This window comes from Stenotrophomonas sp. EMP41 (genome assembly GCF_047495535.1).
GTDB lineage: Bacteria > Pseudomonadota > Gammaproteobacteria > Xanthomonadales > Xanthomonadaceae > Stenotrophomonas > Stenotrophomonas sepilia.
In genome coordinates this window covers 3,336,038-3,393,196 of sequence record NZ_CP179923.1, presented here as the reverse complement: position 1 = coordinate 3,393,196, position 57,159 = coordinate 3,336,038, and the positions used below count along the sequence as shown (strand labels likewise).

The 57,159-nt window shown below is 67.1% G+C and carries 49 protein-coding genes (1 of these 49 running past the window's edge); 36 read left to right on the top strand and 13 right to left on the bottom strand.

The features are described 5' to 3' along the window. Positions 1–146: the 3' end of a multidrug efflux RND transporter outer membrane subunit SmeF gene (smeF, locus tag ACMGRF_RS15565; protein WP_141653560.1), read on the top strand. 1,255 nt of this gene lie to the left of the window's left edge; 146 of the gene's 1,401 nt are visible here — the last part of the coding sequence; the start codon falls outside the window, past its left edge; the stop codon is at positions 144–146. 83 nt (positions 147–229) lie between these two features. On the opposite strand, the gene ACMGRF_RS15560 is transcribed toward smeF, so the two are convergent. The 4 genes from ACMGRF_RS15560 to ACMGRF_RS15545 all read right to left on the bottom strand — a co-directional run bounded on the left by ACMGRF_RS15560 (position 230) and on the right by ACMGRF_RS15545 (position 2,047). After that, positions 230–652: a low affinity iron permease family protein gene (locus tag ACMGRF_RS15560; protein WP_049415548.1), complete on the bottom strand. Its 423-nt coding sequence runs from the start codon at positions 650–652 to the stop codon at positions 230–232. 70 nt (positions 653–722) lie between these two features. Beyond that, the gene (locus ACMGRF_RS15555) at positions 723–1,058 is read right to left on the bottom strand and encodes a hypothetical protein (RefSeq protein WP_005411085.1); all 336 of its coding nucleotides are present in this window, start codon (positions 1,056–1,058) and stop codon (positions 723–725) included. A gap of 75 nt (positions 1,059–1,133) precedes the next feature. Beyond that, on the bottom strand, positions 1,134–1,394 hold the full coding sequence (locus ACMGRF_RS15550; protein WP_262223030.1) for a hypothetical protein: 261 nt from the start codon (positions 1,392–1,394) through the stop codon (positions 1,134–1,136). Positions 1,395–1,594: 200 nt separating this feature from the next. Next, positions 1,595–2,047, bottom strand: a complete 453-nt coding sequence (locus tag ACMGRF_RS15545; RefSeq protein ID WP_005419409.1) for a nucleoside deaminase — start codon at positions 2,045–2,047, stop codon at positions 1,595–1,597. 81 nt (positions 2,048–2,128) lie between these two features. Here ACMGRF_RS15545 and ubiE point away from each other — a divergent pair, with 81 nt between their 5' ends. From ubiE to ACMGRF_RS15525, 4 genes are all read left to right on the top strand, one after another. Then, on the top strand, positions 2,129–2,890 hold the full coding sequence (gene ubiE / locus ACMGRF_RS15540) for a bifunctional demethylmenaquinone methyltransferase/2-methoxy-6-polyprenyl-1,4-benzoquinol methylase UbiE (RefSeq protein ID WP_005419407.1): 762 nt from the start codon (positions 2,129–2,131) through the stop codon (positions 2,888–2,890). Positions 2,891–3,073: 183 nt separating this feature from the next. After that, a complete protein-coding gene (locus ACMGRF_RS15535) occupies positions 3,074–5,002 on the top strand; it encodes a M1 family metallopeptidase (RefSeq protein WP_180880734.1) in 1,929 nt (642 codons plus the stop codon). A 127-nt stretch (positions 5,003–5,129) separates the two neighbouring features. Further along, positions 5,130–5,861 (top strand): lipoprotein, encoded by a 732-nt coding sequence (locus ACMGRF_RS15530; RefSeq protein ID WP_049415538.1) that lies wholly within the window; start codon positions 5,130–5,132, stop codon positions 5,859–5,861. After that, entirely contained in the window at positions 5,849–6,481 is a 633-nt protein-coding gene (locus tag ACMGRF_RS15525) for an HAD family hydrolase (protein ID WP_049415535.1), read from the top strand. Before ACMGRF_RS15530 ends, ACMGRF_RS15525 begins: the two co-directional genes overlap by 13 nt. Positions 6,482–6,667: 186 nt before the next feature. On the opposite strand, the gene ACMGRF_RS15520 is transcribed toward ACMGRF_RS15525, so the two are convergent. Then, the gene (locus ACMGRF_RS15520) at positions 6,668–7,606 is read right to left on the bottom strand and encodes a carbohydrate kinase family protein (RefSeq protein ID WP_005411078.1); all 939 of its coding nucleotides are present in this window, start codon (positions 7,604–7,606) and stop codon (positions 6,668–6,670) included. Between the two features lie 283 nt (positions 7,607–7,889). On the opposite strand from ACMGRF_RS15520, the gene ACMGRF_RS15515 reads away from it, so the two are divergent. The 11 genes from ACMGRF_RS15515 to ACMGRF_RS15465 all read left to right on the top strand — a co-directional run bounded on the left by ACMGRF_RS15515 (position 7,890) and on the right by ACMGRF_RS15465 (position 21,265). After that, positions 7,890–8,936, top strand: coding sequence for a rod shape-determining protein (locus ACMGRF_RS15515; protein ID WP_005419402.1), 1,047 nt, complete (start codon positions 7,890–7,892; stop codon positions 8,934–8,936). Between the two features lie 121 nt (positions 8,937–9,057). Then, on the top strand, positions 9,058–10,275 hold the full coding sequence (gene mreC / locus ACMGRF_RS15510; protein ID WP_049415533.1) for a rod shape-determining protein MreC: 1,218 nt from the start codon (positions 9,058–9,060) through the stop codon (positions 10,273–10,275). Next, a complete protein-coding gene (mreD, locus tag ACMGRF_RS15505) occupies positions 10,272–10,757 on the top strand; it encodes a rod shape-determining protein MreD (protein ID WP_005419400.1) in 486 nt (161 codons plus the stop codon). The genes mreC and mreD overlap by 4 nt, the downstream gene beginning before the upstream one ends. 3 nt (positions 10,758–10,760) lie before the next feature. After that, positions 10,761–12,839 carry a penicillin-binding protein 2 gene (gene mrdA / locus ACMGRF_RS15500; protein ID WP_049415531.1) on the top strand — a complete coding sequence of 693 codons (2,079 nt, stop codon included), beginning with the start codon at positions 10,761–10,763 and terminating at the stop codon, positions 12,837–12,839. Beyond that, positions 12,836–13,948 (top strand): rod shape-determining protein RodA, encoded by a 1,113-nt coding sequence (gene rodA, locus ACMGRF_RS15495; protein ID WP_014648447.1) that lies wholly within the window; start codon positions 12,836–12,838, stop codon positions 13,946–13,948. Before mrdA ends, rodA (ACMGRF_RS15495) begins: the two co-directional genes overlap by 4 nt. A 151-nt stretch (positions 13,949–14,099) precedes the next feature. Further along, positions 14,100–15,194, top strand: a complete 1,095-nt coding sequence (rodA, locus tag ACMGRF_RS15490; RefSeq protein ID WP_049415527.1) for a rod shape-determining protein RodA — start codon at positions 14,100–14,102, stop codon at positions 15,192–15,194. Between the two features lie 207 nt (positions 15,195–15,401). Next, complete coding sequence (locus ACMGRF_RS15485; protein WP_006388655.1) at positions 15,402–15,695, top strand: transposase; 294 nt, start codon at positions 15,402–15,404, stop codon at positions 15,693–15,695. Next, positions 15,692–16,552, top strand: a complete 861-nt coding sequence (locus ACMGRF_RS15480; protein ID WP_099485319.1) for an IS3 family transposase — start codon at positions 15,692–15,694, stop codon at positions 16,550–16,552. Before ACMGRF_RS15485 ends, ACMGRF_RS15480 begins: the two co-directional genes overlap by 4 nt. Before the next feature lie 977 nt (positions 16,553–17,529). Next, positions 17,530–18,675, top strand: coding sequence for a lytic murein transglycosylase B (mltB, locus tag ACMGRF_RS15475; protein WP_058982400.1), 1,146 nt, complete (start codon positions 17,530–17,532; stop codon positions 18,673–18,675). Then, positions 18,672–19,943, top strand: a complete 1,272-nt coding sequence (locus ACMGRF_RS15470; protein ID WP_049410553.1) for a septal ring lytic transglycosylase RlpA family protein — start codon at positions 18,672–18,674, stop codon at positions 19,941–19,943. Before mltB ends, ACMGRF_RS15470 begins: the two co-directional genes overlap by 4 nt. Positions 19,944–20,044: 101 nt before the next feature. Further along, the gene (locus ACMGRF_RS15465; RefSeq protein WP_049410554.1) at positions 20,045–21,265 is read left to right on the top strand and encodes a D-alanyl-D-alanine carboxypeptidase family protein; all 1,221 of its coding nucleotides are present in this window, start codon (positions 20,045–20,047) and stop codon (positions 21,263–21,265) included. A gap of 169 nt (positions 21,266–21,434) precedes the next feature. Here ACMGRF_RS15465 and ACMGRF_RS15460 read toward each other — a convergent pair whose 3' ends face one another. Further along, a complete protein-coding gene (locus ACMGRF_RS15460; RefSeq protein ID WP_080352985.1) occupies positions 21,435–22,493 on the bottom strand; it encodes a lipid A deacylase LpxR family protein in 1,059 nt (352 codons plus the stop codon). 350 nt (positions 22,494–22,843) lie between these two features. On the opposite strand from ACMGRF_RS15460, the gene ACMGRF_RS15455 reads away from it, so the two are divergent. The 7 genes from ACMGRF_RS15455 (at position 22,844) to gnd (ending at position 30,259) form a co-directional block, all read left to right on the top strand. After that, positions 22,844–23,122: a YbeD family protein gene (locus tag ACMGRF_RS15455; protein ID WP_005411067.1), complete on the top strand. Its 279-nt coding sequence runs from the start codon at positions 22,844–22,846 to the stop codon at positions 23,120–23,122. Then, a complete protein-coding gene (gene lipB / locus ACMGRF_RS15450; RefSeq protein ID WP_049437923.1) occupies positions 23,110–23,820 on the top strand; it encodes a lipoyl(octanoyl) transferase LipB in 711 nt (236 codons plus the stop codon). The genes ACMGRF_RS15455 and lipB overlap by 13 nt, the downstream gene beginning before the upstream one ends. 19 nt (positions 23,821–23,839) lie before the next feature. Further along, positions 23,840–24,850: a lipoyl synthase gene (gene lipA / locus ACMGRF_RS15445; protein WP_049410563.1), complete on the top strand. Its 1,011-nt coding sequence runs from the start codon at positions 23,840–23,842 to the stop codon at positions 24,848–24,850. 234 nt (positions 24,851–25,084) lie between these two features. Further along, positions 25,085–27,262, top strand: a complete 2,178-nt coding sequence (locus ACMGRF_RS15440; RefSeq protein ID WP_180880738.1) for a carboxy terminal-processing peptidase — start codon at positions 25,085–25,087, stop codon at positions 27,260–27,262. 234 nt (positions 27,263–27,496) lie between these two features. Further along, a complete protein-coding gene (locus tag ACMGRF_RS15435) occupies positions 27,497–28,087 on the top strand; it encodes a DUF2242 domain-containing protein (RefSeq protein WP_049410569.1) in 591 nt (196 codons plus the stop codon). A gap of 2 nt (positions 28,088–28,089) precedes the next feature. Then, positions 28,090–29,343: a hypothetical protein gene (locus ACMGRF_RS15430; RefSeq protein ID WP_198994683.1), complete on the top strand. Its 1,254-nt coding sequence runs from the start codon at positions 28,090–28,092 to the stop codon at positions 29,341–29,343. Between the two features lie 10 nt (positions 29,344–29,353). After that, on the top strand, positions 29,354–30,259 hold the full coding sequence (gene gnd, locus ACMGRF_RS15425) for a phosphogluconate dehydrogenase (NAD(+)-dependent, decarboxylating) (RefSeq protein WP_049410572.1): 906 nt from the start codon (positions 29,354–29,356) through the stop codon (positions 30,257–30,259). A 147-nt stretch (positions 30,260–30,406) separates the two neighbouring features. On the opposite strand, the gene ACMGRF_RS15420 is transcribed toward gnd, so the two are convergent. Beyond that, complete coding sequence (locus tag ACMGRF_RS15420) at positions 30,407–31,450, bottom strand: oxidoreductase (protein ID WP_111097331.1); 1,044 nt, start codon at positions 31,448–31,450, stop codon at positions 30,407–30,409. 171 nt (positions 31,451–31,621) lie between these two features. Here ACMGRF_RS15420 and ACMGRF_RS15415 point away from each other — a divergent pair, with 171 nt between their 5' ends. From ACMGRF_RS15415 to ACMGRF_RS15400, 4 genes are all read left to right on the top strand, one after another. Then, positions 31,622–32,008, top strand: coding sequence for a BON domain-containing protein (locus tag ACMGRF_RS15415; protein WP_049410577.1), 387 nt, complete (start codon positions 31,622–31,624; stop codon positions 32,006–32,008). Between the two features lie 231 nt (positions 32,009–32,239). Then, positions 32,240–34,057 (top strand): sensor histidine kinase, encoded by a 1,818-nt coding sequence (locus ACMGRF_RS15410; protein ID WP_049410580.1) that lies wholly within the window; start codon positions 32,240–32,242, stop codon positions 34,055–34,057. Continuing rightward, positions 34,054–34,494: a response regulator gene (locus tag ACMGRF_RS15405; protein WP_005411057.1), complete on the top strand. Its 441-nt coding sequence runs from the start codon at positions 34,054–34,056 to the stop codon at positions 34,492–34,494. Before ACMGRF_RS15410 ends, ACMGRF_RS15405 begins: the two co-directional genes overlap by 4 nt. Positions 34,495–34,498: 4 nt before the next feature. Beyond that, positions 34,499–36,010, top strand: a complete 1,512-nt coding sequence (locus ACMGRF_RS15400; RefSeq protein ID WP_049410582.1) for an ATP-binding protein — start codon at positions 34,499–34,501, stop codon at positions 36,008–36,010. Between the two features lie 801 nt (positions 36,011–36,811). Here ACMGRF_RS15400 and ACMGRF_RS15395 read toward each other — a convergent pair. After that, complete coding sequence (locus ACMGRF_RS15395) at positions 36,812–37,555, bottom strand: 20S proteasome subunits A/B (RefSeq protein WP_049440329.1); 744 nt, start codon at positions 37,553–37,555, stop codon at positions 36,812–36,814. Positions 37,556–37,647: 92 nt separating this feature from the next. Here ACMGRF_RS15395 and folK point away from each other — a divergent pair, with 92 nt between their 5' ends. After that, on the top strand, positions 37,648–38,133 hold the full coding sequence (gene folK, locus ACMGRF_RS15390; protein WP_049414615.1) for a 2-amino-4-hydroxy-6-hydroxymethyldihydropteridine diphosphokinase: 486 nt from the start codon (positions 37,648–37,650) through the stop codon (positions 38,131–38,133). Between the two features lie 75 nt (positions 38,134–38,208). Here folK and ACMGRF_RS15385 read toward each other — a convergent pair whose 3' ends face one another. Next, a complete protein-coding gene (locus ACMGRF_RS15385; RefSeq protein ID WP_049414616.1) occupies positions 38,209–38,946 on the bottom strand; it encodes a pteridine reductase in 738 nt (245 codons plus the stop codon). 59 nt (positions 38,947–39,005) lie between these two features. On the opposite strand from ACMGRF_RS15385, the gene ACMGRF_RS15380 reads away from it, so the two are divergent. Together ACMGRF_RS15380 and ACMGRF_RS15375 are read left to right on the top strand one after the other, a co-directional pair. Further along, a complete protein-coding gene (locus ACMGRF_RS15380) occupies positions 39,006–40,190 on the top strand; it encodes a class I SAM-dependent methyltransferase (protein WP_049414618.1) in 1,185 nt (394 codons plus the stop codon). Next, on the top strand, positions 40,187–40,579 hold the full coding sequence (locus ACMGRF_RS15375; RefSeq protein ID WP_049414619.1) for a membrane protein: 393 nt from the start codon (positions 40,187–40,189) through the stop codon (positions 40,577–40,579). Before ACMGRF_RS15380 ends, ACMGRF_RS15375 begins: the two co-directional genes overlap by 4 nt. A gap of 117 nt (positions 40,580–40,696) precedes the next feature. Here the strand turns inward: ACMGRF_RS15375 and ACMGRF_RS15370 are convergent, their stop codons facing one another. The 3 genes from ACMGRF_RS15370 to ACMGRF_RS15360 form a co-directional block, all read right to left on the bottom strand. Further along, positions 40,697–43,054, bottom strand: a complete 2,358-nt coding sequence (locus ACMGRF_RS15370) for a beta-N-acetylhexosaminidase (RefSeq protein ID WP_111191250.1) — start codon at positions 43,052–43,054, stop codon at positions 40,697–40,699. Positions 43,055–43,165: 111 nt separating this feature from the next. Then, positions 43,166–45,829, bottom strand: a complete 2,664-nt coding sequence (locus ACMGRF_RS15365; RefSeq protein ID WP_414485373.1) for a TonB-dependent receptor — start codon at positions 45,827–45,829, stop codon at positions 43,166–43,168. A 143-nt stretch (positions 45,830–45,972) separates the two neighbouring features. Further along, entirely contained in the window at positions 45,973–46,989 is a 1,017-nt protein-coding gene (locus tag ACMGRF_RS15360; RefSeq protein ID WP_049414622.1) for a glucokinase family protein, read from the bottom strand. Between the two features lie 375 nt (positions 46,990–47,364). Between ACMGRF_RS15360 and ACMGRF_RS15355 the strand changes: the two genes are divergently transcribed. From ACMGRF_RS15355 to ACMGRF_RS15330, 6 genes are all read left to right on the top strand, one after another. Continuing rightward, positions 47,365–48,657, top strand: a complete 1,293-nt coding sequence (locus ACMGRF_RS15355; RefSeq protein ID WP_049414623.1) for a sugar MFS transporter — start codon at positions 47,365–47,367, stop codon at positions 48,655–48,657. 39 nt (positions 48,658–48,696) lie between these two features. Continuing rightward, positions 48,697–49,764: a LacI family DNA-binding transcriptional regulator gene (locus ACMGRF_RS15350; RefSeq protein ID WP_005411045.1), complete on the top strand. Its 1,068-nt coding sequence runs from the start codon at positions 48,697–48,699 to the stop codon at positions 49,762–49,764. A gap of 7 nt (positions 49,765–49,771) precedes the next feature. Continuing rightward, positions 49,772–50,800 carry an SIS domain-containing protein gene (locus ACMGRF_RS15345; protein WP_111190637.1) on the top strand — a complete coding sequence of 343 codons (1,029 nt, stop codon included), beginning with the start codon at positions 49,772–49,774 and terminating at the stop codon, positions 50,798–50,800. Next, positions 50,800–51,948, top strand: a complete 1,149-nt coding sequence (nagA, locus tag ACMGRF_RS15340) for an N-acetylglucosamine-6-phosphate deacetylase (RefSeq protein ID WP_180880296.1) — start codon at positions 50,800–50,802, stop codon at positions 51,946–51,948. Before ACMGRF_RS15345 ends, nagA begins: the two co-directional genes overlap by 1 nt. Next, positions 51,948–53,015, top strand: coding sequence for an acyltransferase family protein (locus ACMGRF_RS15335; RefSeq protein ID WP_180880295.1), 1,068 nt, complete (start codon positions 51,948–51,950; stop codon positions 53,013–53,015). The genes nagA and ACMGRF_RS15335 overlap by 1 nt, the downstream gene beginning before the upstream one ends. Positions 53,016–53,292: 277 nt before the next feature. Next, positions 53,293–56,319 carry an autotransporter outer membrane beta-barrel domain-containing protein gene (locus ACMGRF_RS15330; RefSeq protein WP_134709709.1) on the top strand — a complete coding sequence of 1,009 codons (3,027 nt, stop codon included), beginning with the start codon at positions 53,293–53,295 and terminating at the stop codon, positions 56,317–56,319. A gap of 156 nt (positions 56,320–56,475) precedes the next feature. Here ACMGRF_RS15330 and ACMGRF_RS15325 read toward each other — a convergent pair whose 3' ends face one another. Further along, positions 56,476–56,910, bottom strand: coding sequence for a hypothetical protein (locus tag ACMGRF_RS15325; RefSeq protein ID WP_414485372.1), 435 nt, complete (start codon positions 56,908–56,910; stop codon positions 56,476–56,478). Positions 56,911–57,159: the final 249 nt, after the last annotated feature.

The window sequence follows — 57,159 nt, the reverse complement described above, 5'->3', positions numbered from 1 at the left end:
GGCTGGACAGCTTCGTGACCCTGCTGGACGCACGACGTACTGCCTACAACGCGCAGCAGACCCAGTTGCAGGCGCAGTTGGCCCAGCAGGCCAACCGCATCACCCTGTACAAGGTGCTGGGTGGTGGCTGGCACGAGCGCGGCTGAGAGAAAGCCGGCCAGCGGCCGGCTCTACCTGGACGGTCGTTGGTAGTGCCGGCCGCTGGCCGGCATTGTCATTCCGGGGCCCGCTACACCGCTTCATCGTCGCGCCGCGCCGTATGGCAGGCGCGAACGCGCGCCAGCGCATCGCCTGCTTCGCGGGCCATCTGCTCGTACTCGGCACGGATCTCTTCCAGGCGCGCTTCGTCCAGTTCTTCCAGATCCAGCAGTTCGTTGTTGGCTTCGGCCGTCGCCCGGATCAGCTCGTCCAGCTTGATCTGCATCGCGGCGGTGTCCGCGTTCTGCGTGTGCTGGATCAGGAACACCATCAGGAAGGTGATGATGGTGGTGCCGGTGTTGATCACCAGCTGCCAGGTGTCGTTGAAACCGAACACCGGACCACTGATGCCCCAGATCACCACGATCCCTACCGCGGCCAGGAAGGTCCACGGTGAGCCGGTGGCTGTCGCGGCCTTCTTGGCGATCGTATTGAACAGGTTGCGCGCTTTCATCGTCGTCGTGTTCCCACTCAGGTGACGAGGATGATCGGCAGTGACCCGTGCAGGCGCCGTGCAGCGCCGGTCAGGCGCGCATGCGCTGCAGTCGTGGCGCCTGCAGGCTGCGCACCGGGCTGCTCTGGTAGACGTGCTGCCAGCAACGGTCGACGAACTCACGGGCCTGGGCTTCGCTCAGCCGCGGCATGATCTGCAGGGCGTACTGGGTCTGGAACATCTCATCACGTTCGGCCTCGCTGGCGCGCGGCTGGGTGATCAGCGAATCACAGGCGAACTTGATCCACGGCACGTACGAGCCGAACGAGTTGTGCGGCAGTGCGCCTTCGGCATGTTGGCGGCGCCAGTGGTCAAGCTCGGCGTCTACGTTGATGACCGGAGGAATGGTGGGGACTTCAGCGTGCATGACAATCCAGTTCGGTTGAGTGGAAAGGGAGTGGGGGTTCATCGGAGTGTGGCGTATATGGCGGTGCATGCCGCGTCAGCGGAATGTGGAGCCTGTGTTGGCATGGCCGATCAACTGCGCGTGTTCGACCGCACCGAGGTCTTCGGCCAGAGCGGCCATCGCATTGCACAGGCGTTCGTGGTCGAGCGGGTGGCGGCGGACCAGCTCCAGTTGCATGTGCTGATAGGCAGTCCAGAACAGCGCGCCGCGCCGGTGCAGTGCATATTGCTGCTGCAAGCGGTCGCGGATCGGATCGAGGATCGGGTCTGTCGTAGGGCGTACGGCGTGCGCGCACATGGCTGGCTCCGCCGGGGAAAGGGTGCCCCCGGTGACCCCACCGTAGGCGTGTCAGCCCCGTGGGGTGTTACCGCAGCGTGTGCGCGTGACCTGGCTGACTGTGCGCGGGGTCACGCCGATGCCCGCAAAGGCCGCCGGCACAAGGGCGCACCGGCGCTGAAGCGTTCATTAAATGTCTTGCAGAGACGAGTGCGTGTGGCTCATTCGCCGATGTCCTCGTTCCAGATGTCGGGATGACGGCTGATGAAATCGCCCAGCAGGTCCACGCATTCCTGATTGTCGAGGTCGATCACGTTGACGCCGTTTTCGCGCAGCCAGTCGATGCCGCCCTGGAACGTGCGCGATTCGCCCACCACCACGGTGCCGATGTTGAACTGGCGCACCAGGCCCGAGCAGTACCAGCATGGGGCCAGCGTGGTGACCATGATGGTGTCCTGGTAGCGGCGCTGGCGGCCGGCCTTGCGGAAGGCGTCGGTTTCGCCGTGCACCGACGGGTCGCCTTCCTGCACGCGGCGGTTGTGGCCGCAGCCGAGCAGGCGGCCGTCGTTGTGGTACAGCGCCGCGCCGATCGGCACGCCGCCCTCGGCCAGGCCCTGGCGGGCTTCGGCGATGGCGGTCTGCAGCAGGGCCTGGTAGTCGGGCGTGGTGATCATGCGGGGGCTCCGGTCAGTCGTGGCCCACCATGATACGGGCAGGGGGTGCCGCTGGCCCCCGGCGGTGCGATAATCGGGGCCATGAGCGAATCCCCCTACAAAGCCGGTACCACCCATTTCGGGTTCCGCGACGTCGCCGCCAAGGACAAGCAGAAGCTGGTCGGCCAGGTGTTCACCTCGGTCGCGCGCAACTACGACCTGATGAACGACCTGATGAGCCTGGGCGTGCACCGGGCGTGGAAGCGCTACTACGTGGCGACCGCGCAGGTGAAGCCGGGTGACCGCGTGCTCGATCTGGCCGGCGGCACCGGCGACATCGCCGCCCTGCTGAAGGAGCGCGTCGGCGCCGAGGGCTCGGTGGTGCTGGGCGACATCAACGCCGGCATGCTGTCGGTCGGTCGTGACCGCCTGACCAACCGCGGCCTGGTGCTTGGCCTGGACTACGTGCAGTGCAACGCCGAAGCCCTGCCGTTCCCGGACAACAGCTTCGACCTGGTCACCATTGCCTTCGGCCTGCGCAACGTGACCGACAAGGACGCCGGCCTGCGCGAGATGTACCGCGTGCTGAAGGTGGGCGGCCAGGCCCGCGTGCTGGAGTTCTCCGAAGTCACTGCGGACTGGTTCAAGCCGATCTACGACTTCCACTCGTTCAAGATCCTGCCCAGGCTGGGCAAGTTGTTCGCCAACGATTCGGACAGCTACCAGTACCTGGCCGAGAGCATCCGCAAGCATCCGCCGCAGGACGAACTGAAGGCGATGATGGGGCAGGCCGGCTTCGAGCGCTGCCACTACAAGAACCTGACCGGCGGCATCGTTTCGATCCACTCCGGCTACAAGCTGTAAGCCCGGTGTTCCGGTAGTGCCGGCCGCTAGCCGGCATCCCCGTGCCCGGTCATCGTCCGTGCGGATGCCGGCCAGCGGCCGGCACGACCGGTGCTGTGGGCCGCCATTACCCCGCACCGCGCAACGCCTGCCGGGCCCGAGGGAGGTACCATTGGGGTTTGATCCCCGTAACGGTCCCGATTCATGCGTAATCCGCTGATGCTCCTTCCGCTGGCCGTGGCCCTGGCCGCCGGCTGCTCCCAGGAGGCGGCCGCGCCCGCCGCCGCCCCGACTGCCGCAAAGGCCCCCGCCGCCCCCGTGAACGCCGAGAACCGCAGCCACGACGAAAGCTCGTACGCCGAGCCGGACAAGGTCGTCATCAAGGACATCGCACTGGATCTGAAGCTGGACTTCGACCAGAAGCAGATCGGCGGCACCGCCACCTACACCCTGGAATGGAAGCAGAAGGACGCCAGGCAGCTGGTGCTCGACACCCGCGAGCTGGCCGTGTCCAAGGTCGAGGCCGTCGCCGCCGATGGCGCACGCAGCCCGCTGAAGTTCGAGCTGGCCCCGGCCGACAAGGTGTTCGGCAGCAAGCTGACCATCGAGGCTGCGGAGCAGCCGGCCAAGGTGGAAGTGACCTACCACACCGCACCGACCGCCTCGGGCCTGCAGTGGCTGGCGCCGTCGATGACCGAGGGCAAGAAGCTGCCCTTCATGTTCAGCCAGTCGCAGGCCATCCATGCCCGTTCCTGGGTGCCGCTGCAGGACACCCCGAGCGTGCGCTTCACCTACAGCGCGCACGTGGTCTCGCGCCCGGACGTGATGGTGCTGATGAGCGCCGACAACGATCCGAAGGCCGCGCGTGATGGTGACTACACCTTCAAGATGCCGCAGCCGATTCCGTCCTACCTGCTGGCCATCGCCGCCGGTGACCTGGTGTTCGAGCCGATCTCCGGCCGCTCCGGCGTCTGGGCCGAGCCGACCATGGTCAACAAGGCCGCCAAGGAATTCGAAGACACCGAGAAGATGATCGGTGCCGCCGAGAAGCTCTACGGCGAATACCGCTGGGGCCGCTACGACATGCTGGTGCTGCCGCCGTCGTTCCCGTTCGGCGGCATGGAGAACCCGCGCCTGACCTTCGCCACCCCGACCGTGATCGTCGGCGACAAGTCGCTGGTCTCGCTGGTCGCCCATGAACTGGCGCACAGCTGGTCGGGCAACCTGGTGACCAACGCCAGCTGGAAGGACATCTGGCTCAATGAAGGCTTCACCACCTACGTCCAGGGCCGCATCACCGAAGCCCTGTACGGCAAGGAGATGGCCGAGATGGAGAAGCAGATCGACCAGACCGACCTGCTGGCCGAAGTGAAGGACATGAGCCCGGCCGACCAGGCGCTGGCGCTGCCGCCGCTGAACGAGCGCGACCCCGACGAAGCGCTCAGCCAGGTCGCCTACGTCAAGGGTGCATGGTTCCTGGAGTTCCTGGAACAGCGCTTCGGCCGCGAGACCTTCGATCCGTTCCTGCGGGGCTGGTTCGATGACCACGCCTTCCAGAGCGCGAACACCGACCAGTTCGTCGACTACATGAAGAAGAACCTGCTGCCGAAGAATCCGTCGGCCGTGACCGAGGCCGAACTGAAGGCGTGGCTGGACGAGCCGGGTATCCCGGCGTTCGCGGCCAAGGCGCAGTCGCGCAACTTCAGCAGCGTCGATACCGCACGTATTGCCTTCGCCAGCGCCGGCACCGTGCCCAGCAGCCAGGTCATCGCCGACTGGAGCACGCAGGAATGGGTGCGCTTCATCGACGGCCTGGGTGCGACCCAGCCGCTGGACAAGCTGGCCACGCTGGACAAGGCGTTCCACTTCACTGGCACCCCGAATGGCGAGATCGCCATGCGCTGGTACCCGCTGGCGATCCGCAGCGGCTACGAGCAGGCCAATGAAGGTGCTGCCGCGTTCATCGAGCGCGTCGGCCGCCGCAAGCTGATCCTGCCGATCTACGCCGAACTGGTGAAGACCCCGAAGGGGCTGGAGCTGGCCAAGCAGGCCTTTGAAAAGGCCAAGCCGGGCTACCACCCGATCACCACCGCCTCGGTGCAGGACATGCTGGCCAAGGCTGAAGCCAAGTAAGCGGTAGTGCCGGCCGCTGGCCGGCAACCGGTCACTGCTTCACCACCAACGGCGGGGAAACCCGCCGTTGGTGTATCCGCTTTTCGCTGCCGATAGAATCGGGATGCACTCGCAAAGGACCTCCGCCATGAAACGACTGATCCTGCTTACTGCCTGCACCCTGGCGCTGGCCGCCTGCAGCAACCCCGAGGAAGAACGCAAGGCGCAGGAAGCCGCCGCGGCCGCCGTGCAGGCGCAGAAGGAGGCCAAGGCCGAGGACGTGGCCAAGCAGTACGACATGGCCGTGGCCGCGCAGGACTGGGAACGCGCGCGCCTGCATGGCGCCTCGCTGCTGGACCAGTACAAGGACACCGCCGCCGCCGAGCGTATCGCCGCGGGCTTCGACGAGGTCAAGGCCAAGGGCGATGCCGCGCGCGACCTGCGCCGCATGCAGGCGCTGTGGCAGTACAACCAGATCCCGGTGGGCAACAAGGGCAACCAGGTTTCGGCGCAGATCTACAGCAAGGAACGGGTGGACGTGGATGGCAGCGGTGCCAAGCCGGTGCAGCTGGTGTTCCGCGATCACCCGGAGTGGAAGCGGCACGCTTACCTGGTGCTGCAGGCCGGTGATTTCCGCTGCCCGCAGTGCACGGTGAAAGTGACCGTGGACGACGGCAAGCCGGTGTCGATGGCCGCCTGGCGCCCGAAGACCGATGAGGCCATCGCCCTGTTCATCACCGACCAGAAGGCACTGTGGAAGCTGGCGCGCAAGGGCAGGTCGATCAGCATCGAGTTCCCGGTCAAGGCCGGCGGCACCCGCACGGCGGTGTTCGAAACCGGCGGCGTCGACGCCAGCCGCATGCCGCAGTGGTGGCAGTGACGGGTGCGGCGGGCAGCGCGGTGCACGCGTTGTCCGCGATCCGGCACTGGGTGTTCGACATGGACGGCACGCTGACCGTCGCCGTGCATGATTTCGCCGCAATCCGCCGCGCGCTGCAGATCGCCGCCGAGGAAGACATCCTCGACCATATCGCGGCGTTGCCCGACGCACCGGCGCAGGCCAAGCGTGAGTGGTTGCTGGATCACGAACGCGCGCTGGCCGAGGACGCGCTGCCCGCGCCGGGTGCGGTGAAGCTGCTGCGCGCGCTGGCGGCGGCTGGCTGCCGGCTGGGCATCCTGACCCGCAATGATCATGCGCTGGCGAAGCTGACGCTGGAGGCGATCGGGGTCGGGGCGTTGTTCGACGATGCCGACATCATTGGTCGCGATGAAGCGGTGCCCAAGCCCTCGCCGGATGGCCTGCAGCAGCATCTGCGGCGATGGGGCATCGGGCCTGCGCAGGCGGTGATGGTGGGTGACCACGCCTACGACCTGGAGTGCGGCCGTGCCGCGGGCGCCCATACCGTACTGGTCAACCTGCCGGAAAACCCGTGGCCGGGCCGCGCCGACTGGCATTTCGCCGATTGCCGCACCTTGCTGGCGGCCTGGCAGGGCGGCTGATGATGTAGAGCCGAGCCCACGCTCGGCTGCACTCCGGTCAGATCGCGCTGGCGCGCGCAAGCCGAGCACGGCTCGGCTCTACAGAGAGCAGGCCACGTGTCGGTCGGAGGTTCCGGTAGTGCCGGCCGCGGGCCGGCAGTGTCGACCAAGGTCGACACCACCGATCAGATGCGCGGGCAGTTCGGTTTACGCGCCCAGCGCGTAACCGAACTGCTGCTTGAACTGCTCGTTGAACTCGTCGAAGGTGAAGCGCTGGTTCTGCGTGCCCGGATGCTCGACCTTCAGCGCGCCCATCAGGTTGCCCATGCGGCCGATGGTCAGCCAGTCGTAGCCCTTCTGGATGCCGTAGATCAGGCCGGCGCGGAAGGCGTCGCCACAGCCGGTCGGGTCGACCACGCGGCGCTCGTGCGCCGGCGGGATGTCGTAGCTCTTTTCCGGGGTGTGGATGACCGCGCCCTTCGGGCCGCGGGTGGTGATGTAGGCCTTGACCCGGCTGACGATCTCCTTTTCGTCCCAGCCGGTGCGTTCCTGCAGCAGGTTCGACTCGTAGTCGTTGACCACCACGTAGTCGGCCTGGTCGATGAAGGCGCGCAGTTCCGGGCCGTTGAACAGCGGCATGGCCTGGCCCGGGTCGAAGATGAACGGGATGCCGTCCTCGTGGAATTCCTGCGCGTTCTGGATCATGCCTTCGCGGCCGTCCGGGCCGACCAGGCCCAGGGTCACGCCCGGCACGCCACGCACGTGGTTCTCGTAGGAACGCATCATCGCGCCCGGGTGGAAGGCGGTGATCTGATTGTTGTCGTGATCGGTGGTGATGAACGCCTGCGGGGTGAACAGCTCATCGATCACGCGCACGCGCGACAGATCGATGCCCAGGCCTTCGAAGTATTCGCGGTACGGGCCGAAGTCCGAACCCACGGTGCCCATCGGGATCGGCTGGCCGCCCAGCAGGTGCAGGTTGTAGGCGATGTTGCCGGCGCAGCCGCCGAACTCGCGGCGCATGCGCGGCACCAGGAAGGACACGTTCAGGATGTGCACCTTGTCCGGCAGGATGTGATTCTTGAACTGGTCCGGGAACACCATGATGGTGTCGAAGGCAAGAGAACCACAGATCAGAGCGGACATCGATGTAAGCCTATGCGGTGAATTTTGGGGTGGGCCGGCCCGGTTCAGCGGGCAAGCAAACGGCGCCCTTGGGCGCCCGACGGCGCAAAGGTTACCCGCTGGTGCCGCTCAGGGCCAGAACCGGGTGAGACCCGATCAGGCCGAAAGCCTGTGAAGACGCGGGTTCAGCTAGTTTTTTCCTTGCTCGGCGGCAGGCGGGTTGCTAGGCTTGTCGGCCTCGATTTCTGCCCATTTTTTCGCCATCCCGCGGCGGGCACGACACCCCTCAGGACTCCTTCCTCAGATGTTCAAGAAACTCCGTGGCATGTTCTCCAACGACCTGTCCATCGACCTGGGCACGGCCAACACCCTCATCTACGTGCGCGGGCAGGGGATCGTGCTGAACGAGCCGTCGGTCGTGGCCGTGCGCCAGGACCGTGCCATCGGTGGCACCCGCTCGGTGGCAGCCGTCGGCGCCGAAGCCAAGCAGATGCTGGGCCGTACCCCGGGCCACATCACCACCATCCGCCCGATGAAGGACGGCGTCATCGCCGACTTCACCTATACCGAGGCGATGCTCAAGCACTTCATCAAGAAGGTGCACAAGTCGCGCGTGCTGCGCCCGAGCCCGCGCGTCCTGGTCTGCGTGCCGGCCGGCTCGACCCAGGTCGAGCGCCGCGCGATCAAGGAATCGGCCGAGGAAGCCGGTGCCCGTGACGTGTTCCTGATCGAAGAACCGATGGCCGCCGCGATCGGCGCCGGCATGCCGGTCACCGAAGCCCGTGGCTCGATGGTCATCGACATCGGCGGTGGCACCACCGAAGTGGCGGTCATCTCGCTCAACGGCATCGTCTATTCGGCCTCGGTCCGCATCGGCGGCGACCGCTTCGACGAGTCCATCACCAACTACGTGCGCCGCAACCACGGCATGCTGATCGGTGAAGCCACCGCCGAGCGCATCAAGGTCGAGCTGGGCTGCGCCTACCCGCAGGCGGAAGTGATCGAGATGGAAATCTCCGGCCGCAACCTCGCCGAGGGCGTGCCGAAGATGATCAAGATCAGCTCCAACGAAGTGCTCGAGGCCCTGCACGAACCGCTGTCGGGCATCGTCAGCGCGGTCAAGCTGGCGCTGGAGCAGACCCCGCCGGAACTGTGCGCCGACGTCGCCGAGCGCGGCATCGTGCTGACCGGTGGTGGCGCCCTGCTGCGCGACCTGGACCGCCTGATCTCCGAGGAGACCGGCCTGCACGTGCAGGTGGCCGACGATCCGCTGACCTGCGTGGCGCGCGGTGGCGGTCGTGCGCTGGAGCTGGTGGACATGCACGGCAACGAGTTCTTTGCGCCGGAATAAGCCGTCCCGGCCGTTCCTGCCCGCCGCGCCCTTCCGGGGTGCGGCCCGCCGTGATGGCGGGCCGGCACCGGCGGGGCGCCCGCGTGTTTCCCTTCCGCCTTCTGCCAGTTGAATCGTTGCCGTGCCGCCCTACGCCGGTCCTCCCGTCGCCTCCCGATCCGGTGATGCCGCCAGCCCCCTGCGGTTGCTGGCCTATCTCGCGTTGGCCATCACCCTGATCGTGCTCGATGACCAGGCCGGCTGGTTGGCACGCCTGCGCGAGCAGGCCAACAGCCTGGTACAGCCGGTGTGGGCACTGGCTGGCTTGCCCGGCAAGCTCGGCAACCAGGTCAAGGATTCCGCCGCCAGCCATACCCAGCTGGTCACCGAAAACCGTGAACTGCGCAACCAGCTGCTGCTGGCCAATGCGCGCCTGACCCGCCTGCAGACCGCCGCGCTGGACAACGCCCAGCTGCGCGAACTGCTGAACGTGGCCGAGCGCAGTGGCCTGGACGTGCAGCTGGCGCCGATCCTGGACATCGACCTGGACCCGGTGAAGCAGCGCCTGGTGCTCGACGCAGGCAGCCGCGAGGGCGTGCACGTCGGCCAGGCGGTAATCGACGCCGGCGGCTTGATGGGGCAGGTGATCAGCGTCACCGGCGGCACCTCCACCGTGCTGCTGCTGACCGATCCCGACCACGCGGTGCCGGTCACCGTGGCCCGCAACGGCGTGCGCCTGATCGTCTATGGCCGCGGCGACACGCTGGAACTGCGCGACATCCCGCTCAGCGCCGGCGTGGAAGTGGGCGATGAGATCGTCACCTCCGGCCTCGGCGGGCGCTTCCCGGCCGGCTTCCCGGTCGGCACCATCACCGGCCTGCGCCCGGACGACACCCATGCCTTCCTGGTCGGCGAACTGAAGCCGGCGGCCCAGCTCGACCGCGGCCGCGACGTGCTGCTGCTGCGCCCGGGCGCGGCGATCCGCATTCCGCCGGAACTGCGCCTGCAGCTGGAAGAAACCGCCCCGGGGGGGCCGGCCACCGGCGCCAGCGTGCCTGCGGGAGCCGCGCCAGCGGCAACGACGCCGGCTCCGGCCAGCGCCCCGGTAGTGCCCGCCGCTGGCCGGCAACAGCCCTCGTCGCAAACGAGGACTGTTGCCCCCGCATCCTCCCTTAACCCCGCGCCGTTGGCGCGCCCCCTTGAGCCGTCTGCACCTTCGGCACAACCGCCCCGCGCATCCTCCCTTACCCCCGCGCCTTCGGCGCCCCCCCCTCAACAAGAGGGGGGCTCTCCCCCAGCTGGATCCACGGTAGTGCCGGCCGCTGGCCGGCAACCGACCGCGCCGGAGGCGCAGCGATGAGCCGCCTGCGCGACAACCCGTGGGTGCTGCCGGCCAGCCTGGTGGTGGCGCTGCTGCTGGGCCTGCTGCCATTGCCGGCGCTGCTGCAGCCGCTGCGCCCGTACTGGTTGGCGCTGGTACTGGCGTACTGGGTCATCGAAGCGCCCGAGCGCGTCGGCCTGGGCATCGCCTTCGCCAGCGGCGTGGTCGCCGACCTGCTGTACGGCGGTGTCCTCGGCGAACAGGCGCTGCGGCTGGTGATGCTGGCCTTCATCCTGCAGCGCTTCCGCGCCCGCATCCGCTTCTTCCCGATGTCCCAGCAGATGCTGGCCATCGGCGGCCTGCTGTTCAACGACCGCATCGTCAGCGCGCTGGTCCACATCGTGGTGGATGAGCCGACCCTGCCGTGGTCGTACTGGTGGGCGCCGCTGCTGGGCATGGGCCTGTGGCCGCTGGTGTTCGTGCTGCTGGACGCGGTGCGCTTCGGCAAGCGCGGGCGCTGAGCCATGATTCCGCGCCGCCAGGTCAAGAATCCGCACGCCGAAGCCGAGCAGTTCCGCCGTCGCGCGGCGCTGGGTTTCCTGGGCGTGCTGGTCTGCCTGCTGGGCCTGGGCGGCTGGTACTTCAAGCTGCAGGTGCTGGACCACGACGTCTACGCCACGCGCTCGGAAGCCAACCGCATCAAGCCGCGGCCGGTGGTGCCGGGGCGCGGCATGATCTACGACCGCAACGGTCGCCTGCTGGCCGAAAACGTGCCGGCTTTCCGCCTGGACGTGACCCCGGACAAGGTCAGGGACATGGATGCCACCCTGGAAGGGCTGGCGAAGATCATCAGCATCAGCCCGGAAGAGCTGGAAGCATTCAACAGGTCGCGCAAGGCGCGCCGCAAGTTCCTGCCGGTCACGCTGAAGCTGCGCATGAGCGACGAGGAGATGGCGCGCTTTGCCGTCGACCGCTGGCGCTTCCCCGGTGTCGAGCTCGAACCCTACCTGACCCGGCGTTACCCGTACGGCGACCTGTTCGCGCACATCATCGGCTACGTCGGCCGCGTTGATGACAAGGACCTGGAGATCCTCGGCGAAGGCAATGCCGCGCTGACCCACATCGGCAAGTCCGGCCTGGAGCGCTATTACGAGCAGCAGCTGCGCGGCAAGGTCGGCTACGAGCAGGTCGAGACCAACGTGCAGGGTCGCGCGATCCGCACCATCGGCCGCGTCGCCGCGCAGTCCGGCGCCGACCTGCGGCTGTCGATCGACGCTGACCTGCAGCGCGCGATGGTGGCCGCGTTTGGCGACCAGGAAGGTTCGGCGGTGGCGATGGATCCGCGCACTGGCGAAGTGCTGGCGATGGTCAGCCTGCCGTCCTACGACCCCAACCTGTTCGTCAACGGCATTTCCCATGCCGACTTCAAGGCCTTGAACGAAAACCCGTCGCGGCCACAGTTCAATCGCCTGGTGCTCGGTGGCGTCGCTCCCGGTTCCACCCTGAAGCCGCTGATCGGCCTGGCGGGACTGGACTCCGGCGTGCGCCGCCCGGAAGACAAGGTGCTGTCCACCGGCATGTTCTACCTGCCGGGCACCTCGCGCGGCTGGGGTGACGCCCACCGTGGCGGTCACGGCTGGACTGATCTGCGCAAGTCCATCGCCGAGTCGGTCAACACCTATTACTACAAGCTGGCGCTGGACCTGGGCATCGAGCGCTTCGACCATTACATGGAGTACTACGGCTTCGGCCAGCCGACCGGCATCGACCTCACCGGCGAGATCGGCGGCATCCTGCCGTCGCCGGCCTACAAACGGAAGACCCGCAAGGAAGCCTGGTATCCCGGCGATACGGTCAACATCAGCATCGGCCAGGGTGACTGGAAGGTCACCCCGCTGCAGCTGGCGCGCGGCGTCAGCGGCCTGGCCGACGGCCAGCTGCGCACCCCGCACCTGGTGATCCAGCAGCGCGACGGCTTCGACAGCGACTGGACGGCGACGCCGCCCGGCGAGAGCAAGCCGGTCAGCCCCAATCCCAACAACGTGCAGGCCGTGCGCGAGGGCATGATGGCAACCATGCGGCCTGGCGGAAGCGGCTGGCGCGTGGCCGTCGGTGCGCCGTACGTGATGGCCGGCAAGACCGGTACCGCGCAGGTCATCAGCCGCAAGGGCACCGCCGCCGTGAATCCGAAGAGCCTGCCGATGCATCTGCGTCACCGCGCACTGTTCGTCGGCTTTGCGCCGGCGGACAACCCGGTCATCGCGATTGCGGTGGCAGTGGAAGGTGGTGGCTATGGTGGTTCGGCCGCGGCGCCGATCGCACGCAAGGTGTTCGACGCTTACCTGCTGGGCAAGTTGCCCGAAGGCATGCAGCCGCTGGACAGCGAGCGCGGCACCACCGCCATCGGCGCCACCGCGTTCGACAACGAAGACGCGGGCGCACGCCAGGCCGGTGACCTCGCCGCTGCACAGGTGGGAGAGCATCCGGTGCTGATCGGTGCACCCGCACCCGCACCGGAGCCGGCGCCTGCGCCGCAGCCGGGTGCGCCCGCCGCCGCGCTGCCAGCCACGCCGCGCCCGGCCCCTGCGGAGCCCGCACGATGAGAGTGTTCCTGCGCTGGGCCGGCGACATGCTGCGCCGCTTTTTCAGCACGCTGGACTGGGTGCTGTGCCTGGCCCTGGGCACGCTGATGGTGATTGGCCTGGCGACCCTGAAGAGCGCTGGTGGCGACAGCCTGGTGATGGCGCAGGGCGCGCGTTTCGCGGTGGGCATGGCCGCACTGTGGGGCATCTCGCGGGTGCCGATCCTGCGCATCCGCTCGGCCACGCCGATGATCTACGCGATCTCGATGATCCCGCTGCTGGCGGTGTTCGTGCTGGGCACCGGTAAATATGGCCGGCAGTGGCTGGACCTGAAGTTCTTCTACCTGCAGCCGGCCGAGCTGCTGAAGGTGAGCCTGCCGATGATGGTGGCGTGGTACCTGCACAAGATGCCGCTGCCGCCGCGCTTCAATACCGTGCTCGTGGCCTTGGTCATCATCGGCGTACCCACCGGCCTGGTGATGCTGCAGCCGGACTTCGGTACCGGCGTGCTGATCGCCGCCAGCGGCGTGTTCGTGCTGCTGCTGGCGGGCCTGCCGTGGTGGTGGGTTGGGCTGGGCGTGGGCGGCGTGGCTGCGGTCGCGCCGGTGGCCTGGTTCTGGTTGCTGCGGCCGTACCAGAAGGACCGCATCATGATGTTCCTGGACCCGGAGATGGACGCGCTTGGCGCCGGCTGGAACATCATCCAGTCGAAGATCGCGATCGGTTCCGGCGGCTTCGATGGCAAGGGCTGGGGCGAAGGCTCGCAGTCGCACCTGAACTTCATTCCCGAGCAGACCACCGACTTCGCGTTCTCGGTACTGAGCGAGGAGTTCGGCTGGATCGGCGTGGCCACCGTGCTGGCGCTGTACCTGGTGGTGATCGGGCGTTGCCTGTGGATCGCCAGCCAGTCACGCGATTCCTATTCGCGCCTGCTGGCTGGTGCCACCGGCCTGGCGTTCTTTGTCTACGTGCTGGTGAATGGCGGGATGATTTCCGGCCTGCTGCCGGTGGTAGGCGTGCCGATGCCGCTGATCAGCTACGGTGGTACTTCGGCGGTGTCGCTGCTGGCCGGTTTCGGCCTGGTGATGGCGGTGCGCAGCCACAACCCGGTGCACGGGGGGTACGGGTAGCATCGGCTGCGCGCTTCTGTAGAGTCGAGATCCTATGTTCGCGGTCAAGCCTGCTGGAAGCAGGCTTGACCCACCTTCAGCATGGCTCGACTCTACAAACGCAGAACCACAATGACAGCTTCACGCAAGCACCCGTTGCTACCGTGCCCGCGTGGAATGGAAACGACTGCTTGGCGGCTGCCGTGAGGCGCTGCGCACGATCGATCTGCCGTTGCTGGGCGCGTTGTTGATCCTGATGGGCGCCGGCCTGGCGGTGCTGCACAGCGTGTCCGGCCCGGTGGCCGGGCAGGCGGCACGCTTTGCCGGTGGGCTGTTGGCGATGTGGCTGCTGTCGCGTGTTTCGCTGCTGCGATTGCGTGCGTGGACCCCTGCGATCTACGCGCTGTCGATGCTGCCGCTGATGGCGGTGTACGTCATCGGCACCGGCAAGTACGGGCAGCGCTGGCTGAACCTCGGCGTGTTCTACCTGCAGCCGTCCGAGCTGCTCAAGCTCAGCCTGCCGCTGATGATGGCGTGGTACCTGCATCGGCAACCACTGCCGCCCTCGCCGCGCACGGTATTGACTGCCGGGCTGCTGATCGGCGTGCCGGCGGTATTGATCCTCATGCAGCCCAACCTCGGCACCGCCACGCTGGTTACTGCCAGTGGCGTGTTCGCGTTGTTGCTGGGTGGCCTGCACTGGGGCTGGTTGGCGACCGGGGTGGCAGGGCTGGCAGTGGCTGCACCGCTGGCGTGGTTCGGCTTGCTGCGGCAATACCAGAAGGATCGTGTGCTGACCTTCCTCGACCCGGCGGCCGACCCGCTTGGTACCGGCTGGAACATCCTGCAATCGCGCATCGCGATCGGCTCCGGGGGGTGGCAGGGACGCGGCTGGGGGCAGGGCACGCAGGCCACGCTGGATTTCCTGCCCGAGTACACCACCGACTTTGCGTTCTCGGTGCTGGCCGAAGAGTTTGGCTGGATCGGCGTGGTGACGCTGTTCGCGCTGTACCTGTTCGTGGTGGGGCGTTGCCTGTGGATTGCGGTGCACGCGCGCGACACGCACGCGCGATTGCTGGCCGGTAGCCTGGGGCTGGCGTTCTTCGTCTACGTGCTGGTGAACGGCGGAATGATTTCCGGCCTGCTGCCGGTGGTGGGCATTCCGATGCCGCTGATCAGTTATGGCGGGACATCCGCTGTCTCGTTGCTGGCCGGCGTCGGGTTGGTGATGGCGGTACGCGGGCACCGGCCCGTGCACGGGGGATAGGGCTTCCAGCCAACGGCGCAGCCCCTCGTGGGTGGAATGGGTCGCTGAAAGCCGGATTGCTGAGGGCTGGCCGGGTGGGTGGGCAGTACGGGGACGCCGTGAACCCATCCATGGGGGCTTGGCCGCGGCATCCATGCCGCGGACTGATCTGGCCCCCCGTCAGCGGACGCCAAGAAGCGATACTTTGATCGCACTTGGAGGCCCCTTATGTCCCGTATCACCCGTCGTAGCTACACCGATGAGTTCAAGCACCAAGCCGTGGAGCTGGCCGAGTCGCTCGGGCCGGCCGCAGCGGCCCGTCAGCTGGAGATGTCGGTCAAGACGCTGGCAAATTGGCTTGACGCGGTCCGTGCTGGCCGGTCGTTGACCTCTGAGGCTCGCAGGCCAGCCACCGACCTGGAAAGCGAGATCAGCCGCCTTCGGGCCGAGAACGCCAATCTGAAGATGGAGCGGGAAATCCTAAAAAAAGCGGCGGCGTTCTTTGCCAGAGAGTCCAAGTGAGGTACGCCTTCGTCGCCAGTCAAAGGACTCACTACCCGACCAGGTTGTTGTGTCGGGTTCTTGGGGTTTCTGTCTCTGGATTCCATGACTACCTGCGCCGGCAGTGTGCCCAAACGTGCGATGTCGATTCGGCCCTCCGTACCGAGCTTCGGGCCATTCATGTGACCAGCAAGCGCAGTTATGGGCGACGTCGGCTGGTCAGGGCTTTACGAGCCAGGAATCATCCAGTCGGCCACAAGCGCGTGGCACGGTTAATGGCCGAGGAGCGAATCCAGGGCAAGACCAAAGGCCGATTCCGACCCCAATCCTCTGGCGGCTCATCTCAGCTCGCTCCCAACCTGCTGGATCGGCAATTTGCCCCCGGAACCGGACCGACGGCGTGGGTCGGGGATATCACGTATGTCCCCACCCGCCAGGGATGGCTGCATCTGGCCGTGGTCATCAGCGTCCAGACCCGGCAGGTGCTGGGCTACAGCGTTTCCAAGCGTCTGACTGAAGAGCTGGTGGTGAAAGCATTTGCCAATGCTTGGGCTCTGCATCCACAACGACCCGGCCTGATCTTCCATTCAGATCGTGGTGGGCAGTACTGGGGAAACGAGTTTCGCCAGCTGCTGCAGTCCCATGGCGTGGTCCAAAGCATGAGCCGGCCTGGCAATTGCTGGGACAACGCAGTGGCCGAGAGCTTCTTTGCGACGTTCAAGACAGAAGAGGCTGCCGAGCCTTACGCCAGTAGGGAACAAGCCAGCCAGTCCATCGCTGCTTACATCCACGGCTTCTATAATCCAGCCCGGCTACACTCGGCGCTGGGCTACCACTCGCCTAACAACTATGCCCGGCAGCTCCGGGCTGCCGCCTGAAACGGCTTCATGGCGTCCGTTTTCAGGGGGCCAGATCAGACACCCCGCACTGCCCACCCACCCGGCCGCTGGCAGATTCCGTGTTCGTCCACCCACGGAAAGAAAAAGAAGATCAAAAGCAAACGCAGCTTGGCCGCCCGCTTCATTGCTTCCTGTAAAGCCGAAGGCAGCGGCAGGAGCCGCTGCCAACGTCACCCATGGCGACGGCGCGAAGGGTGACGGTCAGGACGACCGGCATAGCCATGCTCGGATCACGAGCAAGCGCAGCGCCGCGATCCGCTTTTGAACTTCTCTTTCTTCTCCGTGGGTGGCAGACCTCCGAAATCTGTCAGAGGACGGTCGGGTTGGGTACGCGGGGGTGTCTGATCAGTCAGCCGCATGGATGCGGCTGCCAAGCCTCCATGGACGGATTCACGGCGTCCCCCGCGTACCCAACCCGACCGGCCCACCCGCGGCTTCTGCTTTCCGCGACCACCCAGACACCACCCACGAGGGGCTGCGCCGTTGGCTGGAAACTCTCTGATGTTGCGCAATGCCTGTTGTGGAAGCGTTCTCACCACAATGCGACGCAACACGCTCCCGGACGAAAGTCCGAAAAAAACGTTAGCTGGTTCACATTTTTACACCGCGTTGATCTTGATCAATGGACTTGTCGTAATCGGCCTGCACAATGGCGGCCCGTTCGGCACGGCGCGCCGTCAATCGATGCAGCGCGAGGGGGCGTCGGGCGGGAGCAGTACTGATCCAACGGGTACAGGGAGCGCGGGGAACTGTCACTGGGGAGCGGCAGCCGCGCAGGTACCGACCGGATCCGGTCGCCGGTTGCGTCTGCGGGGATGGGGACGCAACCGGCCACCTCTATCTGAATGGGGAAGCCCGATCACGACGTCTTCACATTTCTCGCTGAACGCGGGCAAATCGTTGTGATTCATGGTGTTAGGGGTTTTAATTCATCCATGACCTGCTAACCTGCGACGATGATTCGACGCACTCTGGCCTGCATGCTCACCCTCGGCCTGGTCGCCTGCGCGACCCAGCCGAAGTCCCCACCGTCTTCGCCCCAGGCCAGCAGTACGCCGCGCCAGCCCGCCACCAAGGCCCACGGCCCGGCCGAGGCCGCGCCCGAAGCGGCCGCTGCTACAGCGCCGCCGGTCGATCTCACCCCGGTGCCGTTCGAGGTCGCACGGGCCCGCTTTGTTGCCGATACGGCCAAGCGCTATGGGCTGAAGCCGGAGCAGATCAGCAGCGTGCTCGACCAGGCGCAGGTGCGCCAGCCGATCATCGCTGCCATGTCGCGCCCGGCCGAACGGGTCAAACCGTGGAACGAATACCGGCCGATGTTCATCAGCAAGGCACGCATCGATGGCGGCCGCGCGTTCCTGGCCCAGCATCGTGCCGAACTGGATCGCGTGCAGCAGCGCACCGGCGTGCCGGCCGAAGTGATCGTGGCGATCATCGGCGTGGAGACCAGTTACGGGAAAAATGCCGGCAACCACCGCGTGCTCGATGCGCTGTACACGCTGGCGTTCTACTACCCGCGCAGTGGCGACCCGGCCAAGCTGGAACGCGAAGTGCGCCGCGAGCTGTTCTTCCGCGACGAACTGGCAAAGCTGTTCGAGCTGGGCCGCGAGGAGAAGCTGGACATCACCACGCTCAAGGGCAGCTATGCCGGTGCGATGGGCATGGGCCAGTTCATGCCGTCCAGCTACCTGGATTACGCCGTGGACGGCAATGGCGATGGCCGTCGTGACCTGTTCACCAGCTATGACGATGTGTTCTCCTCCATCGCCAATTATTTCGTGAAGAAGGGCGGCTGGGTCCGGGGTGGCCAGGTGGCCGTACCGGCCACGCTGGCGCCGGGGCGCGAGGAGTTCAACCCGACCGAATGGATGCCGACCTGGTCGCTGGCCGACCTGGCCGAGCGCGGCTACCAGCCCAGCGCACCGGTGCAGCCGGGCGCCACGGCCACGCCGATCACGCTGGAAGGCAGCACGGGCAAGCAGTACTGGCTGGGCTTCCAGAACTACTACGCGATCACCCGCTACAACCTCTCGAAGATGTACGCGATGGCCGTGTTCCAGTTGTCGCAGGCCATCGCCGGACAGGAGCTGCCCCCGGCATGAACATCAGATGGCTGGTCCCGAGCTTGATCGTCTTCGCGCTGGCCGCCTGCAGCAGCGCGCCGAAGAAGCCGGCCACGGCCGGCCACGGTGGCAAGCCCAGCGGCACGGTGGTGCAGGGCCGCGGCGCGCGCCCGGCACATTGCCCCGAGGGCTCGCCGTATGCGGCGGCCAAGGAAGACCCGAACACGCGCGGCAACTACACCGCCGGCGGCCTGTACAAACCCGGCGTGCGTGACAGCACCCCGGACTACATTCCCAACGTCGCCTGCATTCCCGAGCCGGAAGTGACCGCCGAAGAGCGTTCGGCGATCGGCAACAAATCGCCCTACGTGGTGCTGGGCAAGTCGTACAAGGTGCTCGACGACACCCGCAACTATGTCGAGCGCGGTACGGCGTCGTACTACGGCGCCAAGTTCCACGGCCGCCTGACCTCCAACCGCGAGGTCTACGACATGTACCAGTTCACCGCCGCACACAAGACACTGCCGCTGCCCAGCTTCGCCCGTGTCACCAACCTGGACAACGGCGAATCGGTCATCGTGCGCGTCAACGACCGTGGCCCGTTCCATGACGGCCGCGTGGTCGATCTCAGTTATGCCGCCGCAGTGCGCCTGGGCATCACCCAGCGCGGCACCGGCAACGTGGAAGTGCGTGCGCTGCAGCCGGGCGAGAGCAACCTGCTGGCGCAGAAGCCGTCGCGCCGCGAGCGCCGTGCCGCCGAAACCGCGGTCGCGGTGGCCGGCGCGCGCCCGGTACCGGCCACGCGTGCCACCGCCGACAGCGACATCGATCGCCTGGTCAAGCGCCTGCCGGCCGACGCCATGCCTGCGCGTGGCCAGCCGGCCACCACCCAGGGCGTGGCCAGCGCCGTGCCGGACGTGGCGGTCAGCAGCCTGCCGCCGAGCGCACCGCCGGTGCGCAGCACCCCTGCGGCACCGGTTGTCGTCGCCAGCGCCGCGCCGCGCGCGGTCGCGCCGGCAGCAGTGCGTACGGTGCCCGCCACCGCAGCAGCCCCCAGCCTGTCGCAGCAGGTGGTGGGCGCGGTGATGGTGCAGGTCGCCAGCTTCTCCAGCCGCGACAATGCCAACCGCGCAATGGGCCAGCTCAACGCCGCCGGCATCGTCGGCGCGACCATCAGCGACATCGCCGCCGGTGGCCGCACCCTGTTCCGCCTGCGCGTTCCCGCCAGCGACCATGCCAGTGCCGCGGAACTTGTCGGCCGCATTGCCGGTCTGGGCCTGGGTTCGCCGCAGATCGTCAAGGATTGACCCGCCCGGGCCGGTGCTGCCGGCCCATGCTGCCCCGGCCTTACAATGGCCACTACGTTCCACCCTCCATTCCTGGCCGTCCCCCTGGAGCCTGCTGTCCAATGAATTTCCGTTCCGCCGCCACCGCCCTGGCCGCCACCCTGGTGGTGGGCCTGGCTTCCGCCCAGACCCCGCTGCCGACCCCGGCCACGCCGGCGCCCGCCGCTGCCGCTGCCGCCCCGGCCACCGTTGCCACCCCGCCGGCGCCGGTGCCGAGCGTATCCAAGGCCTGGGTGCTGATGGACTACGCTACCGGCCAGGTGCTGGCTGGCGAGAACATCCACGAGCAGCTCGCGCCGGCCAGCATCACCAAGGTGATGACGTCCTACGTGGTTGCCGCCGAGGTCAAGAACGGCAAGGTCCGTGCGGATGACCAGGTGATGATGAGCGAGCGCGCCTGGCGCGAAGGCGGCGCCGGCACCGATGGCAGCTACAGCGGCTTCCCGGTCAACCAGACCGCACGCCTGGAAGACATGGAAAAGGGCATGGCGATCCAGTCCGGCAATGACGCCGCGATCGCCCTGGCCGAGCACGTGGCCGGCAGCGAAGAAGCCTTTGCGTCGCTGATGAACAGCTACGCCGCCAAGATCGGCATGAAGAACTCCCACTTTGTCAACGCCCACGGCCTGACTGCCGAAGGCCACCACAGCACTGCCTACGACCTGGCGCTGCTGGGCCGCGCGATGGTGCGTGATTACCCGGAAACCTACGCGTACAACAAGATCAAGGAATTCCAGGTCGGCAATATCAAGCAGCCGAACCGCAACCTGCTGTTGTGGCGCGACGGCAGCGTGGACGGCATCAAGACCGGCCACACCTCCGAAGCCGGTTACTGCCTGATGAGTTCGGCGCAGCGCGGCGACCAGCGCCTGATCGCCGTGGTATTGGGCGGTGCGTCGGAAAAGCAGCGTGCCGATGACAGCCTGGCCCTGCTGAACTGGGGCTTCCGCTTCTTCGAGACCCACCGCCTGTACGAGCCGGGCAAGGCCGTGGCCGAGCACAAGGTCTGGAAGGGCACCACCGACAAGGTGCAGCTGGGCGTGGCCCAGCCGATGCTGGTGAGCGTGCCGCGCGGCCGCTACAACGACCTGAAGCCGAGCATCGACGTGCCCAAGACCCTGGAGGCGCCGTTCACTGCAGGCCAGCAGATCGGCACCGTGAAGGTCACGCTGGATGGCAAGGTCATCGCCGAGGCGCCGCTGGTCGCTGTGGCCGCCGTCGAGCAGGCTGGCTTCTTCAAGCGCCTGTGGGACAGCTTCTGGATGTGGTGGGAATCGGAATGATCCACGCCCCGGCGTGGTGAACGAAAAGGCCGGCGAATGCCGGCCTTTTCGTTTCGGGATGCCGGTTCCGTGCGGATGCGGGTAGTGCCGGCCGCTGGCCGGCTCCGCTTGAACCCATCCGGATGTGCCAACAGCCGGCCAGCGGCCGGCACTACCCTCAGCCCCTCGCTTACAGCGACCGGCTGATGGTGAAGCTGCCGAACACCGGCGCCTCGCGCTGGCCGTTGAACTCGCGCGTGCTGTGGTAGCGCGCGGCGGCGAACTTCCAGCGGCCGTACATCACCGCCACGCCGTACCCGCCGTAGGCCACCACATGGCGCTTGTCCACGCTGTGACTGTTGCGGAAGGTGTTGCCATCCAGCGTGATGTCGCGGATCACCCAGGCAGCGTCCGAGGTCGCGAACAGGTGCCAGGACCACCCACTGGGGCGGCCGCGGCGGCTCGGCGCGGTGTTCTCGCCGGCCGGGCGCAGCGGCGTGCTGCCGAAGTCGTCCGGCAGCTTCCAGCCGAAGCGCACTTCACCGCCGAAATTGGCCTTGGTTTCCAGGTTGCCGATCGACCCGCCGTAGTGGCTGATCGCGTCCCAACCCCAACCGTCGGCATTGACGCTGGCATCGCCCGGCCAGCGGCGCATGCGCTCATGGGTCAGCATGAACAGTGGTTCGTTGTGCAGCTGGTTGTCCCAACCCTTGAATTTTTCGTCGCCCAGCACTTCGTGCACGGCATCCTGCACCTGCTTGCCCTGTGCCCACGGGCCGACCACGCCCAGTGTCAGCTGGGTGGTCTGCAGGCGGTCGCCGCTGCGCGCATTGAAACCGAAGTTCGCGATCAGCACGCCGGCGTAAGGGCGGTCGTCCTCGATCAGGTCCCTGCGGCTGAAATCGGTCGGGGTGAAGATCCCCTGGCCGATGCTGAAGATCATGTTCTGCTGTTCGAACTTGCCCGGATGCAGCCCTTCCAGGTACCGGTTCACCCAGCGCGCCATGCGCGGCAGGCAGGGGTCGTCGGTGTAATCGACCAGATTGGGGGAGACCAGGGTCAACAGCGCACCGTTGGTATAGCCCTGATCCTGGTGGCGGCCGCCGAACAGGTCGTTGTCGACGCGGAAATTGACCTGCGGCGGGTGGTCGCGCATGGCGTCCGGGCCACACTGTTCGGCCGCCTGGGCGGCAAGGGGGAGGGCAGAGGCCAGCAGGCCGGCGAGCCCGAGGGCTGCGACACTACGCATGGATGGAATGCTCATGGGGAAGGGGGCGGTTTTCAGTCGTTTTCTGCAACGCTACGGTACTCGTGCCCGCGCGTCGGAACGAGCACGTCCAGATCACTTGTCTGTTCCGAAAACGACATTGTCCGGCGGGCACAATTTGCTACCCGCGCACGCGCCGCAGGCCTGGCGTGAAGGCGGTCGCGGGCCGCCCGTACGATATTCGCGTGGGTGACGGTAGGAAATTGCAGTCAGCTGCCGTTGGGCCTCAGGCCCGTCCCTTTGGGCCGCCTGCAACGCAGCAGACCGCCGGTGCCGCCCTGGCGTTGATGAATACTCTTGGGTTTGTTGCCCTGCGGCCCGATAATGGGGCCATGGAAATCAAGTCCGACAACCCCGACCACGGCTTCCAGTTCCCCGGCCAGTTCGAGCTCAGCGCCATGGGCCCGGCCAACCGCGGCCTGGAGCATGAGCTTCCCCGCCTGTTGCTGGCCGCCGGCATCGATGTGGTGAACGAACGCATCAGCTGGAAGCACTCCTCCAACGGCAAGTACGTGTCCGTCCGCATCGTGTTCAAGGCCGAGAGCCGCGAACAGTACGACCTGGCGCACCAGGCGCTGCGTGACCACCCGGAAGTGAAGTGGACGCTGTAGCCGACACCTGCCCGGCCGAAGCCGCCCCGGAGAACCGTGCGCCGCGTCCGGCGCTGGTCCGTGACCTCGGCCGCCAGCCCTATGAACCGGTGTGGCGCGCCATGCAGCGCTTCACCGACCAGCGCAGCGACGCCGATGCCGACGAGCTGTGGGTGGTCGAACACGATCCGGTGTTCACCCTGGGCCAGGCCGGCAAGGACGAGCATGTGCTGGCGCCGGGCGACATCCCCGTGCTGCACGTGGACCGCGGCGGCCAGGTGACCTATCACGGTCCCGGCCAGATCGTGATCTATCCGTTGCTGCGCCTGCCACGGCTGGGCATCGGTGTGCGCGACTACGTGTGCCGCATCGAGCAGGCGCTCATCGATACCCTGGCCGAGTGGAACATCGGCGCCGAACGCCGCGAGGGCGCCCCGGGCGTCTACGTCGGTGGTGCCAAGATCGCCGCACTCGGCATCCGCGTGCGCCGCGGCTGCACCTTCCATGGGCTGGCCTTCAACGTGGCCATGGACCTGGAACCCTTCCACCGCATCAATCCCTGCGGCTATCAGGGGTTGCAGGTGACCTCGGTGCTGGACTTGGGCGGCCCCTCCGGGATGGAGGCCGTCAAGCCGGTGCTGCTGGACCACCTGGCCCGCCAGTTCGGCCTGCTGCTGCAGCACACGCCCGAACTGCCCGATCTTTCTGCGGCCGCCTGACCGCCCCCCCGGAACTGCCATGACTGAAACCACCGCCCGTTCCATTCCCCTGCAGATCGTGCAGGGCGATTCTCCGTCCGCCGCGCCGTTGCAGGCCGGGGTCAAGCAGCTGGGCGGTGACAAGATCAACCGTTCGCCGGTGCAGTTCGCCGATGCGCCGGTACTGCGCAAGCCGTCCTGGATCCGCGTGCGCATTCCTTCGGGCAATGCCGTGCAGAACCTGAAGGCCAAGCTGCGCGAGAACCGCCTGGTGACGGTATGCGAGGAAGCCAGCTGCCCGAACATCCACGAATGCTTCGGCCATGGCACCGCCACCTTCATGATCCTCGGTGAGGTCTGCACCCGGCGCTGCTCGTTCTGCGACGTGGCCCATGGCCGCCCGAAGCCGCCGGATGCCAACGAGCCGGCCAGCCTCGGCCAGACCGTGGCCGACATGGGCCTGAAGTACGTGGTGGTGACCAGCGTCGACCGCGATGACCTGCGCGACGGTGGTGCCCAGCACTTCGTTGACTGCATCACCGCCATCCGCGAGAAGTCGCCGGGTACCCGCATCGAAGTGCTGACCCCGGACTTCCGCGGCAAGGGCCGCATGGAGCGTGCGCTGGAGATCCTGGCGCAGAACCCGCCGGATGTGTTCAACCACAACATCGAGACCGTGCCGGACCTGTACCGCAACGTGCGCCCGGGTGCGGACTACCAGTGGTCGCTGAACCTGCTGAAGAACTTCAAGGCGCAGCACCCGGACGTGCCGACCAAGAGCGGCATCATGCTGGGCCTGGGCGAGGACTTCGAACAGATCAAGGCCACGATGCGTGACCTGCGCGCGCACGACGTGGACATGATCACCATCGGCCAGTACCTGCAGCCGACCGCGCACCACCACCCGGTGCTGAAGTACTGGACCCCCGAGGACTACAAGGCGCTGGAAGACTACGGTTACGAGCTGGGCTTCAGCCATGTGGCGTCCGGCCCGATGGTGCGCTCGTCGTACCACGCAGACGTGCAGGCCAAGGGCGCCGGCGTCCGGTAAGCGGTTGCCGCCGGGCCATGGCCCGGCGCTGCCAATGGGTGTCATCACCATTCTGGTGGGTGCGGACCGTTGGTCCGCACGCCTTCGCCTGCATTCACAATTTGCTACACCGGCCCGGCTAGGCTGGTTTTCCACCGAGCGCGGCCGGGTGACAAACCCGGCAACTTTCGGCACTGTCGGGGTGTCTGAACACCCTGCAGTCTCCCCCTTGGCAAGGCGCCTTCGAGCACGTCAATGAAATTCAAAGCCCCCGCATTCCTGATGGCCCTGGCGCTGGTCGCGCCGCTGGCGCTGGCGGCCAAGGCCGACTCGCCTGCATTGCCCGCTGCGGCAACCGCCGATCAGGTGACCACCTCCAAGCTGGTGTATGGCCTGTTGTCCGACAGTCGTTACGCCTATCGCCCGCGTGCGCTGGACGAGGCCACCTCCAAGGACGTGTTCAAGCGCTATCTGGAGACGCTGGACGGCGCCAAGCAGTACTTCACCCAGGCCGATGTGGCGCGCTTTGCGCCCTTCGAAGCCAACATCTCCTCGGCCATCCGTGGCGGCGAGCTTGAGCCGGCGTTCCAGGTGTTCGCGGTCTACAAGCAGCGTGTCGGTGAACGTGTGGCCTTTGCGCGCAAGCTGCTCAAGCAGGAGCCGGACTTCACCACCGACGAACGCTTCGAGTACGACCGCAAGAAGGTGCCGTGGGCGGCCAGCAGCGCCGAGCTGGATGAGCTGTGGCGCAAGTCGGTCAAGAACGACTGGCTGCGCCTGAAGCTGGCCGGCAAGAAGCCGGACGACATCCGCAAGACGCTGGACAAGCGCTATGCCACGCTGGAAAAGTCGGTCAATGAGCTGAAGGGCGAGGACGTCTTCCAGTTCTTCATGAACGCCTACACCAGTGCTGTCGATCCGCACACCGACTACTTCACCCCGCGCACCGCCGAGAACTTCAACCAGGCGATGTCGCTGTCGCTGGAAGGCATCGGTGCGCAGCTGCAGCGCCAGGACGACGTGGTGGTGATCCGCGAGATCATCGCCGGTGGCCCGGCTGCGGTGGACGGCACGCTGAAGCCGGGTGACCGCATCGTCGGCGTTGGCCAGGGCAAGTCCGGCCAGGTCGAGGACGTGATCGGCTGGCGCATCGACGATGTGGTGGCCAAGATCCGTGGCGCCAAGGACACCCAGGTCAAGCTGGAATTCATCCCGGCCGCCGAGGGCGTGGACGGCAAGCACCACACGCTGGTGCTGACCCGGCAGAAGGTGCGCCTGGCCGAACAGGCCGCCAAGGGCGAGACCATGACCATTCCGGCCGCCAACGGCGAGCCGGCACGGAAGATCGGCGTGATCAAGCTGCCGACCTTCTACCAGGACTTCGAAGGCCGTCGCCGCAATGCCGCCGACTATGCCTCGGCCACCCGCGACGTGGCCAAGCTGCTGGCTGGTTTCAAGAACGACAAGCTGGACGGCGTGGTGCTGGACCTGCGCAACAACGGCGGCGGTTCGCTCGATGAAGCCATCGAACTGACCGGCCTGTTCATCGAGCAGGGCCCGGTGGTGCAGGTGCGCGAGTCCGGTGGACGCGTCACCGTCAACAGCGATCGCAACCAGGGCGTGGCGTGGGACGGCCCGCTGGCGGTGCTGATCAACCGCGGTTCGGCCTCGGCTTCGGAGATCTTCGCCGGTGCCATCCAGGACTACGGCCGTGGCCTGGTGATCGGTGAAACCAGCTTCGGCAAGGGCACCGTGCAGAACATCGTCGACCTCGACCGCTGGCCGAGCGGCGAAACCCAGCGCTTCGGCCAGGTCAAGCTGACCATCGCCCAGTTCTTCCGCATCAGCGGCAGCAGCACCCAGCACAAGGGGGTGGTGCCGGACCTGGCCTTCCCGGCCAGCGTCGATGCCACCGAGTTCGGCGAAAGCACCTACGACAACGCACTGCCGTGGACCCGCATCGCTGCCGTGCCGCATACCCAGTACGGCAACTTCGCGCCGCTGCTGCCGAAGCTGGAAACCCGTCACGACGCGCGCATCGCGACCGACAAGGAATTCCAGTGGTGGAACGAGGACGTCGAACAGTTCCGTGCCGAGGCGGCGAAGAAGTACATCTCGCTCAACGAGGCCACCCGTCGCGCCGAACGCGAGCGCCAGGACGCCCAGCGCAAGGAACGCCAGCTGCAGCGCAAGGAGCTGGGCCTGGCCCTGGACCCGCTGGCCGATGACAGCAGTGATGATGGCCTGACCGGCAACGAGCGCGACATCGTGAAGGATGCCGCCCGCGAGAAGGCCGCCGAGAAGCGTCCGGACCCGCTGCTGCGCGAGTCGGCCTCGATCCTGGCCGACGCGGTGAACCTGCTGGCCAACGACCGTCCGCTGTCGGCCCAGGTGCTGCCGCAGTCCACCGGCGCGGGGCGCTGGGCGGACTGAGCCGGAGACGGCGCGCGACATCCGCAGGGGCCGGCATTGCCGGCCCCTTTCTGTTTGGGAAGCCCGATCTGGGTTGCGCCGGGCCATGCCCGGGCCAGTGAAGTGCCGCAAACGACTTAATCCCCTCCGTCCCCTTTTACGTGCATGAACCGGGAGCAACGTGGGGGGGCATATCGACCTGCCGCACACGGGGGCGGGACTACCCTTGGTGTTTCCGTTCTCGCAGGAGTACCCATGCGGGCCTCCCGTCTTTCCAGCGCTGCCGTGGCGTGCGCCAGCGCCTTGATCCTTTCGGCCTGTGGTGGCCACGCCGCCGACAGCACCGTGCTGCGCGAGTCTTTCGATTCCGGCGATACCTTCTCGCGCACCGTTGAGGGACGCCCCGGCGAAGCCTGCGAGGCCGCGCGCCGCACGCTGCTCAGCCAAGGCTATGCCATCGCCCGTTCCGATGATGCGCAGGTGGAGGGCAACAAGAACTTCCAGCCGCGCGAGGATGACCATGAGCAGCTGGTGCTGCGCATCTCCTGCGCCCCGCGCGGCAGCCAGACGCTGGTATTCGTCAGTGCAGTGCAGGATCGCTACGCGCTGAAGAAGAGCCCGACCTCGGCCAGTGTCGGCGTGGGTGCGCTGGGCTCGGTGTCGCTGCCGTTCGGCAGCAACGACGACTCGCTGGTGAAGGTGGCCAGCAGCACGGTCACGGATGCCGAGTTCTATCGTCGCTTCTTCCAGCGCCTGCAGCAGTATCTGCCGGCCGCGACGGGCACGCCATCGCCATCGCCGGCAGCGGCGCCGGAACCCGCACCGGCGGTCACGGACCAGGGCTGAGTGTGCGCGGCAGGTGGCTGATTGCAGCCCTGCTGCTGGCGCCCGCGTGGGTCGCGGCAGCGCCATCCCTGGACTGTACGCAGGGCCTGCTGCAGCGGTTGGGGTGGCGCTTCGAAGAAGCGTCCCTCACTGCGCCGCAGGTGCGCGGTGGTCCCGTATGTACGCGTGCTTCGCTGGCTGATTCACAAGCGGCCGGCGACCTGCAGGTGCGGTGGCCGGCGGCGCTGCCTGCTGCCGCTCGGCAGGCACTGCTGCAGCAGCTGCTGGATGACCCCGCCACCGTCTGCGCCTATGCCTTCGAGCTGGGGGCGGCCACGCGGCGCGCAACTTCGGCATTGCAGGGCAATCCCACGTTCCGCTTCTCCGGCCCGCAGCTGGGATGGATCGGCTTCGGATTGCAGGGCGCACCGGCACAGGGTTGGCAGCGTACGCGCAGTTTCGGTCGTGGCTTCGTGCCCCGCGCGGGGAACAGCCATGCGCTGCAGGCGTTCTACAGCGGTGCCGTGCGTGCCGAATGCGGTGTCGGCCGCCAGGTCGCACAGCTGGCCACCCAGCGCGAGCTGTATGGCGATGCTGCGTTCGACACCGGGTTCGCAGCGGAGGAACTGTCGATCGGCACCTTTCTCGCACTGCACGACACCGACAGCATCCTGCTCGGCGCGCATGCGGGCGACCTCTTCGCCGATGGCAAGGCGGTGCGCACCTCGGCGATGGGGCGGCAGGCGTTCGTGGGCGTGCCCGGTTTCATCGAACATGTGTACGACAAAGGCACGCTGGACGACCTGAGCAACCAGGCCGAGAACTTCGTGGTGGTCGAGGTGGGCGAGGGCGCTGCGCAGGCGCTGGCACTGCACGCCGGCCTGGCCTGGTACGACCAGCGCAACGCCGAGCTCTGGAAACTGGCGCAGGACATCCCGCGCATCGGCCAGCGCTATTTCGAGCGCCTGCTGTTCGAGCGCGATCCACAGCTGCGCGCAGGCCTGGCGCCGCGCTACCACGCGGCTCTGGTGCGCATGGATCAGCTGCTGGACGATCCGTTCTACCAGCAGTTCGTGATCTACGTGCATCCGCGCGGTATACGTCCTATCGGCTACCACATCGTCCGCCTGCTCGATCGCAACCCGAGAACGCCGTTTTCGATCGACCTGGCGGTGCACAATCTGCATACCACGCTCTACCGGCGTTGGCGCGAGGCGCAACTGCGCCACTGCGCGGCTACCGGCAGGCCAGGCAGCCTGACCCTAGACCCCAACTGAAGGTGAAAAAATGGATATTGCAATGATCGGCCTCGGCCGCATGGGCGCCAACATGGCCCAGCGCCTGCATCGCGGCGGCCACCGCGTGGTCGGCTACGACCCGGGCGAAGGCGCCCGCCAGCGCGCCGCCGAGGCCGGCCTGAAGGTGGTTGATTCGCTGGCCGCCGCCGTGGCCGCGCTGCCGGTGCCGCGCGTGGTGTGGCTGATGGTACCGGCCGGTGAAACCGTCGACCAGACGCTGGGCCAGCTGACCCCGCACCTGGCCGAGGGTGACATCGTCATCGACGGCGGCAACTCCAACTACCAGGACTCGATCCGTCGCGCCAAGGCGCTGGCGGAGGACGATCTGGGCTACGTCGACTGCGGCACCAGCGGCGGCGTGTGGGGCCTGCAGGAAGGCTACAGCCTGATGGTCGGTGGCGAAGCGCCGGTGGTGGAGCAGATCGCACCGCTGCTGCGCACGCTGGCACCGGCAGAAGATCGTGGCTGGGCGCGTGTCGGCCCGTCCGGCGCCGGCCATTTCACCAAGATGGTCCACAACGGCATCGAGTACGGGATGATGCAGGCCTATGCCGAAGGCTTCGCGCTGATGGAGCGCAAGCAGGAGATGGCGCTGGACCTGGCCCAGGTGGCCGAAGTCTGGCGCCACGGCAGCGTGGTGCGTTCGTGGCTGCTGGACCTGAGTACCGAAGCACTCAAGCGCAATCCGTCGCTGGATGGCATCGCGCCATACGTGGAGGATTCCGGCGAAGGCCGCTGGACCGTGGCCGAAGCCATCGCACTGGACGTGCCGGCACCGGTGATCACGTTGTCGCTGCTGGAACGCCTGCGTTCGCGCGAATCGAATTCGTTCACCGATCGCCTGCTGTCGGCGATGCGCAATGAATTCGGCGGCCACGCCATCAGGAAGTCGTAAGCACTGCGGTGGGGTCAGAGCCCTTCGGCGTTGCCGAAGGGATCCGGCCCCAGGCAGAGCCCATGCAGCCAGTCGAGCATGGCTCGACTCTACAAAAGCCTTCTCCGATCGTTGCCACGTCATCCACGCATGGCGTGGATCTACTGGTCAGTCCAACGCGATCCGCCGCCCTTCGCGCGCGCTGTCCATGCCCGCCTGCAGCAGCCGCATCAACTGCAGTGCCTGCATCGGGCTGACCGTTGCTTCGCCGTCGCCGTGCATCGCCGCCGCGAACTGCGCATACAACCGACGATAGTCGCCGGGCAGGTTGTCGACGGTGCTGCGCAGAACATTGTCTTCTGCATCACAGCGCACCAGTTCGCCATGCCGCGGATCGATGCCCCATCCGGGCGCACCCGGTGCTACGCCGCGGCGCAGCTGGGCCTCCTGCACATCCAGGCCGTACTTGATCCAGCTGGCCTTGCTGCCATGCACGCTGAAGTGCGGGGCAGGGGCAGCCACCAGCGAACCGGCATGCACGATGGCGCGATGCCGCGGGTAGTGCAGTACGGCATGGAAGTAGTCGATGCCGGCGCCACCTTGGCGCTGCACGGCCAGATCCGCATCGATGGCGTCGGGCCAGCCGAACAGCACCAGCATCTGGTCCAGCAGGTGCGGGCCGAGGTCGTACCACAGGCCGCTGCCTGGCATGTCCCGCTCACGCCAACGGTCGCGCACCTGCGGCCGGTAGCGGTCGAAATGCGCATGGCATTCGGCCACCTCGCCCAGCGTGCCTTCGGCCAGCAGCGCCTGCAGCGTGAGGAAGTCGGCATCGAAACGCCGGTTCTGGAACACGGTGGCGATGCGGCCGGCGTCGCGTGCTGCGGCCAGTACCGTTTCCGCCTCGGCCACATCCAGCGCAAAGGGTTTGTCGACCAGCACGTGCTTGCCGGCGGCCAGCGCGGCCATCGCCAGTGGCGCGTGCTGTTCGTTCGGCGTGGCGATCACCACCGCATCCACGGCTGGATCGTCGAACACGTCCTGTGGCGTTGCACGCACGTGTACGTTGCTGAACGTGCGCAGCAACGTGTCGCGCTGCGAGCTGACGATGCTGTGCAGGGCCAGGCCGGGCGTGTGCTGGATCAGCGGCGCATGGAAGACGCGGCCGGCGAGGCCGTAGCCGATCAGGGCCAGGTGCAGGTCGGGGCGCATGGCAGAGCTCCGGCAGGGGGGAAGGGCAGGGTAAACGACGGATGCGGACAGCCCAAAACTGAACCGTTGCCGTTGGAAACGCTTCGATTCACGGCGGCATGACCGCGACGCCACGCCTGCTCTACGTGCGCTTGTCCAGACTGGCAGCACATCCCGAAGGAGAACGACACGATGAGCAATACCACTCGCACGCTGATTGCTTCTGCCCTGACGCTGGGCCTGGCGCTGTCCTCCTCGACCGCATTCGCCAAGGACCCGGCCGCGAAGAGCCCGCCGACCACCAGCGCACATCCGGCTACCCACGCTGATCGCCATGATTCCAACGAACCGGTGACCGACAGCTGGATCACCACCAAGGTGAAGGCTGACCTGCTGACCAGCAGCAACGTCCCGGGCACCGAGATCAAGGTGGAAACGGTGAACGGCGTAGTCAGCCTGAGCGGCACCGTGGCCACCCAGGCCGAGAAGGACAAGGCGGTCACTACCGCCAAGGGCATCAAGGGCGTGACCCGCGTCGATGCCGCCGCATTGAAGGTCAGCGCTGCCGCCAAGCGCTGAATCGGTTGGGCGCCCCCGCGCGGGGCGCCCGCTGACCTTGAGAGCCGAGCCATGCTCGGCTGGAACTCCAAGGCAGCCGAGCATGGGCTCGGCCCTACAGGTCTGATTGCCAACCCGTTCAGCCGACCGCGCTGGAAATTCCAGAGTTGTGACCGCCTGCGCTATATTGCCGGTTCCGCCGCAACCGGGCTCGGCCCGGCCAACGCGTCGCGGCAGAGCTGACGAGGGACTATGGCGCTGGTTTTCAGTGACGACATCTGGGACCGCTGGCGGTTGCCGGCCTTGGCGCTGGCCGCCGCCGCGATCATCGTGGTGCCGTGGTTGACCCTGCGCAAACTGCAGCAGGACAGCGAACAAGCGATGGCCTGGGTCAACCACACCCAGGCCGTGGGCGTGGCACTGCAGCAGTTGCAGGCCGATGTGCGCGATGTTGAATCGGCCGCGTTGACCCTGTCCAAGGGCGTGGATGCCCCCGGCCTGCGCGAGCGCATGGCGCGGGCCGATGAAATACCCGGGCGCCTGGCCGAACTGGGCCGGATGACCCGCGACAATCCCGACCAGCTGATCCGCATCGGTCGGATCGAATCGATGCTGGAAGGCCGCATGGCACTTGCCCGCGAGCTGGCCAGGTCCGAACCGAACAGCGACCAGCGCGAGCTGGTGCAAGACCTGAGTACGCGCTATCCCATCCGCGGGCTGGTGGAAGAACTGCAGGCCAGCGAGCAGAAGCTGCTGGCACTGCGCGGCGAGCAGGCGGCGCGTCAACGCAAGCAGACCGAACTGGTGTCGTGGAGTTCGCTGGTGATCCAGCTGGCGCTGCTCGGCCTGGTGCTGTGGCTGCTGCAGCGGCAGATCGGCCGTCGCCTGCATGCGGAGCGGCAGTCGCTGCGCTCGGCTGCACGTGCGGCGTCGGTGCTGCAGACCGTACGCGAACCGATCGTGCTGCTCGACCGCGACCTGCGCGTGCAGCTGCACAATCCAGCATTCGCTGAGCTGTACGGCCTGCAGGACGAGCGCGCCGACGGCCTGCTGCTGGAAAACGTTGGCGACAACGCATGGCAGGATCCGGTGGTCCGACAGCGCCTGGCCGACGTACTGTCGCGCGGTCGCGAACTGTGGGACTTCGAGCACGAGCAGCGCACCGCCGACGGCATGGTGCGCTACATGCTGCTCAACGCGCGGCGCATGCCGCTGCCCGACACCGATGACGAGGTGGTGCTGCTGACCATCAGCGACGTCACCATGCAGCGCGCAGTGCAGCTGCGCGTCGAAGACCTGAACCGCCAGCTGGAAGGCAAGGTTGCGCAGGTATCCGAGGTCAACCGCGAGCTGGAGGCCTTCAGCTATTCGGTCTCGCATGACCTGCGCGCACCGCTGCGCCACGTGGCCGGATTCTCCGACAAGCTGTCGCGCCACCTCGGCGATCAGGCCGATGACAAGAGCCTCCACTATCTGGACGTGATTTCCAGTTCGGCCCGGCGCATGGCAGCGTTGATCGACGACCTGCTGGTCTACTCGCGCCTTGGCCGCGCGGCGATGCGGCAGCAGGCGGTGGACATGCAGTCGCTGGTGGCCGACACCCGGGCCATGCTCGATTCCAACCTGCAGGCCGAGGCCGAGAACAGCGGCCATGCGCACCAGGTGGAGTGGAGCATCGCGCCGCTGCCGATCGTGGTGGGCGACGAGAACATGATCCGCCAGGTCTGGCTCAACCTGCTCGGCAACGCAGTGAAGTACTCGGGCAACCGCGAGCCGGCGAAGATCCGCGTTGACTACCAGCAGCAGCCCGACGGCGGCCATCAGTTCACGGTCAGCGACAATGGTGCAGGCTTTGACATGGCCTACGCCGGCAAGCTGTTCGGTGTGTTCCAGCGCCTGCACAAGGCCAGTGACTACCCGGGGACCGGCATTGGCCTGGCCAGCGTGCGCCGCGTGCTGACCCGCCATGGTGGCCGTATCTGGGCCGAGGCCGAACCGGACGTCGGCGCCACCTTCCACTTCTACCTGCCCCCCGCGACCGACGCGGACAAACAAGGTCCCTCTGCATGACGACTCTGCGCACCATTCTTCTCGCCGAAGACAGCCCGGCGGACGCCGAAATGGCGATCGACGCCCTGGAAGAAGCGCGTCTGGCCAATCCCATTGTGCACGTCGAGGACGGCGTGGAAGTGATGGACTACCTGCTGCGTCGCGGTGCCTTCGCCAACCGCGAGGAAGGCCTGCCGGCGGTGCTGCTGCTGGACATCAAGATGCCGCGCATGGATGGCCTGGAAGTGCTGCGGCAGATCCGCGAGCACGAAGAACTCAAGCGCCTGCCGGTGGTGATCCTGTCGTCCTCGCGCGAGGAAAGCGACCTGGCCCGCAGCTGGGACATGGGCGTGAACGCCTACGTGGTCAAGCCGGTGGACGTGGACCAGTTCTTCGGCGCGGTGCAGACCCTGGGCAAGTTCTGGGCGTTGATCAACCAGGCACCGGAACTCGAGTGAGCCCATGCCCCTGACCGGTCCCGCCCTGGGGGCGCTGCGCATCCTGCTGGTGGAAGACTCACCGGAAGATGCCGAGCTGATGTCCGAACAGATGCTCGACGCGGGCCTGGAGGCCCGCTTCGAGCGTGTCGAGAGCGAGGCGGAACTGCGCCAGGCGCTGGCTGTGTTCCAGCCGGACATCGTGCTGTCCGACCTGAGCATGCCGGGGTTCTCCGGTGACGACGCGCTGCGCATCGTGCGCGAGACCTCGCCGGAGGTGCCCTTCATCTTCGTCTCCGGCACGATGGGTGAGGAGAATGCGGTGGCGGCGCTGCAGAAAGGCGCCAACGACTACATCATCAAGCACCAGCCTGCGCGCCTGCCGTCGGCGGTGGCGCGTGCGATCCGCGATGCACGTAGTGCGGTCGAGCGCGCGCGGGTGGAAACCGAACTGATGCGCGCGCAGCGGCTGGAAAGCCTGTCGCTGCTCGCCGCCGGGCTCAGCCACGACCTGCGCAACATCCTGCAGCCGTTGCTGATCATGCCGGACCTGCTGAAGGCCCGTACCGAGGATCCGCAGCTGCACCACCTGGCCGACGTCATCGCCGAGTGTGGCCGCCGCGGCCATGAGATGGCCGAGTCGATGCTGTCGTTCGTGCGTGGTTCGCGCAAGCCGAGCGAGCGCATCGAGATCGACGGCCTGTTCGATGCGGTGGCGCTGCTGTTGCGCAGCAACGTGCCCGATGCCGTGCGCCTGGAACTGCAGGTGCAGGACGAAGGCTTGGCGGTCGACGCCAACTACACCGAACTGCAGCAGGTAATGCTGAACCTGGCGCTCAACGCAATCCAGGCGATGCCCAATGGTGGCCGCCTGAGCCTGACCGCCAGCCATGCCGGCCAGCGCGATGGCGTGGACTGGATGCGCATCTGCGTGGCCGATGAAGGCATCGGCATGGATGCGGATACGCTGTCGCACCTGTTCAACCCGTTCTTCACCACCAAGGCCGATGGCACCGGCCTGGGCCTGATTTCCTGCAAGCGCATCGTCGAAGGCGCCGGCGGCAGCATCCATGTCAGCAGCCAGCCGGGGCAGGGCACCTGCTTCGAGCTGCGCTTGCCGATGCACGAAGCCAGCGACGGCAGCGAGCCGATCGAGCAGCTGGTGGCCCTGGGCAGCGGCCAGTCGATCCTGGTGGTCGACGGCGAAGCCACGCGCCTGTCGCTGCTCGGCAACGCGCTGTCCAGCCAGGGGTATCAGCTGCAGCTGGCCTCCGATGGCCCGGCGGCGCTGCGCTGGATGCAGCAGGAGGCGATGCCGGCGCTGGTGATTGCCGACGCCGGCTCAAAGCTGCTGCCGGCCAGCCAGCTGCTGGGCGAGATGGCCGCGCTGGGCTATCGCGGCCCGGCGCTGGTGCTGGAGGACGCGGCGGTGGCGGTGCCTGCCGATGCCTTCCCGGCCGGCGTGGAGGTGCATGTGCTGCGCAAGCCGCTGCAGATGCAGCAGGTCTTCCGCGCGGTGGCCGAAGCGCTGGGCTGATCTCGCGGTAGTGCCGGCCGCTGGCCGGCATCCCGTGCGGTGGAATCAATGCGGTTGCCGGCCAGCGGCCGGCACTACCGGTCCAGGGTTTCCCAAAGGAAGCGCGGCAGGGCGTCCACCGCCTGTTCCAGCCGCAGCAGATGAATCTGGTCTTCCGCGCGGTGGCCGAAGCGCTGGGCTGATCTCGCGGTAGTGCCGGCCGCTGGCCGGCATCCCGTGCGGTGGGGTCAATGCGCTTGCCGGCCAGCGGCCGGCACTACCGGTCCAGGGTTTCCCAGGGGAAGCGCGGCAGCGCGTCCACCGCCTGTTCCAGCCGCAGCAGATGAATCTGGTCTTCCGCGCGGTGGCCGAAGCGCTGGGCTGATCTCGCGGTAGTGCCGGCCGCTGGCCGGCATCCCCTGTGGTGGGGTCAATGCGCTTGCCGGCCAGCGGCCGGCACTACCGGTCCAGGGTTTCCCAAGGGAAGCGCGGCAGGGCGTCCACCGCCTGTTCCAGCCGCAGCAGATGAATCTGGTCTTCCGCGCGGTGGCCGAAGCGCTGGGCTGATGTCGCGGTAGTGCCGGCCGCTGGCCGGCATCCCCTGTGGTGGGATCAACGCGCTTGCCGGCCAGCGGCCGGCACTACCGGTCCAGGGATTGCCAGGGGTAGCGCGGCAGCGCGTCCACCGTCTGTTTCAGCCGCAGCAGATGATCTGGTCTTCCGCGCGGTGGCCGAAGCGCTGGGCTGATGTCGCGGTAGTGCCGGCCGCTGGCCGGCATCCCCTGTGGTGGGGTCAATGCGCTTGCCGGCCAGCGGCCGGCACTACCGGTCCAGGGTTTCCCAGGGGAAGCGCGGCAGCGCGTCCACCGCCTGTTCCAGCCGCCGCGACCAGTTCTGGTGGATGTCGGCATACAGCGTGGAATCCGCGCCCAGCCGCAGCTGCTGGCCGATGCGCAGTTCGCCGTCGCGCAGCAGCGCCAGATCGATCGGCAGGCCCACCGACAGATTGGAGCGGATGGTGGAATCGAGCGACACGATCGCCGTACGCGCTGCATCCTCCAAATGCGTGGCCGGGCTGAGGATGCGGTCGAGGATCGGCTTGCCGTACTTGGACTCGCCGATCTGCAGGTAGGGCGTCTCCGGCGAGGCGGCAATGGCGTTGCCGAGCGGGTAGATCATGTACAGCCCGGGCCGCTCGCCGGCGATCTGGCCGCCGAAGATCAGCGTGGCCTGGGTGTTGACCCCGTCATGGCCGTGTTCGCTGTGGCTGCTGTGCACCTGGCTGTCCACCAGCAGCTGACCCACATACGCGGCGGCTTCGAACAGGTGGGCCATGTCGCGCAGGTTGGGCACGCGCCGCTCTGCGGCGTCGCGGCCCAGGCGCGACACCAGCAGCTGGGTGGTGGCCAGGTTGCCAGCCGCCATCAGCACGTAGGCTGCCTGGCCGGGATACTCGAACACGTGCAGCTTGCGATGCACGCGCACATCGTCCAGCGAGGCATTGGTCCGGGTGTCGGCAGCGAAGACCAGGCCCTCGTCCACCTCGATTCCAACGCAATAGGTCATGTCGGTGCCCTATCATGTGCGTCCCGGATTGTAGGCAGGCCGCCGTGACGACGGCATGTCCACGCCCCCCCAAGTGCCGTCACCTGAACCGCATGACCACCGTGCTCCTGAGCCTGGGCAGCAACGTCCAGCCCCGCCGCTACCTCCACGCCGCGGTGACGGCCCTGCGCGAGCGCTTCGGCGCGCTGCAGGTCTCGCCGGCCTACCGTACTGCCGCGGTCGGCTTCGACGGCCCGGCCTTCCTCAACAATGCGGTGGCGATCGAGACTGACTTGCCGCTGCAGGAACTGGACGACTGGCTGCATGCGCTGGAAGACGCGCACGGCCGCGACCGTAGCGGGCCGCGCTTCTCCGACCGGACCCTGGATATCGACGTGGTGTTCTACGGCGACCTGGTGGTGGAAGGCCCCGGCCACCTGCGCATTCCGCGTCCCGAACTGAAGCATGCCTTCGTGCTGAAGCCGCTGGCCGACATCGCGCCGGACTTCATCGATCCGGTCAGCAGGCTGGACCTGGCCACGCTGTGGCGCGCGCACGCGCAGTTTGGCGAGGCGTTCGAGGTGGTGGACCTGGAATGATGGTGGGTGACGGGGTCAGATCCCTTTTCCCGGCGGGAAAAGGGATCTGACCCCGTTGTGGATCCCGGCAACATCTCAACTGACCGTGCGACCGCCATCCACGCGCAGGGTATGGCCGGTCACGAAGCTGGCTTCGGCCACCAGCCAGTACACCGCTTCGGCAATCTCCTCGACCGTACCGATCCGCGCCAGCGGCGTGCGCGCCAGCAGGGCCTCGCGGGCGAAATCGTCCTTGCCCTGTTCCGGCCACAGGATCGCGCCGGGTGCCACCGCATTGACCCGCACCTTCGGCGCCAGCTCCAGCGCCAACGAACGGGTGGCCATCTCCAGCGCGGCCTTGGCCATGGTGTAGGCGATGTGGTCGCGCATCGGATCGGTGCCGTGCAGGTCGGTGAGGTTGACGATGCAGCCCTGCTGGCGGCGCAGGTAGGGTGCCGCCGCCTGCGACAGCAACAGCGGCGCGCGCGCATTGACCGCATACAGCGCGTCCACCGCCTCGGCGGTGACCTGGCCGAGCGGGGTGGCATAGAAGTTGGAGGCGTTGTTGACCAGCGCGTCCAGGCGGCCGAAGTGGGTAACGGCCTGTTCCACCAGGTCGGGCAGGGCGTCGGCGTCACGCAGGTCGGCCTGCAGCGCAAGCACGCTGCCCGGCCGCACATTGTCGAAATCGAACGCGGCCTGCTGCAGTTCGGCGCTGGAGGTGTTGGCATGCAGTACCACCGACCAGCCACAGGCGTGGAACTGGCGGGCGATGGCCGCACCGATCCGGCGCGCGCTGCCGGTGATCAGGACCACGGGGTGGGTATCGCTCATCGAGGGTCCTCCAAGGCTCGGCTATCCTGTGCACCATTGTCACCGCATTCGAAGACGCCATGCAGCCCACCTTCCCCCTGCCCGAAGCCGATGCCCTGGCCCACAGCGACCAGCTGGCGGCCGCCCTGCGCGCCGAAATCCTTGCGCAGGGCGGGGCGATGCCGTTTTCCCGCTTCATGGAGCTGTGCCTGTATGCCCCCGGCTGGGGCTATTACAGCGCCGGCGCCAGCAAGTTCGGTGGCAGCGGCGACTTCACTACCGCACCCGAGCTCGGCAGCCTGTTCGCCGGCAGCGTGGCCAATGCGCTGGCGCCGGTGTTCGCCCAGCTCGGCGCGCAGGCGCGCATGCTGGAACTGGGGGGCGGCACCGGCGCCTTCGCCGAGGCCGTGCTGCTGCGCCTGGCCGAACTGGATGCGCTGCCGTCGCGCTATGCCATCCTCGAACCGAGTGCCGACCTGCGCGAGCGCCAGCAGCAGCGCCTGCAGCAGAACCTGCCGGCCGAGCTGGCCGTGCGCGTGGAGTGGATCGACCGTCCGTTCGAAGAGGACTGGGAGGGCGTGGTGTTCGCCAACGAGGTGATCGACGCGCTGCCGACCCCGCGCTTCCTGATCCGGGACGGCGAGGTCTACGAGGAAACCGTCGAGCTTGATGGCGAAGGCAACTTCATCCGTGGCGCGCAGCCGGCTGACATCCTGCTCAACGGTGCGGTGCGCCACATCGAGCGTTACCTGGAAAAGCCCTTTGCCGACGGTTACCGCTCCGAGGTGCTGCCGCAGCTGCCGTACTGGCTGCAGGCAGTGGCTGGCGGCCTGCGGCGCGGCGCGATGCTGTTCGTCGACTACGGTTACAGCCGCAGCGAGTTCTACCAGCACGACCGCGATGATGGCACGGTGCGCGCGTTCTACCGCCACCACGTGCACAACGACGTGCACCGTTGGCCGGGCTTGCAGGACATCACCGCGTCGGTGGATTTCACTGCGATGGCCGAGGCGGGCATGCACGGTGGTTTCGAGCTGGCCGGGTACTGCAGTCAGGCCAGTTTCCTGCTCGGCAACGGCCTGGACCAGGTGCTGCTGCTGGCCGAAGAGCGTACGGATGAGGTCGGCCGCATCCAGCTGCGTGACCAGGTGAAGAAGCTGACCCTGCCGACCGAGATGGGGGAGCGCTTCCAGGCGATCGGCCTGCAGCGCGGCGTCGACTTCGAGCCCGCCTTCGAGCTGGGCGACCTGAGCTGGCGCCTGTGAGCGATGCGCTGCCGCTGATCAAGCCGCTGCGGCGGCCGCGGCTGTGGACCGCGCTTTGGACATTGGCGGTGGTGCTGGTGATCGTGGCCTGCCTGATCCCGCCGCCGCCGATCGCGCTGCCGGAAAACGGCGACAAGGGCGAACACTTCCTCGCTTACTTCATTCTGGCCAGCAGCGCAGTGCAGCTGTTCCGGCCGGGGCGCTCGCTGCTGTGGGTGGGCGTGGGGCTGGTGCTGATGGGCATCGGCATCGAATTTGCCCAGGGCGCGTTGACCAGCAACCGTACTGCCGACCCGATGGATGCCATCGCCAACACGATCGGTGTGCTGGCCGGCATGGCCACCGCACTGACCCCGCTGCGCGATCTGCTGCTGCGCTGGCGCGGGTAAAGTTCCTGTAGAGCCGAGCCCATGCTCGGCTGCCTTTGGGAGGAAGCCGAGCATGGGCTCGGCTCTACAGTAGATCCACGCCATGCGTGGATGGATTGCGCCAGGACAGGCTTGTGGTTACTTCCCCAGCGTGACCTCATCCAGCACCCACATCGCCGGGCGCGTATCGCCGGTGAAGTTGATGCACAGGTCACCCGTGCCCTGCGTACCCTTCGGCAGCGCCGCACGCAGGGTCACGAAGCCATCGGCATCCGGCTTGGCCGGCAGCGGCACTTCGGCCAGCACCTTGCCGCTGCAGTCGCCACGGCGTACCTGCATCTCGCCATGCGCGCGCTTGGCCTTTTCGAAGCGACGCTTGGGTTCGTCGTGGGCCAGCTGGAAGTAGTACGGAATACGCCCCGCGCGGACTTCCACGCTGCCGATGCCGTCCAGCTGTGCCTGCGGCCAGCGCCAGCAGGGCTGGAAGATGTCGACGTTGAACACAGCACGCGTTCCCTCGCGCGGGCCATCGTCTTCCAGGCGCAGCACCAGCCCTTTGCTGCCCACGCAGCTGAGCAGTGCATCGCTGCGGCGGCTGAGCAGCGATTGTGCGCTGAACGCCGCGACCGTCGGCTTCGCCGCCAGCATCTGGCCCTGGTAGAACGCGGCGGCCTGCACGGTAGCGGGCAGCTGCGCGGTCAGCGGCTGCTGGTACAGCGGCGACTGCGCCGTCACCGGCTGGCCATCGGTGCTATAGCGCACCTCATAGCCCAGCGGGTTGGCCAGCGACACGGTCACGGAGTTCTTCGCGCGATCGTCGGTGTAGTCCACGCCCACTTCGAACGGGGTCTGCGCGTAGGCCAGTCCCCAGGCGCGGTAGCGTTGCAGCTGCGCGGGCAGGCGCGCGAGGAAATCGCGGAAGTCGCGATGTTCCGGCGTGCTCCAGCCGGTCTCGGCCACTGCGGCCAGGCGCGGGAACAGGTTGTGCTGCAGGCGCGCGTAGGTGCGCGTGTGTTCGGTGAACATGTTGGCCTGCAGGCCCAGGATGTGCTGGCGCTTGTCATCGGCCAGCTCGGCCGGCACGGGCTCGAAGTTGTACAGCTTGCCGAGGTTGACCTGGGTCGGGCGGCCGGGAGGTTCATTCGGCGAGGCCGTCTGCAGGTAGTCCAGGTACAGGTAGCCCACCGGCGACATGACCACGTCATGGCCGGCACTGGCCGCGGCCAGGCCACCTTCGGTGCCCTGCCAGGACATCACCGTGGCCTGCGGCGGCAGCCCGCCTTCGAGGATTTCATCCCAGCCGATCAGGCGCCGGTCGTGCTCCTCCAGGAAGGTCTCCAGGCGCTTGATGATGTGGCTCTGCATGGCCATTTCATCCTTGATGCCCAGCGCACGCATGCGCTGCTGGACCTGCCTGGAGGCTTCCCACTGGTCCTTGACCGCCTCGTCGCCGCCGACGTGCACGTACTTCGCCGGGAACAGCGCAATCACCTCTTCCAGCACGTTTTCGAGGAAGGTGACAGTGCTGTCTTCGACGTTGAACAGGTTCGGGAACACGCCCCATTCGCTGATCGGCTTCAGCGGGGTATTGATCGAACCCAGTTCCGGGTACGCGGCAATCGCTGCGGTCGCGTGTCCCGGCACATCGATTTCCGGAATCACCTGGATATGCAGCTTTGCGGCATAGGCAATCACTTCGCGGATCTGCTCCTGCGTGTAGAAGCCGCAATACGGATGCTCCTTGCCAGTGACCGGATCGATGCCACCGTCGCCGGCCGGCAGGCGGCAGCTGCCCACTTCGGTCAGCTTCGGGTAGCGCTTGATCTCCATGCGCCAGCCCTGGTCATCGGTCAGGTGCCAATGGAAGGTGTTGAGCTTGTGCGCGGCCATGGCGTCGAGCACGCGCTTGATCTCGTCCAGGCTCTGGAAATGCCGCGCCGAGTCGAGCATGAAACCGCGCCAGCTGAAGCGCGGCGCGTCCTGGATCTGCACTGCGGGAAGCACGCCGTTGCTGCCACCCGTGGCCAGCTGGGCAAGCGTGGTTGCGCCGTAGAACAGGCCGGTTTCGTTGCCGGCCTGCACCAGCACGCCCTGCGCGGTGCTCTCCAGCGTGTAGCTCTCACCACTGTCGCGGAAGGTCGGGATGATCTCGAAGCGGATGCTGCCCGACTTGCCTGCCGCCTTGCCCTGGGCCGGCGTAAGGCGCGGACCGCCACTGCGCGCCAGCAGGTCGGCGAACTGGCTGGCGACGCGCTGTGCGGCCTCGCCTTCGGCCTGCAGCGCGGTATCGGCGCGTACGGTGATGCCGCTGCCCTGGCCGCGCTGCACCGTGGCCGGGGCGGGAATCAGCATCAGGCTGCCGGCGCGCAGCTGTGGGCCGGGTGCCTCAGCGGCGGGCGTGGGATCGGCGGCGACTGCCGGCAACGCCGGCAACAGGGCGAGCAGGCTGCCCAGCAGCACTGCGCTGCGCATCCGGGCGCGGGAAGGCTTGACCATCGAGACGACTCCTTGGAACGGTGCGATGAACGCTATACATGAAAAACGCCGGGCCCGGAATGACCCAGGCCCGGCGTGCGTGCACGACTCGGCGATGTTGCTGCCGCTGGATCAGTACTTGAAGCGGAAGTTGAGGTAGTACTGGCGACCGTTGCTGTAGAACGAGGTCGGGATGGCCGCGGTCTGGTAGTACTTGTAGGTCGGGTTGTTGAGGTTCAGGCCATCCAGGCTGATGCTCAGCCAATCGGTGGCCTTGAAGCTCAGCGATGCCGACAGCGTGCCGAAGTCATCCTGGTAGTACGGATTGGTGCCCGACAGGCTGATCAGGAACGAGGAGCGGCGGGTGTAGCTGACCCGGGCGCCAAAGCGCTCGTTCTCGAAGTAGGCACCCACGTTGTAGGTGTTCTTCGAGGTACCCAGCAGGTTGTGCGAACCATCCGACCAGGTGTGCGAGGTGGTGCCGTTGGCGTAGGTGTAGTTGGCATTGATGCCGAAGTACTCGCCGATCGGCTGCTCGTACGCCACTTCCACGCCGGTGACCTTGCCGTCGGCATTGATCGGGGTGGAGATCTGGTAGGTCTCAAGCTGGTTGGTCAGTTCGCTGTACAGCTGGCGCGAGACCACGTCGAAGGCGATGTAGTCCTTCAGCTTCATGTGGTACGCGCCCACCGACAGCAGACCGCGCGGCATGAAGTACCACTCCAGGTTGGCGTCCAGGTTGGTCGACAGGGTCGGCTTGAGGTTCGGATTGCCACCGCCGCCGGTGCGGTTCAGGTCCGAACCGTACGAGGAGGCACCCAGTGCCGAGTAGTCCGGCAGGGTCTGGGTCTGCGAGGCGGCGACGCGCAGCACCAGCGAGTCGTCCAGGTCGAACTTGATGTTGGCGCTGGGCAGAACACGGTTGCGCTTGTTCTGGAAGGCCAGGCGCTCCCACATGCCGAACAGGCTGCTGACATCGGCATCTGCGGCCTTGCTGACGGCGTTGTAGGTGTCGATGTCCTGCTTGATGTTGACGTAGCGCAGGCCGACGTTGCCGCTCCACCAGTCGCCGCGGAAGTTGGCCTGCACGTAGCCGGCGAAGTTCTTTTCCTTCACCTTCCACTCGGCGCCGTAGTTGTGGCGACCGGTCGGGCCATCATTGCCGGCCAGCCAGGTGGAGTTGTTGGTCACCGCGTCCTTCAGCGCGCCCGGGGTGAAGTACCAGAGGTTGCGCGGGAAGGTGCCGCCGATGTCACCGGCAAAGCCGCTGGGATAGTTGGCCGTCGCGCCGTTCTTCAGCGCGCTCCAGATGTCACCCGGCGTTGCGCCTTCCGGCGACAGTGCTTCGCGCTTGTGGTCGGCGAAACGCAGGCCGAAGTCGATCGAGCTCAGCACGCCGCCATCGTTGAAGTACTGGTTGAAGTCGAGCGTGGCCCACTTCTCCTTGTCTTCAGCGGTGACCTGCTGGTTGCCCCAGGTGCCGAAGCTGGTCACGCCGTTGGGCGAGATGTCGCCGCCTACGTTCCAGTCGATCGGCGAGCCATTGCCGTGGGTGGCCCAGTTGGCGCCACCGCCGCCGGCCAGGGTCACTTCGGCGATGTACTGGCGCGGCGTCTCACCGGTGCCCTTGGTGCTGCCGGCCTGGAACGTGGCGGTCAGGCTGTCGCTGATCTGCCAGTCGGCATCGAAGGTGACATAGCTCGACTTGGCCTTCGACTCGCGGTAGATCATGTCGTACACCGCGTAGTTGGTGCCCGGCACGCCTGCATAGGTGGCGTTGGTCAGCACGCCGTCCTTGACCACATAGCCCGGATTGGGCGCCTGCGACTTGGCGAAGTTGTTGCCGAACATCATGAAGTTGCGGTTGTAGTTGTTCGCCTTCAGTTCGGAGCTGAAACCGTTCAGGCCCAGGGTGAGGCTGTCACTCGGCTTGAACTGCAGCGAGACCAGGCCGCCCTTGCGCTCGCGGGTCTGTTCGAACAGGGTCGAACCCAGCAGGCCCGGAACGTTGACGCCGATCAGGTCCGGATTGGTGCTGGCGACCGGATCGTTTGCGCCGATCTTGAAGAAGCCACCCGGGATTTCCTGAGCTTCACGGCGCAGTTCGCGCTTCTGGCTGAAGCCCTGCACCATCACGCCGAAGGTGCCTTCGTCGTTCTTGTAATTGAACAATGCCGAGTACTGCGGATCGGTCGATTTGGCCAGGTCCGAACGCACCGCACCGATGGAGCCTTCCGCGGTGAACGGCTTGGAGAACTCCAGCGGCTTGCGGGTGATGATGTTGACGGTGCCGGTGGTGCCGCCGTCCTGCAGCTTGGCCTGCGAGGACTTGTTCACTTCCACCGAGCTGACCAGTTCCGACGGCAGCAGCGAGTAGCTGACGCTGCGGCCGACGTTGTTGCCCTGGCTGAGCACGAACCAGTCGGCCGAGCCGACGGTGTGACCGTCGATCAGGGTCTGGGTCAGGCTCGGGCTGGTGCCGCGCAGGCTGACACGGTCGGCTTCATCGAAGCCGCCCTCGTCGGCGCTGGACGAGCTGATGTTGACGCCCGGCAGGCGCTGCAGGGTATCGGCAACGTTGTGCGCGGGCAGCTTGCCCACGTCTTCGGCGGTGACCACTTCCACGCGCGCATTGGCTTCGCGCTTGGTGTCCAGCGATTTTTCCATCGAGCCACGCATGCCGGTAACGGTCACGGTGTCCAGATCGGTGGCGGTCGGGGCCGCCTGCTGCGCGTGCGCACTGAAGGCGATGCAGCTGACGATGGCGGCCGAAAGCAGGGTCTTGCGGGTGTTCATGATGTCTCTCCTCATCACTCGATTGGGTGCCGGCGGCGGTGTTCGGTTACGGTTGCGATGACATGCGCGGGGCGGCGGCGAAGTCCCGTGCGTTGGCGTGCCACGTACTGCGTGCTGCGATTGCGTTGAAGCCTGTTGCGGTGTCAGGCGGCCGATTGCTGCAGGTACCAGCTGGCAGCGCCGACCACGCCCAGCTGGCCGTGTTCGACGACCTTCACCGGGATGCGTGCCAGCGCTTCGCCCATCGGCCCCTTCTGCAGGTAGCGTTCGACGAAGGTGCTGGCGTGCAGGTATTCGCGGATCTGCGGCAGGATGCCGCCGGCCAGGTAGACGCCACCGTGGGCGCCGTAGAACAGCGCCATGTCGCCGATGGTGCTGCCGAGCAGGCCACAGAACACGTCCAGCGCCTGGCGCGCATGCGCATCACTGTCGGCCATGGCCGCAGCGGTGACTGCGTCGGGGCTTGCCAGGGTCGGCGCCTGCCCTTGCAGTGCACACACCGCACGGTACAGGTTCATCAGGCCGGGGCCGGAGATCGCATGCTCGATCGACACGTGCGCGCGGTCGCGCTGCATGTAGCGGACGATGGCCATTTCCAGTTCGGTGCTGGCCGCCAGGGTCGGCTGGCCGGCTTCGGTGGGCAGCACCACCGGGCCGTGCGCGGTGGGGATCCACAGCGCGGCGCCCAGACCGGTACCGGGGCCGACCACCAGGGTCGGGCCGCGTGCGGCAGTTTCCGGTCCGCACAGGTGCAGCACGCCGCTGGCGTCCACCTGCGCGGCGGCGTAGGCCACCGCTTCGAAATCGTTGACGATGTAGACCCGCTGCAGGCCGACATCGGCTTCCACCTGGCGCGCCGACAGCGGCCACGGCAGGTTGGCAGTGATCACCGTGCCGTCTTCGCGGGCATAGCCGGCGCTGGCCACCACGCAATGCGTGGGCCGCGGGCCTTCGCCCAGGAAGTCGGACAGGATCGCGCTGAGGCCGGCATGGTCGGCATTGCGGTACTTGCGGTACTCCAGCACCTGAACCGGATGGGCAGCGTCACCGCTGGCCTGGACCCGGGCCACGCGCACATGGGTGCCACCGACGTCGGCGGCCAGGAACGAGGGCGCGACGCGGGACAGGACATGCGACGGGGCGGGGTGGCTGGCGGTCACGCGGGCTCCTGCTGCAGGTGGGGCCGGCCCGGGGATCGGGGGCGGCATTGGGGCGGAGTCTGTAACTGCGCTGACAACGATGTCAACGAGTTCGTGACACTTTCGTTGCTGCGTCGCAACGAATGCGGTATCCAGTAAACGTTTACATGATGTGAGTGCGGGTTTCACGTGGGAACCATTGGCGCACGGGGCGCTAGGCCTGCCGCGCATTCAGCGGGGCGCACCGCCGCGGGCTTGCGCAGTGCAGCACAAGGGTCATGCAGGCGTGCATGGAAGTTGACAAACCGCCGTTGTCCATCGAAAGAATGTGACAACGTTGTTCCCAGCCACTCTCCGACGCCGCGTTCTGCGGCCGTCGCCGCAGGAGCCCTCCTGATGTCCGCCGTCCCCGCTGCAAGCGCGCGCCCGAACGTGGCCACCTCCATCGCCATCGTTGGCGTGTTGTTCTTCCTGATCGGCTTCTTCACCTGGCTCAACGGCCCGCTGATCACCTTCGTCAAGTTGGCCTTCGAACTCAGCGAGGTCGGCGCCTTCCTGGTGCTGATGGTGTTTTACCTGTCCTATTTCTTCCTGGCCCTGCCGGCGTCCTGGATCCTTCGCCGCACCGGCATGAAGAAGGGCCTGAGCCTGAGCCTGCTGGTGATGGCCGGTGGTGCCGCGCTGTTCGGTGAATTCGCCACCCAGCGCTGGTACCCGGGCGCGCTCGGCGGCCTGTTCGTGATCGGTAGCGGCCTGGCGCTGCTGCAGACCGCGATCAACCCCTACATCTCCATCCTCGGCCCGATTGAAACCGCAGCACGCCGCATCGCGCTGATGGGCATCTGCAACAAGATCGCCGGCATGCTGGCGCCGGTGCTGATCGGCACCCTGGTGCTGCATGGCATCGGCGACCTGGACAAGCAGGTGCAGGCCGCCGACGCGGTCACCAAGGTCGCGCTGCTCAACGAATTCGCCGCCAAGATCCATGCGCCGTACCTGGCGATGGCCGCGCTGCTGGTGGTGCTGGCGGTGGCCGTGCTGTTCTCGCCTCTGCCGGAGATCAAGTCCTCCGAAGCCAATGCAACGCCGTCAGGTGCACCAGGAACCGCCGAGCGCCGCAGCATCTTCCAGTTCCCGCATCTGTGGCTGGGCGTGCTGTGCCTGTTCGTGTACGTAGGCGTGGAGGTCATGGCTGGTGATGCGATCGGCACCTACGGCCACGGTTTCGGCTTGCCGCTGGACCAGACCAAGATGTTCACCTCGCTGACGCTGGGTGCGATGTTGGCCGGCTACGTGGTCGGCCTGCTGGCGATCCCCGGCCTGGTCTCGCAGTCGCGCTACCTGACCATTTCGGCAGTGATGGGCGTGGTGTTCTGCCTGGGCGCCTGGGCTACGCACGGCTACGTCTCGGTGGGCTTCGTGGCGCTGCTGGGCTTTGCCAACGCCATGATGTGGCCGGCCATCTTCCCGCTGGCGATCCGCGGCCTGGGCCGCTTCACCGAGACCGGCTCGGCCCTGCTGGTGATGGGCATCGCCGGCGGCGCGATCATTCCGCAGCTGTTCGCCGTGCTCAAGCAGCACATCGACTTCCAGCTGGTGTTCGTGCTGCTGATGGTGCCGTGCTACCTGTACATCCTGTTCTACTCGGTGATCGGCCATCGTGCCGGGCTGCCGCAGGACAAGGCCTGATCGGCGATGATGGAAGGCAGCCAACCCCAGGGAAAACCCATGCGCAGAGCGACCATCAAGGACGTTGCGGAGAAGGCAAAGGTCTCGCTGAAGACGGTCTCACGGGTGATCAACAACGAGCCCTCGGTGATGCAGGCCACCCGTGCGCGGGTGCTGCGTGCCATCGCCGAGCTCGACTACGAGCCCGATCCGTCCGCGCGCAACCTGCGCAGCGGCACCACCTTCGTGATCGGGCTGGTCTACGACAACCCGAACCCGTACCACATCATCGGCGTGCAGAACGGCGTGCTGGCCGCGTGCCGCGAGACCGGCTTCGGCCTGCAGATCCATCCCTGTGATTCGAGCTCGCCGTTGCTGGCCGATGAACTGGCCGACTGGGTGCAGCGCTCGCGCCTGGCCGGGCTGGTGCTGACCGCGCCGATGTCCGAGCGCCGCGACCTGATCCAGGCGCTGACCGCGCGTGGCATCAAGCTGGTGCGCATCATCGCCGCCACTGAAGACCCGGCCGACGGCGCCTGCGTGTTCGTCGACGACCGCGAGGCGGCCTACGAGATCACCGAGCACCTGATCCAGCTGGGCCACCAGCGCATCGGCTTCCTCTGGGGCGGCAGCTCGCACCGCTCCTCGGGCGAACGCTACGCCGGTTACGAAGCCGCGCTGAAGGACTACGGCATGACCGTGGACAAGCACCTGGTGGTGCAGGGTGATTACACCTTCGACGATGGTTTCCGTGGGGCGCGCCGCCTGCTGGCGCTGCGCGAACCGCCCACCGCCATCTTCGGTTCCAACGACGAAATCGCTGCCGGTGTGCTGGCCGCCGCCAAGTCGGCCGGCATGAACGTGCCGTACGACCTGTCCATCGCCGGTTTCGAGGACAGCCCGTTCTCGCGCCAGTCGTGGCCGCCGCTGACCACCGCCAAGCAGGCCACCGAGGACATCGCCCGTCATGCCGCGCGCCTGCTGATCGCACAACTGCGCAGCGACGCCTACGACGATGCGCCGGCACCGCTGCACAACCAGGGCTTCGTGCCGCAGCTGGTGGTGCGCGGCTCGACCGCGCCGATGCGCCCGGCCGGCGCACGCCCCCTTCCTTCCGATCCTGCCTGAGCCTGCCATGTCGCTGTCAGACCCCACGTCCACCCTGATGTTCGCCGAGGCCGCCGAAGCGGCCGACGTGGTTGCCCGCCAGTTCTCGCGCAACCACGCCACCATGGAAACCCTGGCCGCCAGCCTGCGCGCGGCGCCGCCGCCGTTCGTGGTCACCTGTGCACGCGGCAGCTCCGACCATGCCGCCACCTACGGCAAGTACCTGCTGGAAACACAGCTGGGCCTGGTGGTTGCGTCGGCCTCGCCGTCGGTGGGGTCGGTCTATGCCGCACCGCTGCAGCTGCGCGGTGCGCTGTTCATCGTCATTTCGCAGTCGGGCAAGAGCCCGGACCTGCTGCGCAACGCCGAGGCGGCCAAGGCCGCTGGCGCACGCGTGATCGCGCTGGTCAACGTCGAGGATTCGCCGCTGGCGCAGCTGGCCGACACGGTCATTCCGCTGCATGCCGGTGCCGAAAAGAGCGTGGCGGCGACCAAGAGCTACCTGGCCTCGCTGGCTGCACTGCTGCAGCTGGCCGCCTACTGGAAGCAGGACAGCAGCCTGCGCAACGCGCTGGACCTGCTGCCGGACGCGATGCGTGAAGCCTGGCAGTGCGACTGGAGCGCGGTGACCGAAGGCCTGATCGAGGCCACCAACCTGTTCGTGCTCGGCCGTGGCCTTGGCCTGGGTGCGGCGCAGGAAGCGGCGCTGAAGTTCAAGGAAACCTGCAGCCTGCACGCCGAAGCCTACAGCTCGGCCGAGGTCAAGCACGGCCCGATGGCACTGGTCGACCGTGGTTTCCCGGTACTGGCCTTTGCCCAGCCCGACGAGACCGGCGCCGGTACCCGTGCTGTTGTCGAAGAATTCACCGCGCGCGGTGCACAGGTGTGGCTGGCCGGTGCCGGCGGGAACCTGCCGGTGGCGCCCGCGCCGCACCCGCTGTGCGCACCGCTGCTGACCGTGCAGAGCTTCTATCGCGCGATCAACGCGCTGGCGCTGCGCCGTGGCTTCAACCCGGATCTGCCGCCGCACCTGAACAAGGTTACGGAGACGGTGTGATGGCAACCGTGCTGCGCAATGCCCGCATCCTGGCAGGCGATGAGTTCCGCGACGATCTGGCGGTGGTGATCGAGGACGGCCGCATCACCGCGCTGTTGCCCGACGCCGCGCCGCAGCTGGGCCACGCTGCCAAGCAGGTGGATCTGGGCGGCGGCTGGCTGCTGCCCGGCTTCATCGACGTGCAGGTCAATGGCGGTGGCGGCGCGCTGTTCAACAACACGCCGGACGTGGCGGCGCTGCGCACCATCGCGCAGGCCCACCGTCGTTTCGGTACCACCGCGATGCTGCCCACGCTGATCAGCGATGACGTGGGCGTGATGCGCGAAGCCATCGGTGCGATGCGCGAGGCGATCGCGCAGGGCGTGCCGGGGGTGATCGGCATCCATCTGGAAGGGCCTTATATCGCGCCGGCGCGCAAGGGCACGCACGATGCCAGCAAGTTCCGCGTGCCGGACGAAGAAGAGATCGCGCTGGCCGCGTCGCTGGACAATGGCGTGACGCTGCTGACGCTGGCGCCGGAGCGCGTGCCGCTGGAGACCATCCGCGCGCTGGTCGAACGTGGCGTGATCGTCGCCGCCGGCCACACCGCAGGCACCTACGAAGAGATCCGCGCCGGCCTGGATGCGGGCGTGCGCGGTTTCACCCACCTGTACAACGCGATGTCGCCGTTGCAAGGGCGTGAGCCCGGCGCGGTGGGCGCTGCGCTGGAAGACCGCGACAGCTGGATCGGCATCATCGTCGATGGCGTGCATGTGCATCCGGCCAGCCTGCGCGTGGCGCTGGCGGCCAAGCCGCGCGGTCGCCTGCTGCTGGTGACCGATGCGATGCCGCCGGTCGGTGCCGACGATCCCAGCTACGTGCTGTATGGCGAAACCATCACCGTCATCGATGGCGTGGTGCGCAATGCCGCCGGTTCGCTGGCCGGTTCTGCGCTGGACATGGCCACGGCGGTACGCAACACCGTGCAGCTGCTCGGCCAACCGCTGGCCGAAGCCGCACGCATGGCCTCGACCTATCCGGCGCAGTTCCTCAACGTCGACGACCGCCTGGGCCATATCGCCGAGGGCTACCAGGCCGACCTGGTGCTGCTGGACGACGCCCTGGAGGTGCGTGGTACCTGGATTGCCGGACAGTACGAGGCCGCCTGATGAACAGTACGCCGCCACGCCGTCTGGGCTCGATCGACGCCCTGCGCGGCATCACCGTGGCGGCGATGCTGCTGGTCAACAACCCCGGCGACTGGAGTGCGGTGTTTGCACCGCTGCGCCATTCGGAATGGCACGGCTGTACGCCGACCGATCTGGTGTTCCCGTTCTTCCTGTTCCTGGTGGGCGTGTCGATGGCCTTCAGCGTGGCACCGCGTGCGCAGGATGCGGCGGCGCGGCCTGCGTTGGTGCGCGGCGTACTGGAGCGCGCGCTGCGCATCCTGGTGGCCGGTGCGCTGCTGCACCTGCTGATCTGGTGGGCACTGCATACCCATCACTTCCGCATCTGGGGCGTGCTGCAACGGATCGCCGTGTGCGCGGCATTGGTGGGCGTGCTGGCGGTGTATGCACGGCCGCGCATGCAGGCCGGCGTGCTTGTTGGATTGCTGGTGGGGTACACGATGCTGCTGCTCGGCATGGGCGACCTGGCGCCGTGGACCAACCCGGCCAGCCGTCTGGACACCACGCTGTTCGCACCTTGGATCTATCAATGGCATGCCGATACCGGCCTCGGCCATGACCCGGAAGGATTGCTGAGCACGCTGGGTGCACTGGCCAGTACCGTGCTCGGCCTGTTGGCCGGTGCCCTGCTGCGCAGCGGGCGTTCGACGGCCCTGGCCGCGCTGGGCGTGGCGACCGCCGTGCTGGGCCTGTTGCTGGCCGGGGTGCTGCCGTTGAACAAGCAGCTGTGGACGCCCAGTTACGTGCTGTGGACCGGCGGCCTGGCCGCGCTGGCGCTGTGGCTGGGCCACGTGCTGATCGACCTGAAGGGATGGCCGGCGCTGGGCCGGCGCTTCGGCGTCAATGCGATCACCGCGTATCTGGGGGCCTCGGTGATGTCGGTGGCGTTGATGGCCAGCGGTGCCTGGAGCTGGATCTGGCAGCAGCTTGCCGCCGCGATGCCGCAGGCGCTCGAGCCGGCATCGATGCTGCAGGCGCTGGCATTCGTCGCGCTGTGGTGGGGCGTGGCGTGGTGGCTGGACCGGCGGAAGATCTATCTGAAGATTTGACGGCTCCGGGGCGGATCCCTTTCCGCAGGAAAGGGCTCTGACCCGATCCGCCAACGGCATCCACACGCCATGCGTGGATGCTCTGCGCGCGGCCCCGATGCCCAGAAAATATGAACGATTTCAGCTACATCACATGGGCGTGAGGCCCCGGCGATTTCGCATCCGAAGTGTGATTTTCGGCACGCAAGTTCACCTATCGAAACGGTTCACATCACGGCAGACTGCACACGCAGCAGCGTGCATTTGCAGTTCCTGATTCCCTGTCCAGGAGAACTGTATGACCCGTGCCGTCCCGCGCGCTTTCCGTCCGCGCCGCCTCACCGTTTCCGTGCTTCAGGCACTGGCTGTCCCGTCCATGGTGCTGTTGACCGCCAGCGCCGCCTGGGCCGGCTGCAGCACCGTCGCGCCGGTCGCCGGCCAGACGGTCACCTGCGATGCCAACGCGCCGAATCCGCAGACGGTGCCCATCACAGCCAGCGGCGAAGCGGGCATCACCGTCAACGTCGCCAGCGGTGCCCAGTTGCAGCAGAGCGGTGGGGCGTCGGCCGTTACCCTGGTCGGTGCAAGTGGCCACCTGTTGACCAACCAAGGCACGATCAGTTCGGTGGGAGGTGTGGCGGTCCAGCTCGGTGGCGGCAGCCGTGTCGAGAATTCGGGCAGCATCAGCACCGGCAACAACACCGCGCTGCAGTTCGTCGGCGCAGGTGACAGCGTGCTGGTCAACCGCGGAACGATCAGCGGGCGCACCGGCGTGCAGTTCGATTCGGGCAACGACCGCCTCGAGATGCAGGCCGGCAGCATCAGCGGCGGCGTCCTGCAAGGGGATGGCAACGATGTGCTGCTGCTGGGCAATGGCACCATCGACAGCGTTGACCAGGGCAGTGGCGATGACCAGATGACCGTCACCGGCGGCACCGTCACCGGCGTGGTGGCGCAGGGCAGTGGCCGCGATGATTTCGTCATGAGTGGCGGCACGATCGGCGCGCTGCAGCAGGGCGACAACATCGATACCTTCCGCATGAGCGGTGGCCGCATCGTCGGCGCGTTCGAGGATGGCGACCAGGCGTGGATGACCGCTGGCCGCATCGGCCGCGTCAACATGAAGCTGGACAAGAACCTGTGGGACCAGTCCGGCGGTACCGTGGACGGCAACGTGGTGACCGGCTTTGACACCGACACCATCATCATTTCTGGCACGGCCTACATCGGCGGCAACATCAGCGTCAGCGGCGGCAACGACAGCGTGACCATCACCGACGGCACCGTGCGTGGGCAGGTACTGCTCAGTACCGGCGATGACACCTTCAACTGGAGCGGCGGTGGCATTGTCTACGGCGCGATCGACATGGGCCCGGACAACGACGTCGCCAACCTCGGCAACCTCAACCAGGGCAACCTGGGGGCGGTGCCGCTGTTCGACGGCGGCAGTGGCATCGACCAGCTCAACCTCAGCAACGTCAAGACCGCAGGCGTGGGCCGTTTCCAGAACTGGGAGACGGTGCGGCTGGCCAACAGCACCGAGCTGAGCTTCGATGGCGATCTGGTGCTGGGCGACAGTGTTACCGGCACCGGCACGCTGACGGTGGATGACACCAGTACGGTCTATGCAGGCAGTGGCGGCCATGCCATCCGTCCGTTCAACAGTGGTGCACTGGTGGAGATGGTCAATGCCGGGCGCATCGACCTGACCGGTACCGGCGCAGGCGACGTGTTCACCGTGCGTGGCAACTACCGCGGTGACGGCGGGGGCCTGTACCTGCGTACCGTGCTGGGCGCGGACAACTCCCCCAGCGACCGCTTGGTGATCGATGGCGGTACCGCCACCGGTACCACCGGCATCGGCGTGCTCAATGCCGGCGGCAGCGGCGCGGCCACGCTGGCCGACGGCATCCTGGTGGTGCAGGCGTTGAATGGTGGCCGCACCGCGCCGGGCGCGTTCTCGCTGTTTGCACCGGTCGCGGCCGGTGCCTACGAATACTTCCTGTTCAAGGGCGGTGTCAGTGCCGGCACCAGCGAGAACTGGTACCTGCGCTCGACGCTGGTGACCGGCCCGACGCCGGCACCCAACGGTGGTGGCAGTGCCACGCCACCGCCGCTGACGCCGCCGGTGGCACCACCGCCCCCGATTACCCCGGCACCGCCGCCGCCGCCGGAAGGCGCCACCGATCCGGACCTGACCGCAGGCGAGACCGCACCACCACCACCACCGCCGGAACCGGCGCCGGTGGCACCGCCCAGCGATCCGGCGGTGCCGGACGTGCCCGTGGCCGGCGGTGCATTGCCCGGTACCGGTGCACCGCCGACGCCGGGTGCACGGCCGGCCGAAGGTGCGGTGGTACCGCTGTACCGCGTGGAAACCGCCGCCTACGCGGTGGTGCCGCCGCTGCTGCGCGAGACCTCGCTGGCCAGCCTCGGTACCTTCCACGAGCGGCAGGGCGAACAGCGCCTGCTGTACAACCAGGGCACATTCCGCACCGCCTGGGGCCGCCTGGTGGGGCAGAGCAGCGAGATCCACTGGAAGGGCGATGCGCAGCCCGGCTTTGATGGCGACGTGATGGGCCTGCAGGCCGGCATCGACGTATGGGCTGCGGCGTCTGATAGCCGTCGCAACCAGATCGGCGTGTTCGTCGGCCGCACCCGTGCACAGGGCAAGACCACCGGCCTGGCACTGGGCTGGGAGAATGTGCAGGTGGGCCAGAACCGTTTGGACGACAAGCACGTGGGCCTGTACTGGACCTTCACCGACAGCAGCGGTGCCTACATCGACGCCGTGGCGATGCAGAGCCGCTACGACGGCCGCGTGCGTTCCTCGCGCGGGCTCGGCTTCGGCCTGAGCGGCGACGGCACCAGCGTGTCGGTGGAGGCGGGCAAGCCGCTGCTGCACGTCGGGCAGTCCGCATGGTGGCTGGAACCGCAGCTGCAGGTGATCTGGCAGCGCACTTCGCTGGACGACCGTCGCGATGAAGTATCGAGCGTGCGCTTCGACAACGACAACGCCTGGACCGGCCGCATCGGCCTGCGCCTGGCGGGCGATTACCAGCTGGCCGACAACGGCTGGCAGCCGTATTTCAAGCTGAATTACTGGCATGGTCGTTCCGGCGAAGACCGCATCCGTTTCGACGGCGACGTGATCGTCAATTCGCAGCGCTCGCGCGCGCTCGAAGCCGGCGTGGGTGTGGTCGGGCGCTTCAACCGCACCATCAGCGCCTATGCCGTGGCCGACTACACGCGGGAGCTGGGCGGCGACCGCAACGAGAAGCGCCGCGTCATCGAAGGCAACATCGGCCTGCGCGCGGACTGGTAGCGCGCGGTGCGGATGTCATGACCCGCTCTGGTGGGTGTCGACCTTGGTCGGCACAGATCCAACGGCGCCATGACGTTGCTCTGGTAGGTGCCGACCTTGGTCGGCTCGAATCCCACCGACGCCATGACCTCCGCGCAGCCGAGCATAGGCTCGGCTCTACAACAGCGGTGCGCACGCATCCGGTTCCACCAACGCCCCGGCATGATCGGCCAACACCACCACCGCACGCAGCAGGCCTTCCTCCACCTGCGGCGGACACTGTACGGACGCATCCTCCATCTCGCGCTCCGACTGTGCGGCCAGCAACACGCCGCCGCAGGCGGACAATGCGGCAAGGCAGCGCGTCGCCTCGGCCAGTTCCCAGCCGCGCGCCTCGCTGAGTTGCCGCTCGCGCCACGCCTGGCCGTCGGCTCCGTGGCTGTGTGCGATGCCGCGCAACCGCGCGAAGAATGCGGAGGGCGGCGCCTGTTCGTTGGCTTCGGCGAGTGCATCTTCCAGCGCTTCGGCGGCGGCATTGGACAGCTGCAGGCCGGGCAATGCAGTGCCGAGCAGCGCTTGCAGGCGTGGATAGGCGGGGTAGGGCGTGTTCATGGCGGCAACCTCACGAGGCAAGGCCACCTGCGAAGCGCAAGGTGGCGGGCGGTGCGGGTTGGCGTGCCGGTCAAAATCAAAGCGAAAAAGCCGACGGATCACGAGGATCCCCACGCACCGCCCACCATGGGCAAGCCGGTGCATTGTCGCGATTGCCGTTGATGCGGCAAATCGATCGCTTCGATGTTTGATTCAGGACGCCAATCCCGGCCAGCGCAAAGTACGTTGGCGCAGCCACCTTCGCGCTTT

Excerpts from the sequence above, each read along its gene's own strand:
- ACMGRF_RS15560 (WP_049415548.1), bottom strand. The coding sequence starts at position 652 with ATGAAAGCGCGCAACCTGTTCAATACGATCGCCAAGAAGGCCGCGACA.
- ACMGRF_RS15555 (WP_005411085.1), bottom strand. The coding sequence starts at position 1,058 with ATGCACGCTGAAGTCCCCACCATTCCTCCGGTCATCAACGTAGACGCC.
- ACMGRF_RS15550 (WP_262223030.1), bottom strand. The coding sequence starts at position 1,394 with ATGTGCGCGCACGCCGTACGCCCTACGACAGACCCGATCCTCGATCCG.
- ACMGRF_RS15545 (WP_005419409.1), bottom strand. The coding sequence starts at position 2,047 with ATGATCACCACGCCCGACTACCAGGCCCTGCTGCAGACCGCCATCGCC.
- ubiE (WP_005419407.1), top strand. The coding sequence starts at position 2,129 with ATGAGCGAATCCCCCTACAAAGCCGGTACCACCCATTTCGGGTTCCGC.
- ACMGRF_RS15535 (WP_180880734.1), top strand. The coding sequence starts at position 3,074 with ATGCGTAATCCGCTGATGCTCCTTCCGCTGGCCGTGGCCCTGGCCGCC.
- ACMGRF_RS15530 (WP_049415538.1), top strand. The coding sequence starts at position 5,130 with ATGAAACGACTGATCCTGCTTACTGCCTGCACCCTGGCGCTGGCCGCC.
- ACMGRF_RS15520 (WP_005411078.1), bottom strand. The coding sequence starts at position 7,606 with ATGTCCGCTCTGATCTGTGGTTCTCTTGCCTTCGACACCATCATGGTG.
- ACMGRF_RS15515 (WP_005419402.1), top strand. The coding sequence starts at position 7,890 with ATGTTCAAGAAACTCCGTGGCATGTTCTCCAACGACCTGTCCATCGAC.
- mreD (WP_005419400.1), top strand. The coding sequence starts at position 10,272 with ATGAGCCGCCTGCGCGACAACCCGTGGGTGCTGCCGGCCAGCCTGGTG.
- mrdA (WP_049415531.1), top strand. The coding sequence starts at position 10,761 with ATGATTCCGCGCCGCCAGGTCAAGAATCCGCACGCCGAAGCCGAGCAG.
- rodA (WP_014648447.1), top strand. The coding sequence starts at position 12,836 with ATGAGAGTGTTCCTGCGCTGGGCCGGCGACATGCTGCGCCGCTTTTTC.
- ACMGRF_RS15485 (WP_006388655.1), top strand. The coding sequence starts at position 15,402 with ATGTCCCGTATCACCCGTCGTAGCTACACCGATGAGTTCAAGCACCAA.
- mltB (WP_058982400.1), top strand. The coding sequence starts at position 17,530 with ATGATTCGACGCACTCTGGCCTGCATGCTCACCCTCGGCCTGGTCGCC.
- ACMGRF_RS15470 (WP_049410553.1), top strand. The coding sequence starts at position 18,672 with ATGAACATCAGATGGCTGGTCCCGAGCTTGATCGTCTTCGCGCTGGCC.
- ACMGRF_RS15465 (WP_049410554.1), top strand. The coding sequence starts at position 20,045 with ATGAATTTCCGTTCCGCCGCCACCGCCCTGGCCGCCACCCTGGTGGTG.
- ACMGRF_RS15460 (WP_080352985.1), bottom strand. The coding sequence starts at position 22,493 with ATGCGTAGTGTCGCAGCCCTCGGGCTCGCCGGCCTGCTGGCCTCTGCC.
- ACMGRF_RS15455 (WP_005411067.1), top strand. The coding sequence starts at position 22,844 with ATGGAAATCAAGTCCGACAACCCCGACCACGGCTTCCAGTTCCCCGGC.
- lipA (WP_049410563.1), top strand. The coding sequence starts at position 23,840 with ATGACTGAAACCACCGCCCGTTCCATTCCCCTGCAGATCGTGCAGGGC.
- ACMGRF_RS15440 (WP_180880738.1), top strand. The coding sequence starts at position 25,085 with ATGAAATTCAAAGCCCCCGCATTCCTGATGGCCCTGGCGCTGGTCGCG.
- ACMGRF_RS15435 (WP_049410569.1), top strand. The coding sequence starts at position 27,497 with ATGCGGGCCTCCCGTCTTTCCAGCGCTGCCGTGGCGTGCGCCAGCGCC.
- gnd (WP_049410572.1), top strand. The coding sequence starts at position 29,354 with ATGGATATTGCAATGATCGGCCTCGGCCGCATGGGCGCCAACATGGCC.
- ACMGRF_RS15420 (WP_111097331.1), bottom strand. The coding sequence starts at position 31,450 with ATGCGCCCCGACCTGCACCTGGCCCTGATCGGCTACGGCCTCGCCGGC.
- ACMGRF_RS15415 (WP_049410577.1), top strand. The coding sequence starts at position 31,622 with ATGAGCAATACCACTCGCACGCTGATTGCTTCTGCCCTGACGCTGGGC.
- ACMGRF_RS15410 (WP_049410580.1), top strand. The coding sequence starts at position 32,240 with ATGGCGCTGGTTTTCAGTGACGACATCTGGGACCGCTGGCGGTTGCCG.
- ACMGRF_RS15405 (WP_005411057.1), top strand. The coding sequence starts at position 34,054 with ATGACGACTCTGCGCACCATTCTTCTCGCCGAAGACAGCCCGGCGGAC.
- ACMGRF_RS15400 (WP_049410582.1), top strand. The coding sequence starts at position 34,499 with ATGCCCCTGACCGGTCCCGCCCTGGGGGCGCTGCGCATCCTGCTGGTG.
- ACMGRF_RS15395 (WP_049440329.1), bottom strand. The coding sequence starts at position 37,555 with ATGACCTATTGCGTTGGAATCGAGGTGGACGAGGGCCTGGTCTTCGCT.
- folK (WP_049414615.1), top strand. The coding sequence starts at position 37,648 with ATGACCACCGTGCTCCTGAGCCTGGGCAGCAACGTCCAGCCCCGCCGC.
- ACMGRF_RS15385 (WP_049414616.1), bottom strand. The coding sequence starts at position 38,946 with ATGAGCGATACCCACCCCGTGGTCCTGATCACCGGCAGCGCGCGCCGG.
- ACMGRF_RS15380 (WP_049414618.1), top strand. The coding sequence starts at position 39,006 with ATGCAGCCCACCTTCCCCCTGCCCGAAGCCGATGCCCTGGCCCACAGC.
- ACMGRF_RS15370 (WP_111191250.1), bottom strand. The coding sequence starts at position 43,054 with ATGGTCAAGCCTTCCCGCGCCCGGATGCGCAGCGCAGTGCTGCTGGGC.
- ACMGRF_RS15365 (WP_414485373.1), bottom strand. The coding sequence starts at position 45,829 with ATGAACACCCGCAAGACCCTGCTTTCGGCCGCCATCGTCAGCTGCATC.
- ACMGRF_RS15355 (WP_049414623.1), top strand. The coding sequence starts at position 47,365 with ATGTCCGCCGTCCCCGCTGCAAGCGCGCGCCCGAACGTGGCCACCTCC.
- ACMGRF_RS15350 (WP_005411045.1), top strand. The coding sequence starts at position 48,697 with ATGCGCAGAGCGACCATCAAGGACGTTGCGGAGAAGGCAAAGGTCTCG.
- ACMGRF_RS15345 (WP_111190637.1), top strand. The coding sequence starts at position 49,772 with ATGTCGCTGTCAGACCCCACGTCCACCCTGATGTTCGCCGAGGCCGCC.
- nagA (WP_180880296.1), top strand. The coding sequence starts at position 50,800 with ATGGCAACCGTGCTGCGCAATGCCCGCATCCTGGCAGGCGATGAGTTC.
- ACMGRF_RS15335 (WP_180880295.1), top strand. The coding sequence starts at position 51,948 with ATGAACAGTACGCCGCCACGCCGTCTGGGCTCGATCGACGCCCTGCGC.
- ACMGRF_RS15330 (WP_134709709.1), top strand. The coding sequence starts at position 53,293 with ATGACCCGTGCCGTCCCGCGCGCTTTCCGTCCGCGCCGCCTCACCGTT.
- ACMGRF_RS15325 (WP_414485372.1), bottom strand. The coding sequence starts at position 56,910 with ATGAACACGCCCTACCCCGCCTATCCACGCCTGCAAGCGCTGCTCGGC.